This is a genomic window from Pseudomonas sp. ICMP 8385 (assembly GCF_002699915.1).
In the GTDB taxonomy this organism is placed as follows: Bacteria; Pseudomonadota; Gammaproteobacteria; order Pseudomonadales; family Pseudomonadaceae; genus Aquipseudomonas; species Aquipseudomonas gessardii.
On the sequence record NZ_LKBY01000092.1, the window covers coordinates 1 to 56,092 of the forward strand.

Consider the following 56,092-nt stretch of genomic DNA (forward strand, 5'->3'; position numbering starts at 1 on the left):
TTGGAGGGGCATGAAACGAACTCATAAAAACAGAGCCCGTTTCTATTATTGCTTGGCGGAGAAGTCAATTTCTTAACTGACTGGCATTAGGGCTTGCCCGCGATGGCGGAGTGTCAGTCGACTATTTATCAACTGACCCACTGCCATCGCGAGCAAGCCCGCTCCCACATTATTTGAGTGCGACCCATGAGGCTCAGATCCGCACATTCCCCCGTGGCCCGGCAATAGCCCAGATAATCAGGCCCAGCACTGGAAGGAACAGGATCAACAGGATCCACAACACTTTGGCCCCGGTGCTGGCGCCGCTTTTGAACACGTTGATAATCGCCCAGATATCCAGCGCCAGGATGATCAGCCCGATCAGGCCATTAAATGTGGAACCCATGGTGTCGCTCCTAAGTGAGGGTTTGCCTGTTTAGGATAGCCAGCCCTGACCAGGGTTCCGTTTTATTTCACACGTGCAGCGCAATACGCAGGGCTTCCAGGGACGGCTCGCCCTTGATCCCGGTTTCGGCACACAATTCCAGCACCCGTGGCACGTCGTTGCCATACACCAACACCGCCTGGATCTCGTCATCGAGCAACTGGCTGAAGTTCATCAGGGTGTAGCCGCCGTTTTCCGGGTTCATGGCGCCGAGCTGGATCTGGATACGATTGAGCGCCGTCAGCGCCTCGGTCTTGGCCAGTTGCTTGGGCTTGAGGTTGAATTCGACGCCCGGACCAAAGGACGCGACGATCTGGGCGAACAGGTCCTGGTAGGTATCGGCCTGGAACAGCACGGTTTCCGGCAGGCTGCCAACCACTATCCACTCGCCCAGGGGGATGGGGAAGCTGTCGTCGTAGTTGATATCCGGGTTGGCCGCCAGGAACCCATCGGCATCGGCGTAGGCCTGGGTGGCCTCGTCGGCGATCTGCACGATCTCGGCGTCGCCCAGGCAACCGGAACTGATTTTAGTGATGAGTTCGACGAGCGCGGTGTTCATGGGCAATCCTGTAGCGAGGCTGATTTTGAGGGCGCAAAGCCTACACCAGTTTTAGCAGCTGCGCCGTCGTATCCGCAGCGCCCATGGTCTGGGCCGCCACCAACGCCGTCACACCCTGGGCATCCGTGGCCTTGGGGTTGGCCCCCACGCTGATCAGGTACTCGACCATCTCGGTGCGGTTGAACATCGCGGCCATCATCAGCGCCGTGCGGCCATCGGCCGAGGCGCCGTCAACCGGGGTGCCCCCTTCAATCAACGCCTTGACTACCTCAAGGCTGCCCTTGAACGCCGCGCCGGCCATCGGCAATTGGTGCTTGTCGTTGGCCATTTGTGGGTCTGCCTTGAACTCCAGCAGCACTTTCACCGCCTCGGCGTGCCCGTGATAGGCGGCCAGCATCAACAAGGTATCGCCGTTGTGATTACGCAGATTGACCGGCAAGCCCTTGGCCAGCAACGCGGCCAGCATTGCGGCATCGCCTCGGCGGGCGACGTCGAAAACCTGCTCGGCAAATTCGGCGGCTTCTTCTTCGGTCATTTTTTTGGCTTGATCTGACATCTGCGGCTCCCTGTGGGTGTGGCGTAAGGCCGTTAGTTTCCCGAGCGGCGCTACGCCTGTCACCCCTTTTTTGCCGAACGCCACGATAGTCAGGCGCTATCACAGACCCTCAGTAGCGATACTTTCCACCCTGGATATCCGCCAGCACCTGCCCGGTCACCGGCACATAGGCGTCAGTGCCCGGCAACCAGGCATACAGGGGATCATCACCGACCCGGGCCGGGTCGAACGCTTCTTCCTTGAGCCGCATCTTCTGGTACTTGAAGGTGCCGGTGGTTTCCATCTTCACCTTGATCCGCAGGAACAACGGCACTGCATAGGCGGGCATCTGGCTCTGGGCGAACTGCAGCAATGCCTGCATATCCAGGCTGGCCAGGGATTCGGACGGAGTAATCGCCGCCATCCCGGCCCGGCCATTGGTGTTGGCGATTTCCACGCCGTAGGCCACCGCCTCGGTGATCTGCGGGTGCTGCATAAAGATGTTTTCCACTTCGGTGGTGGAGACGTTCTCGCCCTTCCAGCGATAGGTGTCGCCCAGGCGATCGACGAACTGCGCATGGCCAAAGCCGATACTGCGCAACAGATCGCCGGTATTGAAATAACGATCGCCCTTTTCAAACACGTCGCTCAAGACCACCTTGCGGTTCTTTTCCGGGTCGGTGTAGCCATCGAACGGTGCCTTGTCGTCGATCCTGGCCAGCAGCAGGCCCTGGCCGCCCTTCGCCACCTCACGCATAAAACCATTGCTGCCACGGATCGGCTCACAGGTGTCGTGGGCGTAGTCCACCAGCGCCCAGTGCATCAGGGAAAAGCCGATGGTGTTGTCGAAATTAAGCACGTTGGTGAAGCCGATATTACCGTCGCTGGCGGCGTACAGCTCGCAGATATGCTCGACGCCAAAACGCTCCTTGAACGGGCCCCACACCCCGGGACGCAAGCCGTTGCCGATCATCTTCACCACCCGGTTGTCGCGGTCGCGCGGGCTGGGGGGCTGGTCGATCAGGTAGCGGCACAGCTCGCCGACGTAACCCAGGGTGGTCGCGTTGAACTTGCGCACATCGTCCCAGAACTGGCTGGCGCTGAACTTGCGGCGGATGGCAAACCCCGACGCGCCGGCAATCGCCGAGCCCCAGCACACACACAACCCGGTGGCGTGGTACAGCGGCAGCGTGCAATAGACGACGTCGTCCGGGCCCATGTCCAGAGCGATGGTGCCAAAGCTGGCCGAGGACTTCATCCAGCGCCCATGCTTGAAGATGCCGGCCTTGGGCAAACCGGTGGTGCCGGAGGTGTAGATATAGAAACACGGGTCGTTGAAGTAGATCTGCTGGCTGCTGGCCGGGTTGTCCGTCGAACTCTGCGCGCTGGCGGCCATCAGGTCGATATAGCCCCGGGGCACCGGCGTCACCTGTTGATCGGCAACATACCAGGTGCGCAATGGCTCAATCGCCACCTGCTCACGCACCGCATCGTAGGCCTCGACCAGTTCGGCGCCGACCACAATCGCCACCGGGTTGACCAGGGTCAGGCTATGCACCAGCACCGCCTGGGTCTGCGCGGTGTTGAGCATGGCGCAGATGCCGCCGACCTTGGCCACCGCCAGTACCGCCAGCAACAGCTCGGGACGGTTTTCAATAAACAGTGCGACCACATCGCCCTTGCCAATACCTTGGGCCTGCAGATGATGGGCGATGCGGTTGGCGTGCTGGTTGGCCTGGCGGTAACTGAGCACCTGGTCGCCGTACAGCAGCGCGGCGCCCTCGGGGTTGCGTTGGGTGGCCTGCTCGAAGGTCCAGCCCAGCCCGCACGGCTGGTCGGGGTCAGTGATATTGGCAACGCGGATACCGCGCACCAGGCGTGGCAGGGCCCTGACAATGGTCGGCACCTTACGCAACATCATGCCGAGGGTAATCATCTCGCTGTTCGGATTGCTCATGCACAAAAGTCCTTTTTCTTATTATTCGTATGATCCGTGGGCCTTCGTACGGTGTAGGACCGTTCCTGAATGCCTTGCAGGAAAATACGCCAGCCATTCCTTGGCTGTACACGCAGGATTTGCAATGTTTTGTATCCCGCCGTCAGTACCGTTGGTCAGCGCCCGATAGCGCAAAATGCAGGATGCACGATGGCCATTCATGCATATTGCACGAAACCGAAAAATTCTATTTTTTATAAGCTATTGATTTATAAATGATTTATACAAATCACAATACTGGCACAATCACTGCACCTATCACTCCATGCCGCACAACACGAGCCAATGGAGCCAATAGACATGAGCCTGATCCAAGACAAGTTTGCTTCTGTATTCTCCAACTACGACGTCACCACCCAACCGCGCCCTGACGGTGGGATCCTGCTGACCCTGCGCAACACCGAGGGCAAGCAGATCAAGCGCTCGATTTCGTACCAGCAACTGCACACCGCCGACCAACTGACCTGGGTCATCAGCGCCATCCGCCGCGACCTGGCAGAACAAGCCAGTGACTTACCGCAGATCTCGATGCTGCAAAGCCAGAACCGTTTTGCCCTGCCGACCTACCACTCGGCATAAGTAGCGCTGTGTTTTCCAGGGTCGTGACGCCGTTGTGCCTCACGGCCCTTTTTTAATTGCACAACCCACGCTTGATCGCCTCGCTGACGGCCTGGACCCGGTTATTGACGTGCAACTTGCAATAGATATTGCGCAAATGAAACTTCACCGTGGCCTGTGAGACACATCGGATCCGGCTGATTTCCCACACGGTCTTGCCCTCCGTGGCCCAGCGCAGTATTTCCAACTCCTTGGCCGTCAGCGGCTTATCCTGCAACGCCAGCTGTTCACAGGCCGCGTTTGCCGCAGGCTCCACGGATGGGGTCGGCTCCTCTGGGCTGCTCATGCATACCTCTCCCTCTCTTATTGATTTGCACCGCCAATATTCGGACTCCTCCTATTGACAGACGAACTTACACAGTGAGGGGAGAGTTACACAAAGCCTGGAATTAACACATCAGCCCATAGACAAATAGCTATAACTTACAAACCATACAGTCCATTCCCACAAACTTATCCAACTTGAGCATATTGAATAAGTTTGCAGATAGTGAATTACCGTCAATCATCCAGCCCGGGGAAACCCTGGGCAAGGTCACTGCCGGTGCGTTGCGCCACGGCCCCGAACACCGTCTGGAACAGGCTGATCGCGACCACCCGCAGTTCTTCCCCCAGGTCAAGCCAGCGCGGCATGCCGGCCGGGATGCGCAACAGGTCATGTTTTTCGCAGAGCAGCGTGTAGACGTAATCGTCGATGTGCAAGCCGAGCAGCCCACGCCCGGCGGCGAACAGGCGGATTTCGTCGGCCTCATGGCGATACTCATCGCGCAGGCTTGCAGCAAGGGCCTCCTGTTGCGGATGTTCGCGGCTCACGCTCAACACTTCCACCTGCGCGTAGCCGTGTGCCGTCATCCAGCTGTCGATGTGCTCCTGGTACGCCGCCGTCACCTCGGCCGCACTGGCGCCGGCTTCGACACGGGTGTTGGCCGACCAGCGCTCGAAGCCCACGCCCTGCTCGGCCAGGGTCGAGGCAATATCGTCAGCGTGGGTCAGGACCTTGTTCGGGGTGTCCGGGGTAGAAACGTGATAAACGCAAAGAATGCTCATAAATAGGGTCCTCGGGCGGTAAGAGTCTGCAGGTGATGGGCCGGGCTCATGGCCGTTCCTCGGGCAAGCGCAGCGCCATGATCCACGCGGCGGCCAGGGCTGCGAGGCTGGCAATGCTGAAGGTCAGGGTCGGCCCCAACTGGTTCCAGCTGTACCCGGAATACAAGGCGCCCAGCGCGCCGCCGGTGCCGGCCAGCGCGGCATAAAGGGCCTGGCCCTGGCCTTGCTGGCGCGCCCCGAAGCTGCGCTGCACAAACTGGATGGCCGCCGCATGAAAGCTGCCAAAGGTCGCCGCATGCAGCAATTGGGCAAATAGCAGCACCCACAGGAACTCGGCGAACGAGCCCAGCAACAGCCAGCGCAACGCCGCCAGCAGGAAGCTCGCCACCAGCACCCGGCGCACCGAGAAGCGCGAGAGAATCCGGCGCATGGCCATGAACATCAGCACCTCCGCCACCACGCCCAGGGCCCACAGCAGGCCGATCACGCCACGGCTGTAGCCGAGGTTTTCCAGGTGCAGGGTGAGGAAGGTGTAGTACGGGCCGTGGCTCATCTGCATCAAGGCAACACAGGCATAAAACGCCAGCACGCCGGGGCTGCGCAGTTGCCGCAAGAACCCGTCGCCGGCGCCGCGCCCGCCTGTGGCAGCCGGCTGGGCATTGGGCACCCAGAGGCTGGCACCGACGATGCCGGCCATGATCAACACGATCGCCAGCGGGTAGATATCCAGGCTCAGGGCCTCGAACAGCCGTCCCAGGGCGACCACAGCCAGGATGAAACCGATGGAGCCCCACAGGCGGACCTGGCTGTAGCGCGAAGTCTGGCCTTGCAGGTGCGCCAGGGTGATGACCTCGAACTGTGGCAGCACCGCATGCCAGAAGAACGCATGCAGGGCCATCACCAGCGCCAGCCAGGCATAGCTCTGGCTGACAAAGATCAGCGAGAAACTGAGCAGCGTGCACACCGCGCCAAAGCGCACAATGGCCAGGCGCCGCCCGGTGTAGTCCCCCAGCCAGCCCCAGATATTGGGGGCCACGCAACGCATCAGCATGGGGATTGCCACCAGCTCGCCAATGCGCGCGCTGGAGAATCCCAGGTGGTGGAAGTACAGCGCCAGGAACGGCGCCGTCGCCCCCAGCAGGGCGAAATAGAACAGATAAAAGCTGGAAAGTCGCCAGTACGGGAGCGCTGTCACGGTCAGACCGTCACAGCTGGCCCAGCACCGGGGTACTCACGCGCACATCGGCATTCTGCCCACGATGGCGCAGCAGGTGGTCCATCAGCACAATGGCCATCATGGCCTCGGCAATCGGCGTGGCGCGGATGCCGACGCACGGGTCATGGCGGCCCTTGGTGATCACGTCCACCGGGTTGCCATGCACATCGATCGAACGCCCCGGCGTGGTGATGCTCGACGTCGGCTTGAGCGCCAGGTGCGCCACAATCGGCTGGCCGGACGAGATACCGCCGAGAATGCCGCCCGCGTTGTTGCTGACAAAACCTTCGGGGGTCAGCTCATCGCGGTGCTCGGTGCCGCGCTGGGCCACGCAGGCGAAACCGGCGCCGATTTCCACGCCCTTGACCGCGTTGATGCTCATCAGCGCGTGGGCCAGTTCGGCGTCCAGGCGGTCGAAGATCGGCTCGCCCAGGCCCGGCATCACCCCTTCGGCGACCACGGTGATTTTCGCGCCCACCGAATCCTGGTCGCGGCGCAACTGGTCCATATAGGCTTCCAGTTCCGGCACCTTGTCCGGGTCGGGGCTGAAGAAGGCGTTGTCTTGCACGCTGTCCCAGGTCTTGAACGGGATTTCGATCGGGCCCAACTGGCTCATGTAGCCACGAACCACGATGCCCTGGGTGGCCAGGTACTTCTTGGCAATGGCTCCGGCGGCCACGCGCATCGCGGTTTCCCGCGCCGAACTGCGGCCACCGCCACGGTAGTCGCGCTCGCCGTATTTATGGTGGTAGGTGTAGTCGGCGTGGGCCGGGCGGAACAGGTCCTTGATCGCCGAGTAGTCCTTGGACTTCTGGTCGGTGTTGCGGATCAACAGGCCGATGGCGCAGCCGGTGGTGCGGCCCTCGAACACGCCGGAGAGGATCTCGACTTCGTCGGGCTCCTGGCGCTGGGTGGTGTGGCGGCTGGTGCCGGGCTTGCGGCGGTCGAGGTCGCGCTGCAGGTCGTCCAGGGACAGCTCAAGGCCGGGCGGGCAGCCGTCGACAATGGCGACCAACGCCGGGCCATGGCTTTCGCCCGCGGTGGTGACAGTGAACAGCTTGCCGTAGGTATTGCCGGACATGCAGAGCGCTCCGTGAAATCAGTTGAATCAACTCAACCGTGATAACTAAGCGCGCCAGTATACGCAGGCTCACCCAGTAGTTCATCCTCGAAACCTTCCCGGTAGACGTTGGTCCAACCGGCACCTTCCTCATGATGGCGCGATGATGCTGCGAGTTTTGCTGTTCACCCTCACCCTGTTCTGTACCGTCGCCCACGCCGCCAGCCCTGTGGTGCTGCAACGACCCATCAGCCTGGACACTGGCAGCGGCGAGCTGTTTGGCTCGTTATTGCTGCCCCAGTCTGACAAACCGGTGCCCGTGGTGCTGATCATCGCCGGCTCCGGCCCCACCGACCGCAACGGCAACAGTGCCGACGGGGCGCGCAACGACAGCCTCAAGCGCCTGGCCTGGGTGCTGGCCCGGCATAATATTGCCAGCGTGCGCTACGACAAGCGCGGCGTGGCCGCCAGCCTCCAGGCCACGCCCGACGAGCGCAACCTGACGCTGGACGCCTACGTGGCCGACGCCGTGGCCTGGGGCACGTTGCTCAAGGCCGACCCGCGATTCGGGCCCCTGGTGGTACTGGGCCACAGTGAGGGTGCCCTGGTGGCAGCCCTCGCCGCCCCCGAGCTGCGGCCCGCCGGGGTGGTTTCCCTGTCCGGCAGTGCCCGCCCGGTGGACCAGGTGATTCGCCAGCAATTGGCCGATCGCCTGCCGCCTGCCCTGCTGCTGCGCAGCCACCAGATTCTGGATCGACTCAAGGCCGGCCAGGTGGATGCCGATGTGCCAGGCCCGCTGCAGGGGATTTTCCGCCCCAGCGTGCAGCCTTACCTGATCAGCCTGTTTCGTGCCGACCCAGCAGCGGCTTTCGCCCGACTGACGATGCCGGCCCTGATCATCCAGGGCACCACCGACCTGCAAGTGGGGGTCGCCGATGCCCAGAAACTCAAGCAGGCCAAACCCGACGCCGAACTGGTGGTGATTCCCGGCATGAACCACGTGATGCGCATCGTGCCCAACGATGTGAAACAACAATTGAGCTCCTACAACGACCCGCAATTGCCCCTCGCCGATGCGCTGGGCCGGCGTCTGGTTGCCTTTATCGACGGACTTCGCCCCCGATAAGCGACTATTTACCCTCCAGTCCTGGATAAAGCGGCCGATAAGCACAGGGTCAACAGCAAAAAGCCTGTCGACTTGCAGAGCTTGGACAGGATCGCACCGAATGACGAACACCGAAGCAGTACCACAACCACCCGCTGAAACCCCCGCCGACACCGAAGCGGCGGCAGCGGCTGCGCTGCCGTGGGCGGAAGTTGGGGCCGAACACTTCAAGATGCTGCGCCTGGCGCCCTTGGCCACCGACCGCGCCACCGGCGCCCGCCCGCTGCGCTTTGTGCAATTTGGCTATGCCGAGCGCAACAACAAGGACCACAGCTTGCTGCGCATGGTCATCCAACTGCCCAGCCAACGGGTGCGGCGTGAACAGAATCACCTGGACGTGTGGGTCGACCACGCCACCCAGCGCGTGCATTTCGGCCCGGGCAACAGCCTGGAAATCGAACCGGCGAACCGAGGCCTGGGGCGTTTCCTGGTGGCCCAGGGTGCCGCGTGGGCGAAAAAGAAGTGGTCGCACTACCGCGTCGACGGCGTGGACCTGGCGAACAAGGACGCGCTGAACGAAGCCACGCGCCTGCGTCGCGACCACTTTTTGCGCATCCAGGGTTTTGATGTGGCCTATGCCGATGTCCAGCATCTGAAGGGGCATGTGCAGCCGGGCAAGGTCAGCGAAGTGCTGGACAGCTGGAACACCGAGAAGGTGCAGTTCGTGGAAATCCTGGAAGCGGCGCAGATGCTGCAACAGGCCGAGCAGAACCTGGTCGAGCAAGAGGTGAAACTGCGCCACGAGGAAGAAAAGGTCATCAAGTTCAAGCGCGAGGACAGCGGCTTGCGCTTCACCATCACCTGCCTGGTGGCGTTTACCGTGTTCCAGGCGGGGTTGTTGATCTGGATTGCGACGCATCGCTGACCACTTGGTTTCACTGAACAAACCCAAGCAAATGTGTGTGGGCTTGGGTGGGAGCGGGCTTGCCCGCGATAGCGGAGTGTCAGTCAACTATTTATAACTGACCCACCGCTATCGCGGGCAAGCCCGCTCCCACATTTTTTAGGGCCAATTCCTACGCGATATCGGGTCAGACCCTGGCGGCAAACACCGCCTGATGCTCCCGGCACTGCTGTGCCGTGAGCATGAACACGCCATGCCCGCCGTTCTGGAACTCCAGCCAGGCAAAATCCACTTCCGGGTACAGCGCTTCAACGTGCACCTGGCTGTTGCCCACCTCGACAATCAGCAAGCCCTTCTCGGTCAGATGATCGCCCGCTTCGGCCAGCATCCGGCGCACCAGGTTCAAGCCGTCGTCACCGCAGGCCAGGCCCAGCTCGGGTTCGTGCTGGTATTCGTCGGGCATGTCGGCAAAGTCTTCGGCATCGACATACGGCGGGTTGGACACAATCAGGTCAAAGCGCTGGCCGGGCAAGCCGTCGAAGCCATCACCCTGCACGGTGTACACGCGCTCGTCGACGCCATGGCGCTCGATGTTCTGGTTGGCCACTTCCAGGGCTTCAAAGGACAAGTCCCCCAGCACCACTTCGGCTTCCTGGAACTCGTAGGCGCAGGCAATGCCGATGCAACCGGAGCCGGTGCACAGGTCGAGGATGCGCGCCGGCGGCTGGGCCAACCAGGGTTCAAAACGGTTTTCGATCAGCTCGCCAATGGGTGAGCGTGGGATCAGCACCCGCTCGTCGACAATAAACGACATGCTGCAGAACCAGGCTTCTTTCAACAGGTAGGCGGTGGGCACGCGCTCGTGGATCCGGCGATGCAGCAGGCGCTGTACATGGGAAATCTCTTCTTCTTCGAGGTTGCAGTCCAGGTAACTGTCGGCAATTTCCCAAGGCAGGTGCAGCGCACCCAGCACCAATTGCCGGGCTTCGTCCCAGGCATTATCGGTACCATGGCCAAAAAACAGGTCTTCCCCATGGAAACGGCTGACAGCCCAACGGATATGGTCGCGCAAGGTGCGCAGGCGGGAAGTGATCACGGGGGCAAGCTCCAGGAAAAAACGACTGGCAATTCTAACAGCCTTAAGCTGTACGGACGATGTATGAAAAACCGCTGCGGTGCGTCAGATTCAACCTGACTTAAGGTTTTTCTGTTACACAGCAGCCCCTCTTGACATGGCTGTAGGCCAACAACGGCGCACCTTACGTTAGTAGCGATTCACAGAACCGCTCAGCCAGAGGACAATGTCGCAAAAGCCCCACTCACAGGAGCCCCAGAATGTCCGTTCCAAAGACGATGTTTCAACTCAGCGGTCGCGGTTACGCACCGGCCAATTTGAGCCACGCGACCCTTGTGATCATCGATGCCCAGAAAGAATACTTGAGCGGCCCGCTTGCCCTGTCGGGCATGGAGGCCGCCGTAGAACATATCAAGCAACTGAGCGCGGCCGCACGCAAGGCCGGGCGGCCGATCGTGCATGTCCGCCACCTGGGCACCGTCGGCGGCCTGTTCGACCCCCAGGGCGAACGCGGCGAGTTCATCCCCGGCCTGGAGCCACACGATGATGAAACCATCATCGGCAAGCTGCTGCCCAGCGCGTTCCACGGCACGCTGCTGGAAAAAACCCTGCAGGACCTGGGTTCCCTGGACTTGATCGTCTGCGGCTTCATGAGCCACTCCAGCGTCAGCACCACGGTGCGCGCGGCGAAGAACCTGGGCTTTCGCTGCACCCTGGTAGAAGACGCCTGCGCCACCCGCGACCTGCCTTACAAAGGCGGCATTCTCAGCGCCGAGCATGTGCAGCAAACAGAAATGGCCATCATGGCCGACAACTTCGCCACCCTCGCCTTGACCCAAGACTTGGTCTGATCGCCCTGCCGATGAGCGGTGTGGCCCCCTCCCTGGGTCCCGCTCATCCGCTAAAACCTGTCATTTACCGCAATTGCCTCCCCACCCGGAACAAGTTGTTTATCTGCCGGTCGAAGGGCCGATACCCTGGAGGAAAGGTCGGAATGAAGATATCCGATGGATTTGACGCTCGTCGCTTGCGCCCCAAGGGCCCGAGCAACTGGCGTCTGCGCCTGGGCGTGGCATTTGCCGCGTTGCTCGCGCTGTGTGGCCTACTGCTTGCGTTGGCCGGTGGTGCCGGCCTGTTGGGCCACTCGCCCGCGCTGGGCGAACTCAATGCCAGCCCGGGCGACGGCGGCGTGCTGCTGGGCAGCGGGTTGTTGATCCTGTGGCTGGGTATCTGGCTGTGGCGCCGCTGCCGACGTCGCATGCGCCAGCCACTGGCGCTGAACATTGCCTCGCACCTGATGAAAAAACACGACTGAGGGAACACTGATAGCGTTTTGTCCCGCATCGACCGCCTCGATTTGGGTAAACTGCCCGCCCTTCGCGGAGGCTGATATGCAAGACGACGATTTTTCCCTGTTCAAGAACGAGCTGCGCGGCGTCAAGCCGATCAAGCACGACCGCGCCGACACCGGCAAACCGAAGACCGACCGCGCGCAGATCGCCAAGCTGCGCCAGGCGGCCACGGTGCGTACGGATGCCACCACGGTGGACGGTCTGTCGGACCAGTTCGTGATTGATGTGGGCCCCGAAGACGAGCTGATGTGGTCCCGCGACGGGGTCCAGGAAAGCCAGGTACGCAAGCTCAAGGCCGGGCAGATCCCCTTCGAGGGCAGCCTCGACCTGCACGGCATGACCGTGGAAAAAGCCCGGGAAACCCTCTGGGCGTTCCTGGCCGAAGCCACCCAGTTTGAAATCCGCTGCGTGCGCGTGACCCACGGCAAGGCCGTGCGCCTGGACGGCAAGCGCCCGATGATCAAGAGCCACGTCAACACCTGGCTGCGCCAGCATGCCCAAGTGCTCGGGTTCACCTCCTGCCAACCGCGCCATGGCGGTGCCGGTGCGGTGTATGTGATGCTCAAGCGCACGATGCTCGAAGGGCGTGACGAGTAACCCACAGCGCACGCGTGCCAACAACACCGCGCCCAGGGCCCGCCCCGCCGCTATTCAGCCAGTTTCGCATTCTCGCGTTCTTTCTCGGCATACCGCGCGCGCGCGTCCACTATCGTCGGCTGATACTTCAAGGCCCACGCATGCAGCGCTCCCAGGGGCACGACCAGTTCGTGCCCAAGGTCTGTCAGTTCGTACTCGACCCTCGGCGGAATAGTCGGGAACATCGTGCGCTTCACGATCCCGTCTTGTTCCAGCCGCTTGAGGGTAAGCGTGAGCATACGCTGCGAAATCCCCTCGACGGTACGCTGGATCTGGTTGTAGCGCACCGGCCCGCGTGACAGCGCCCCAACGACCAGCACGGTCCACTTGTCGCCGATTCGCGCCAGTACCTGCGCAATCAATAGACAACCTTGATAGTTATGCGCCGTCTCCGATACGCGAACAGAAATGTTCGTTTCGCTCAAAAAAGTGCCTTCTTGTGTGGATGTGGGTGAGACCTACAATAACCCAGCCCACCAAACAAAGTGTTTACAAGCATCGCGCGTACCTCCCCGACCTGAGTATTTGCGGTGCCCCTTCCCTCAGTCGCCAGACTCTGGAACCCCTCAACAGGAGATTTTCCGTATGCCCAAAACATCCTCCATGCTGGCTATCTCGGCAACGACCCTAATCGTACTCGCGCTGTCGGCCTGCAGCGGGCAAGGCCGGACGCCAGACGCGTCCGCCGCCAGTCAGGAACTGCAGCGCTACAAGGCCCAAGAGCAAACCGAGCAAGCCAACCTGGTGAATTTTGCCGATCTCGACCTGCGCGTCTACAGCGGCCAGAAATGGGACGAGGTCTCCAAATCCCACGCCGACAACATCATCGTGCACTGGCCCGACGGGCGTCAGACCGTCGGTATCGATCCCCATATCGCAGATATGAAAGGGCTGTTCGCCTTTGCGCCCGACACCCGGATCCGCACCCAGAGCAACAAGATCGCCCAGGGCAACCTGACTTCGGTGACCGGCGTCATGGAAGGCACCTTCACCCGCCCGCTGCGCCTGCCCGATGGCCGCACGATCGCGCCGACCCACAAACCGTTCAAGTACTCGATGGTGACCGTGGCGCGCTGGGAAAACGGCAAGATGGCCGAAGAATGGCTGATGTGGGATAACGCGGAGTTCCTGCGTCAGATCGGTGTCAATCCGGCGGACCTCGCCCCACGCAAAGGCGCGGCCCAGCGTTAGGACGCAAGGCGGGAGCAGAGCGTGAGTATCCGGTAGGCCAGCGTGACCGACAAACACTTGCAGGCGGCTCTGGTAGAATTGCCGATCCGAAGCCGCCGGCAATACAACTGTCGGCACACGTACGCTACTATGTGCCCAATGGTAGGCATAAACCTCGGGTTCATCGCTAACGTGCAGACCCACTCCAGCAAACACTGGAGTGAACTCGGGAAGCTTGGACAAAGCCTGGATGGTACAAAATTGGTACAGGCAGAAACCGTACCGCTCTGAAACCCATACGGAATACAGCCCTGTGACATTGGAACAGAATTACACCGCGATCCTCGGCCAAATCGGCGAGGACGTCTCCCGCGAGGGCCTGCTCGACACGCCAAAACGTGCCGCCAAGGCCATGCAGTATCTTTGCCGCGGCTACGAGCAGACACTGGACGAGGTCACCAACGGTGCCCTGTTCAGCTCCGACAACAGCGAAATGGTGCTGGTCAAGGACATCGAGTTGTACTCGCTGTGCGAACACCACCTACTGCCGTTCATCGGCAAGGCCCATGTGGCCTATATCCCCAGCGGCAAGGTCCTGGGCCTGTCGAAGGTCGCGCGGATCGTCGATATGTATGCCCGTCGCCTGCAGATCCAGGAAAACCTCAGCCGCCAGGTCGCCGAGGCGGTCCAGCAAGTGACCGGTGCCCTGGGGGTTGCCGTGGTGATCGAGGCCAAGCACATGTGCATGATGATGCGCGGTGTGGAGAAACAGAATTCGTCGATGATCACCTCGGTGATGCTGGGTGAGTTCCGCGAAAACGCGGCCACCCGCAGCGAGTTTCTCAGCCTGATCAAGTAACCGGCTGCGTCAGAAAAACCGGCATTCATCTCGCCGGTTTTTTTTCGCCTGTGGAAATCAGGTAAGCTGCGGCCCCTTCTGTCATGGGCAAGAGGTTTCAGCCATGTTCGTCAAAGCACTCCGAGTGGGCCTCGGCCACGTTATCATCGCGGGCGACTTCCTTACCCGCCCGCGTAAAAAGCAGCGCCCCGCCGAGCAACAGGCACAGGTCAATGAAGCGGCCAAGGGCCTGACCCTGTATCAATTCCACGCCTGCCCGTTCTGCGTGAAGACCCGCCGCACCCTGCACCGCCTGAATGTACCGGTGGCGCTCAAGGACGCGAAGAACAACGAGCAAGACCGCCAGACCCTGCTTACCCAAGGTGGCAAGATCAAGGTGCCGTGCCTGCGTATCGAAGAAAATGGCCAGACCACCTGGATGTATGACTCCAAGGTGATCATCGATTACCTGGATAAGCGCTTCGCCGCGATCTGACCGAAAACGCAGTCCAAATGTGGGAGCGGGCTTGCTCGCGATGGCGGTGTATCAGTACCAAATTTATTGGCTGACCCACCGCCATCGCGAGCAAGCCCGCTCCCACACAAGCCCGCTCCCACCTATCAGTCGAGCATCGGCACATGCCGGGGATGGCTGGCCACACGCTCAAGCCAGGCCTGTACGGCCGGATAAGGGCTCAGGTCAAAACCACCCTCATGGGCCACATGGGTGTAGGCATACAGCGCAATATCGGCAATCGAATACTGCTCGCCCACCAGGTACGGCGTGGCTTGCAGCTGTTTTTCCATGACCCGCAGCGCCTTGTAGCCGCCTTTATGGGTGGTTTTGTATTCCTCCAGCCGATCCTCCGGCAGCCCCAGGTAAAACTGGATAAACCGCGCCACCGCAATGTACGGCTCGTGGCTGTACTGTTCAAAAAACTGCCATTGCAACACCTGTGTGCGCAGGCGCGGTTCGCTGGGCAGGAATTGGCTGCCGTCGGCGAGGAAGTTGAGGATCGCATTGGATTCCCACAGGCAGGTGCCGTCTTCGAGCTCCAGGACCGGGATCTTGCCGTTGGGGTTCTTCGCCAGGAACTCGGCGGTCTGTGTGTCGCCGTTCAAGATGTCGACATTCACCCACTCATACGCGATGCCGAGCAGGTTGAGCATCAACTTGACCTTGTAGCAGTTGCCCGAGCGGTAATCGCCATAAACCTTGTACATGAAGCTCCCCTTATGCCGCTTGCGCGCTGTGCTTGACGGATCAGCGGACATGAACGCCACGTCCTGCTCCAGCGCTTGTGCCAATAAAGTGCGGGTGTCCAGGGGCTGTTTCAAGGTCAGCCAGAAGAATAATCCACCCTGGGGTACTTGCCAGTCGGCCAGTTCCCGCCAGTGCCGCGTCGTGCACGCGGGAACCCGTCGCGCCGCTCACGGCAAAACGCTGGCAGTGAACAAGGCCCTGACCCTGCCTTGAAATTGGCCTTTCATCTTTTTTGCACACATAATCGCAAACATTATTTGCTTTCTTTGTATACAAAAGCATAATTCGCTTCGTGCGAGTTCCTGACCTATTGGTCAACAAAGCCCGCTGGTACCTCAAAGCGCCGCTGCCCCACTTATGTGTCCGGCGCTGGAAATAACAATAAAACTCTTGAGGAGTACTTGCTGTGGAAAGCCATAAATCCGACGCCCCGACCCTGGACCTCAGTCCGCCGCATCTTGCGCCCACAAAGCAGGGTTGGCTGGAACGCCTGTTCAAACTCAGCCTGCATGGCACCACAGTGAAGACCGAATTGATCGCCGGCCTCACCACGTTTATCACCATGGCCTACATCATTTTCGTCAACCCCAACATCATGGCCGACGCCGGCATCGACCACGGCGCCGCCTTTGTCGCCACCTGTATCGCCGCGGCCCTCGGTTGCCTGTTGATGGGCCTGTACGCCAACTGGCCGGTTGGCCTGGCGCCGGGCATGGGCTTGAATGCGTTTTTTACCTACACCGTGGTCGGCACCATGGGCTACACCTGGGAGACCGCGCTGGGTGCGGTGTTTATTTCCGGCGTGCTGTTTATGATCCTGACGCTGTCGCGTATCCGCGAATGGCTGCTCAACAGCATCCCGGTGAGCCTGCGCCACGCCATGGGCGCGGGGGTGGGGCTGTTCCTGGGGGTGATCGGCCTGAAAACCGCCGGCATCATCGTGGCCAGCCCCGCCACCCTGATCAAGCTCGGCTCCCTGCATGAACCGGCGCCGCTGCTGGCGGCCGTGTGCTTCCTGCTGATCGCGGTGCTCAGCTATCACCGGGTGTTCGGCGCGATCCTGCTCAGCATTATTGCCGTCACCCTGGCCGGCTGGGGCCTGGGCCTGGTGCATTACCAGGGCATCGTGGCCGCCCCGCCGAGCCTGGCGCCGACCTGGATGGCGATGGACGTGATGGGCGTGTTCAACGTCAGCATGATCAGCGTGGTGTTCGCCTTCCTGTTTGTGCATATGTTCGACACCGCCGGCACCTTGATGGGCGTCGCCCAGCGCGCCGGCCTGGTGAAGGCCGATGGCAAGATCGAAAACCTCTCGCGGGCCTTGAAAGCCGACAGTGCCTCCAGCGTGTTTGGCGCGGTGGTCGGTGTGCCGCCGGTCACCAGTTATGTGGAAAGCGCCGCTGGCGTGGCCGCCGGTGGGCGCACCGGGCTGACGGCCGTGACCGTGGGTGTGCTGTTTGTGGCGGCGATGTTTTTCGCCCCGCTGGCCGGCATGATCCCGGCGTATGCCACAGCCGGCGCGTTGATTTATGTGGCAATGCTGATGATGAGCGGCATGGCCCATATCGAGTGGGACGACGCCACCGACAGCATTCCGGCGATTGTCACGGCAATCATGATGCCCCTGACTTTCTCGGTCGCCGACGGCATCGCCCTGGGCTTTATCACCTATGTGGCGCTCAAGGCCGGCACGGGCAAGTATCAGCAGATTTCCATCAGCTTGTGGGTGCTGTGCGCGATTTTCATCGCCAAGTTTGTGTTCCTGTAACGCGCAAGCTGGCGAAAACCGCCTCACCCTTGGGTGGGGCTTTTGCATGTATGGAGGAATGTAATGAGCGTGGAAACCTGGCTGCTGTTCAGCGGCGCTGCCTTGATCGTGATCCTGATTCCGGGGCCGCTGTCGCTGCTGATGATCAGCAACAGCCTGAACTACGGCCTGCGCCGTTCGTACCCGGCGTTCCTGGGCGGGGTGTTTGCCTCGATCTGCCTGTTGAGCGCCTCGGCCCTGGGCCTGGGCGCGCTGTTGCTGGCATCGGAGCAGTTGTTCAGCGCCCTGAAGATCGTCGGCGCGCTGTACCTGTTCTACCTCGCCTGGCAGAGCTGGCAACAATCGCGCCTGCCGTCCCAGGGCGCCGTGGTGCCGGACGCTGCGCCCGTGCCGCGCTTTCGTGCACTGTTTGGCCGGGCGTTTGTACTGGGCGCCAGCAACCCCAAGGACATTCTGTTTTTCGCCGCCTTCCTGCCGCAGTTTCTCAGCAGCCAGCAACCGTTCCTGCCACAACTGCTGATCATGATCGCCACCTGGACCGTGCTGGACCTGCTGTGCAAGCTGGCCTACGGCCTGGGTGCCCACGGCGCCGCGCGCTACCTGCGCACCGGCAAGGGCCAGAGCTGGTTCAACCGCTTCAGTGCCGGGCTGTTTGGCAGCGCCGGGGCGGCATCGCTGCTCAAGGGCTAACACACAGCTCCCACATTTGATCATTGGCCTGCAACACACCTTTTCCCCAGGCAAAAAAAAGCCCGCAGTGTGAGCGGGCGAAACCAACGAAGAGCATTTGGGGGTGTGAAGCCAGGTGACGACTCAGCTACCGCGATAGGTGGAGTAGCTATAGGGCGAAATCAGCAGGGGCACATGGTAGTGATCCTGTTCGGCGCTGATGCCAAAACGCAGCACCACCACATCGAGAAATGCCGGCTCGGGCAAGTGCACGCCCCGGGCGCGGTAGTAGTCCCCGGCACTGAACTGCAACTGGTAGACGCCACTGCGGTAGTCATCGCCTTGCAACAGCGGTGCGTCGCAACGGCCATCGCTGTTGGTCAGGGCGCTGGCGACCAGTTCCAACTGCGTGCCTTCGACACGATACAGTTCAACCTTGATGGTGCAGCCTGGGCAGCCGTGCGCGGCGTCCAGTACGTGTGTGGTCAGTCGTCCCATGGATCGGAGCTCCCGTGTCATCGATTAAGTAAGAGGCCGCACCTTGGCGGGGCATGGAAAATGCCGGCGATGGCTGATTAAGACACTTTTCAAAAAAATTGTACACAATAAATTCAACAAACACCCCCTGCCCCTGTAGGAGCCGGCTTGCCGGCAATGACCGTGTATCTGCGCGCAATGCGGTTATAGGAAGATCGCTATCGCAGGCAAGCCAGCTCCCACACTAAAGCACTGCCGCAGGTTTTTGAGATTTAGTTGACCAGACGGGCAAGTTTCTTGCAGGGATAGGCCGATGCAACCGTCTGGAAAAAATGCAGAAATACAGGCTTACAAAGTGACCATTAAGTTGTATACAATCAGCCCATCGCTGTGACGCAACGGCCGCCACACCATCGATCACGAACAAGAAGGAAGACTGCAGTGAGCGCTGACTACCCACGCGACCTGATCGGTTACGGCAGTAACCCTGTGCACCCACACTGGCCAGGCAAGGCGCGTATCGCCCTGTCGTTCGTACTCAATTACGAAGAAGGCGGTGAGCGCAATATCCTGCACGGCGACAAAGAGTCTGAAGCCTTCCTTTCGGAAATGGTCTCGGCCCAGCCGCTGCAAGGCGCACGCAATATGAGCATGGAGTCGCTGTATGAATACGGCAGCCGTGCCGGCGTGTGGCGCATCCTCAAGCTGTTCAAGGCATTCGACATTCCGCTGACCATCTTCGCCGTGGCCATGGCCGCCCAGCGCCACCCCGATGTGATCCGCGCGATGGTCGCCGCCGGCCACGAGATCTGCAGCCACGGCTACCGCTGGATCGACTACCAATACATGGACGAGGCCCAGGAGCGCGAGCATATGCTCGAAGCCATCCGCATCCTCACCGAGCTGACCGGCGAACGCCCGCTGGGCTGGTACACCGGGCGCACCGGCCCCAACACCCGGCGACTGGTGATGGAGGAAGGTGGCTTCCTGTATGACTGCGACACCTACGACGACGACCTGCCCTACTGGGAACCGAACAACCCCACCGGCAAGCCGCACCTGGTGATCCCCTACACCCTGGACACCAACGATATGCGCTTCACCCAGGTCCAGGGCTTCAACAAGGGCGACGACTTTTTCCAGTACCTCAAGGACGCCTTCGATGTGCTGTATGCCGAAGGGGCCGAGGCGCCGAAGATGCTGTCCATCGGCCTGCATTGCCGCCTGATCGGCCGCCCGGCGCGCCTGGCGGCCCTCAAGCGCTTTATCGAATACGCCAAGGGCCATGACCAGGTGTGGTTCGCCCGCCGCGTCGATATTGCCCGCCACTGGCACGACGTCCACCCTTTCCAGGGAGCCGCCCAATGACAGCTTTCCAGACCTTGAAACCGTCGGCCCTGAGCCGTGACGCATTCGTCGCCGCCTTTGCCGATATCTACGAACACTCGCCATGGGTGGCCGAAAAGGCCTTCGACCTGGGCCAGGACGCTTCGATCGACCAGATCGAAACCTTGCACCAGCGCATGAGCGATATCCTGTTGAGCGCCGATCACACCAGGCAACTGGCCCTGATCAACGCTCACCCGGACCTGGCAGGCCGTGCGGCCGTCCAGGGCCAACTGACCGAAGCCAGCACGAACGAACAAGCTGGCGCCGGTATTCACCAATGCACGGCCGAAGAGTTCTCACGCTTCACCGAGCTGAACGACGCCTACAAGGCCAAGTTCAAGTTTCCCTTCATCATGGCGGTAAAAGGCAGCAACCGGCATCAGATCCTCAAAGCGTTTGAAACGCGCATCCACAACCCGGTCGAGACCGAGTTCAAGTGCGCGCTGGCAGAGATCAACAAGATCGCGTTGTTCCGTTTATTGACCCTCTAGACACCATCCCCAGCCACTCTATCTAAGGCAGACAAGAAGAATGAAAGCGCAACCCGTTCCTTTCGAGAAGTTCGTCAACCTGGCCGACGCCCGCCTGGGCACCAAGATCATCTCGGTGACCGATGACTGGTTCGCCGACGCCAACCGACTGTTCCAGCCGACCCCGGCCGTATGGAAGGAGGGCGTTTTCGATGATAACGGCAAGTGGATGGACGGCTGGGAGTCACGCCGCAAGCGCTTCGAGGGCTTCGACAGCGCGGTGATCCGCCTGGGCGTACCGGGCTCGATCAAGGGCGTGGACATCGACACTTCATTCTTCACCGGCAACTTCCCGCCATCGGCGTCCCTGGAAGGCTGTTTCCTGGCGGCGGGCGAGCCCGATGACAACACCCAGTGGGTCGAAGTGTTGTCTGCCGTAGAGTTGCAGGGCAACAGCCATCACTTGCACGAAATCAACAACGACCAGGCGTTCAGCCACCTGCGCTTCAACATCTACCCGGATGGTGGCGTGGCCCGTCTGCGGGTGTACGGCATTCCGTTCCGCGACTGGTCGGCCGTGGGCGACAACGAACAAGTGGACCTGGCCTCCTCCCTCAATGGCGGGCGTGCGCTGGCGTGCTCCGACGAACACTTCGGGCGCATGGGCAACATCCTCAACCCGGGCCGTGGCATCAACATGGGCGACGGCTGGGAAACCGCGCGCCGTCGCACCCCAGGCAATGACTGGGTGATCGTCGCGCTGGGGCATGCCGGCGAGGTCGACAAAGTGGTGGTCGACACCCTGCACTTCAAGGGTAACTACCCGGACACGTGCTCGATCCAGGCCGCGTTCGTCAAGGGCGGCACCGACAGCCAGATCGAGACCCAGTCGCTGTTCTGGCGTGAATTGCTGCCAGCACAGAAGCTGGAAATGCACGCCGAACACACCTTTGCCGAGCAGATCAAGGCATTGGGACCGATCACCCACATCCGCCTGAACGTGTTCCCGGATGGGGGCGTGAGCCGCCTGCGGGTGTTCGGCAAGGTCGCCAAGTAAGCGGTGAACCCAATCGCGGGCAAGCCCGCTCCCACAGGGGAATGCATTCCAAATGTGGGAGCGGGCTTGCCCGCGATAGCAATAGACCAGACAACACAGAACTCGGATAAGAAGACAGCCATGCGCACACTGATGATCGAACCCTTGACCAAAGAAGCCTTCGCCCCTTTCGGAGACGTTATCGAAACCGACGGCAGCGATCACTTCATGATCAACAACGGCTCGACCATGCGCTTTCATAAACTGGCGACGGTCGAGACCGCCACGCCAGAAGACCACGCCATCATCAGCATCTTCCGCGCCGACGCGCAGGACATGCCACTGACCGTGTGCATGCTGGAACGACACCCGCTGGGCAGCCAGGCCTTTATCCCGCTGCTCGGCAACCCCTTTCTGATCGTGGTCGCGCCCGTTGGCGATGCACCTGTATCAGGCTTGGTCCGCGCCTTCGTCACCAACGGCAGGCAGGGCATTAATTACCATCGCGGCGTCTGGCACCACCCGGTGCTGACGATCGAAAAGCGGGATGACTTCCTGGTGGTTGATCGCAGTGGCACAGGCAATAACTGCGATGAGCATTTTTTCAAAGAGGATGAGCGGTTGATCCTCGCCCCCCACCAATAAGAGAAGGTCCGATCACCCGACAACAAGGGTGACGGGCGAGAGGTAAAGACTGTGGAAGCACATCTGTTGGAATGGCTGAACCTGAGCGTGCGCTGGGTTCATATGATCACTGGCGTGGCCTGGATCGGTGCGTCTTTCTATTTTGTATGGCTGGAAAACAACCTTAACCGCGTCAACCCCAAAAGCGGCCTGGCTGGCGATTTATGGGCGATCCACGGTGGCGGCATCTACCACCTGGAAAAATACAAACTGGCCCCGCCGACCATGCCGGACAACCTGCACTGGTTCAAATGGGAAGCCTATTTCACCTGGATGTCAGGCGTCGCGCTGCTGTGCGTGGTGTTCTACCTCAACCCGACGCTGTACCTGCTGGCCCCCGGCAGCAGCCTCAGTGGCACCGAAGGCGTATTGCTGGGCATTGGCTCACTGTTCGCCGGCTGGTTTATCTACTCCTTTCTCTGCGACTCGGCCCTGGGCAAACGCCCTGCCCTGCTCGGTTTTATCCTGTTCGTCCTGTTGATCGGAGCGGCCTACGGCTTCAGCAAGGTGTTCAGCGGGCGCGGTGCGTACCTGCATGTGGGGGCGATCATCGGCACCATCATGGTCGGTAACGTGTTCCGCATCATCATGCCGGCCCAGCGCGCGCTGGTGGCGGCGATCGCGGAAAACCGCACGCCAGACCCGGCACTGCCGGCCAAGGGCTTGCTGCGTTCGCGGCACAACAACTACTTCACCCTGCCCGTGCTGTTCATCATGATCAGCAATCACTTCCCGAGCACCTACGGCAGCCAGTACAACTGGTTGATCCTGGCCGGGATCGCCGTGGCGGCAGTGTTGGTGCGCCATTACTTCAACACCCGTCATGACAGCCAGAAATACGCCTGGACCCTGCCGGTCGGCGCCCTGGCGATGATCTGCCTGGCCTATGTCACCGGGCCGAAACCCGTGGCCACAGCACCGGACGTGGCCAAGGCGCCAGCGGCCATCGAGTACCAGCCCTTGCCGGAAACGGCGCTGGGTGGCGGCCTCAAGCCAGCAGCCCCCGCAGCGCCAGCACCGGCGGCCGAAGCGGCGCCGGCCCAGGCCTCGACGGACTTCGGCAAAGTCCACAGCGTGATTGAACAACGTTGCACCGTGTGCCATTCGGCCAAGCCCACCAGCCCGCTGTTCAGCACCGCGCCGGCCGGGGTGATGTTCGATACCCCGGCGCAGATCCAGCAACAGGCGGCGCGCATCCAGGCGCAGGCGGTGGCCAGCCAGATCATGCCACTGGGCAACATTACCCAGATGACCCAGCAGGAGCGGGAATTGATTGGTAGTTGGATCAATCAGGGGGCCCGTACCAATTAACTGATTAGCGCAGATCAAACTGTAGGAGCTGGCTTGCCTGCGATAGCGGTGTATCACGCACCGGAAGGGGTGAATGAACCACCGCTATCGCAGGCAAGCCAGCTCCCACATTTGAAATGTGCAGTGCTTTGAACATTGGGTTTCACCTGGCAATTGACTGCCAAACAACACAAAAATAAAAAGATCCGAGGTGTTGCATGTCCCAGCTAGAAACGCAGATTCCTGCCGCGCCCGCCATGGTGCGGCTGCCCCTTTTGCAACTGATCCTGGTGGGCCTGCAACATGTACTGCTGATGTACGGCGGCGCGGTGGCCGTGCCGCTGATCATCGGACAAGCCGCAGGCCTGAGTCGTGAAGAAATCGCCTTTTTGATCAACGCCGACCTGCTGGTGGCGGGGATCGCCACCATGGTCCAGTCCTTTGGTATCGGCCCGCTGGGCATCCGCATGCCGGTGATGATGGGCGCCAGTTTTGCCGCCGTCGGCAGCATGGTCGCCATGGCGGGCATGCCGGGCATCGGCCTGCAAGGGATCTTTGGCGCGACCATCGCCGCCGGGTTCTTTGGCATGCTCATCGCACCATTTATGTCCAAGGTGGTGCGCTTCTTCCCACCGTTGGTGACCGGGACCGTGATCACGGCCATCGGTCTTTCGCTGTTTCCCGTAGCGGTGAATTGGGCGGGCGGTGGCGCCACGGCCGTGCAGTTCGGCTCGCCGATCTACCTGGCCATCGCCGGCCTGGTGCTGGCCACCATCTTGTTGATCAACCGTTTTATGCGCGGCTTCTGGGTCAATATCTCGGTCCTGATCGGCATGGCCCTGGGCTACGCCTTGTGCGGATTGCTCGGCATGGTCGACCTCGGCGGCCTGGAGCAGGCACCGTGGGTGCAAGTGGTCACGCCGTTGCACTTCGGCGTGCCCACGTTCGAGTTGGCGCCCATCCTGTCGATGTGCCTGGTGGTGGTGATTATCTTTGTCGAATCCACCGGCATGTTCCTCGCGCTGGGCAAGATCACTGGCCAGGACGTCACCCCGAAGATGCTGCGGCGCGGCCTGTTGTGCGATGCCGGGGCGTCGTTCTTCGCGGGGTTCTTCAACACCTTCACCCACTCCTCTTTCGCCCAGAACATCGGCCTGGTGCAGATGACCGGTGTGCGCTGCCGTTCGGTGACGATCATGGCCGGGGCCTTTTTGATTGTCCTCAGCCTGCTGCCCAAGGCGGCGTTTTTGGTGGCTTCGATTCCACCGGCGGTGCTGGGCGGTGCGGCTATCGCGATGTTCGGCATGGTGGCCGCGACCGGGATCAAGATCCTGCAGGAAGCCGACATCGCCGACCGCCGCAACCAACTGCTGGTGGCGGTCAGCATCGGCATGGGCCTGATCCCGGTGGTCCGCCCGGAGTTCTTCGCCCAGTTGCCGCTGTGGATGAGCCCGATTACCCACAGCGGCATCGCCATGGCCACGCTTAGTGCGTTGTCGCTGAACGTGTTGTTCAACATCCTGGGCGGTTCAGAACGCCCTGCCGTCGCCCATACGCATTGATTCCTTCGTTACAACAACAATAACAACGAACAGGGAACATCAGCATGCACGCCATTCACCCGGGGCCGGCCACACGCCGTGCCCCGTTCTTGCCCCTCGCGCTCTTTTACAGCGCACTTGAGCACAGGCTCTGGAGCCAGTATTCTCCGCGCCCGCTCGAATCGACTCAAAAAAAAACAGCGAATGTAAAAGCTGACTTAAAGGCCAACTTATCCCGGCCTTATATCGGCTGCCAAAGTGCGCAAAAGTCCTCTGAATCCGACTGCATTCCATGTAGCCGGCGGGGATTTTTTGGCTTTTCAAACACTTTGGCGCAGCTCTTGCTAAAAGCATCAAAGCTGACCGAACAGACGATTTTTGCAGCGAACCAAAAGGCGCCACACCAGAGCGCCTGCGTAGAAGAAAGACCATAAAACCTTAACTCGGGAGCAACCGAATGAAACGTACCGTGAACAGCCTGATGTTGGCCGGATCCCTGTTGGCCGGAGGCCAGGCGATGGCGGGTGACCTGCTGCAATGGCAGAACAACAGCCTGACTTACTTGTGGGGCAAGAACTTCACCGTCAACCCACAGATCCAGCAAACCGTCACCTTTGAACATGCCGATGCCTGGAAGTACGGCGACAACTTCTTCTTCTTCGACCGAATCTTTTACAACGGCAAGGAAGACGGCAACGCCGGCCCCAATACTTACTACGGCGAGTTCAGCCCACGGCTGTCGTTTGGCAAGATCTTCGATAAAGACTTGTCGTTCGGCCCGATTAAAGATGTCTTGCTGGCGTTCACCTACGAGTTCGGCGAAGGCGACAATGAGTCCTACCTGCTAGGCCCGGGCATCGACCTGAACATCCCCGGCTTCGATTACTTCCAGTTGAACTTCTATCAGCGTCAGACCGAAGGCAATCGCCCCGGCGACGGCGTGTGGCAGATCACCCCGGTATGGTCGTACACCATTCCCGTGGGCAACTCCGACGTGCTGATCGACGGCTTTATGGATTGGGTGGTGGATAACGACAAGAACGCCCGTGGCACTTACCACGCCAACCTGCACTTCAACCCGCAGGTCAAATATGACCTGGGCAAGGCCATGAGCTGGGGCGCCAAGCAGTTGTATGTCGGTTTTGAATACGACTACTGGAAGAACAAGTACGGGATCCAGGACAGTGGCGCGTTCGAGACCAACCAGGACACGGCCAGCCTGTTGGTCAAGTACCACTTCTAAAGGCCGAACACGCCCCCCGCTGTGGGAGCGGGCTTGTGTGGGAGCGGGCTTGCCCGCGATAGCGGTGGGTCAGCCAGCCTAAGTGTTGACTGATTTATCGCCATCGCGGGCAAGCCCGCTCCCACACAAGCCCACTCCCGCATTCAGTTCGGGGGCAGGCCCAGGAACCGCTGCAACTCCTCGCGCTTGGCCAACGCATCCCGCCGCCCCAACTCAATCAATTCACTGCAATACCCCGCCTCGAACAACAGATAGCTGAGCACCCCCGCCCCGCTGGTCTTGGTCGCCCCTGGCCCACGCAAAAACAGACGCAACGCCGCCGGCAGTTCCTGGCGATGGCGGGCGGCGATTTCGTCGATGGGCTGGCTCGGCGCAATCACTAGCACTTCGACCGGCGCAAGCCCGCGTGCGGCGCTGTCGGCCGGTTGCAGATGGGCGAACTGGTTGAGGCGCTCCAGCAGCTCGATATCACTCTCCAGGCTGTCAATGAACGTGCTGTTGAGCATATGCCCGCCGATCTGCGCCAGGGTCGGTTCCTGGCCGGTATAGATGCGTTGCAGCGGCTCGCCGGGGTCGACGGAGCGCGGGTTGCCACTGACGCCCACCACCAGCACCCGGTTGGCCCCCAGGTGCAAGGCCGGGCTGATAGGTGCCGATTGCCGGACGGCGCCATCGCCAAAGTATTCCTGATCGAGCTTGACCGGCGCGAACAGCAAAGGAATCGCCGAGCTGGCCAGCAGATGCTCCACCGTCAACTGCGTGGGCAGGCCAATGCGTCGGTGGCGCAGCCAGGCGTCGATGGTGCCGCCACCCTGGTAGAAGGTCACCGCCTGCCCCGACTCATAGCCGAACGCCGTTACGGCGACGGCATGCAGGTGTTTATGGCCGATGGCCTCGTTGATGCCGTCGAAGTGCAGCTTCTCTTGCAGCAACGCCCGCAGCGGCGAGCTGTCGAGCAGCGCCACCGGCACCGGCGAGCCCAGGCCCAGCAGGCTGCGAGTCAGGAAACGGCTGGCCTGGCGAATCACCCCTGGCCAGTCGCTGCGTAGCACCAGGTGGCTGCGAAAGCCCTGCCAGAACGCAGTCAGGCGCGCAATGGCAGCGCCAAAATCCATGGCGCCGCTGGCCAGGCTCACCGCGTTGATCGCCCCGGCGGAGGTGCCGACAATCACCGGGAAGGGGTTGGCAGCCCCCGGCGGCAACAATTCGGCAATCGCGGCCAGCACCCCCACCTGATACGCCGCACGCGCCCCGCCGCCGGAAAGAATCAAGCCTGTGACCGGTTCAGTTGGGCGCATTGCATAACTCCATGGGTGGGGGACAATCCGTTTGTTCAGCGGCGTTTTTCGTACAGCTTGGGTTCGCCCGGTGGCCGGCTCTTGAACCGGCGATGGGCCCACAGGTATTGCTCGGGGCACTCGCGCACCGCAATTTCCACCCATTGGTTGATGCGCAGGCAATCGGCTTCGTCGGATTCACCGGGGAAGTCGCGCAACGGCGGATGGATCACCATGCGGTAGCCGCTGCCATCGGCCAGGCGCTGCTGGGTAAAGGGCACCACCAACGCCTTGCCCAGGCGCGCGAACTTGCTGGTGGCGGTGACAGTCGCCGCCTGGATGCCGAACAACGGCACGAAAATGCTCTGTTTGGCGCCATAGTCCTGGTCCGGGGCGTACCAGATCGCCCGGCCGGCGCGCAGCAGCTTGAGCATGCCGCGCACGTCTTCACGCTCTACCGCCAGGGAATCGAGGTTGTGGCGCTCGCGGCCACGGCGCTGGATAAAGTCGAACAACGGGTTGCCGTGCTCACGGTACATGCCGTCGATGGTGTGCTTCTGGCCCAGCAAGGCCGCGCCAATCTCCAGGGTGGTGAAATGCAGGGCCATGAGGATCACGCCCTTGCCTTCCAGTTGCGCCTGCTTGAGGTGCTCCAGCCCTTCGACATGGGCCAGGCGTGCCAGGCGCTGTTTGGACCACCACCAGCTCATGGCCATCTCGAAAAAGGCAATGCCAGTGGAGGCAAAGTTTTCCTTGAGCAAATGTTTACGCGCTTGCGCGGACATCTGTGGGAAACACAGTTCCAGGTTTCGCGCGGCAATGCGTCGACGTTCACCGGCCACCCGGTACATAAACGCACCCAGCACACGACCTATTCCCAGCAACGCCCGGTATGGCAACTGAGTGATCAGCCACAGCAGGCCGAGCCCCAGCCACAGCAGCCAGAAACGCGGGTGAAAAAACACAGCTCGAAAACGCGGGCGATCCATTACAGATTCCGGTAAAGACAGGGCCGCGCATTCTACAACGGTTCGACCCGGCTTGCGGCTAGCGGTTGTTCTCGTTATAAGTCTCGACACTTTTCGTGACAAGCCGCTTTGCCGACCATGAGCCAAACCGAATCGCTAGACCAAGATCCCGTCTTCCAGCTCAAAGGCAGCATGCTCGCCATTACTGTGCTGGAACTGGCCCGTAACGACCTTGATGCCCTGGACCGCCAGCTCGCCGCCAAGGTCGCCCTGGCCCCGAACTTCTTCAACAACGCGCCGCTGGTGCTGGCCCTGGATAAATTGCCGGCCGGCCAGGGCGCGGTTGACCTGCCCGGGCTGATGCGCGTTTGCCGCCAGCATGGCCTGCGCACCCTGGCCATTCGCGCCAGCCGTATCGAAGACATCGCGGCAGCCATCGCTATTGAACTGCCAGTATTGCCACCGTCCGGTGCCCGCGAGCGTGTGCTCGACCCGGTGGAAGGTGAAGTGAAGAAAAAACCGGAAAAACCGCCAGAGCCGACGATCAAGCCTACAAGGATCATCACCTCTCCCGTACGCGGCGGGCAGCAGATCTATGCCCAGGGCGGCGACCTGGTGGTGGTCGCGCCGGTCAGTCCCGGCGCGGAACTTCTCGCCGATGGCAACATCCATGTATACGGCCCAATGCGCGGTCGGGCACTGGCTGGGGTCAAGGGCGATACCAAGGCACGGATTTTCTGCCAGCAATTGAGCGCTGAGCTGGTGTCCATCGCCGGGCAGTACAAGGTTTCGGAAGATTTGCGCCGTGATCCGCTGTGGGGGGCCGGGGTACAAGTCAGCCTGTCGGGCGATGTGTTGAACATCATCCGTCTTTAACGGATACTGCCGCATTTTCCAAGCATCTCTGGACTCTGATAGCACAGCGAAACCGGCAAGACTTGCGTAGGAATAATTGAAAGTTGGCGCTTCCCCTACAGGAAGCACATCTTTTTCCTACGAAGGCTGTCCGCCTGCAGCGAGTTTCAAGAGATGTTTTTCAGGGACTGAGAGGTCCTTTTTCCTTAGGGGTGAAACACCTTGGCCAAGATTCTCGTGGTTACATCCGGCAAGGGTGGTGTGGGTAAGACCACCACCAGCGCCGCTATCGGTACCGGCCTCGCTCTGCGCGGCCACAAGACAGTCATCGTCGACTTCGACGTCGGTTTGCGTAACCTCGACCTGATCATGGGCTGCGAACGCCGCGTGGTGTACGACTTCGTCAACGTGGTCAACGGCGAAGCCAACCTGCAACAGGCCCTGATCAAGGACAAGCGCCTTGAGAACCTGTATGTACTGGCCGCCAGCCAGACCCGCGACAAAGACGCGCTGACCAAGGAAGGCGTGGAAAAAGTCCTGATGGAACTCAAGGAAACCTTTGAGTACGTGGTCTGCGACTCCCCGGCAGGTATCGAGACCGGTGCTCACCTGGCGATGTACTTCGCCGATGAAGCCATCGTCGTGACCAACCCGGAAGTGTCCTCGGTACGTGACTCGGACCGCATGCTGGGCCTGCTGGCCAGCAAATCCCGGCGCGCCGAGAAGGGCGAAGACCCGATCAAGGAACACCTGCTGCTGACCCGCTACAACCCTGACCGTGTCAGCAAGGGCGAAATGCTCGGCGTTGAAGACGTCAAAGAGATCCTGGCCGTGGCCCTGCTGGGCGTGATCCCGGAATCCCAGGCGGTGCTGAAGGCATCCAACCAGGGCGTACCGGTCATCCTCGACGACCAGAGCGACGCCGGCCAGGCGTATAGCGATGCCGTCGATCGCTTGTTGGGAAAAACCGTGGAGCACCGCTTCCTCGATGTAGCGAAGAAGGGATTCTTCGAGCGCCTGTTTGGAGGCAATTAAACAATGAAATTTCTCGACTTCTTTCGCGCCAACAAAAAGCCAAGCACCGCATCGGTAGCGAAAGAGCGTCTACAGATCATCGTGGCGCACGAACGCGGCCAACGCAGCACCCCGGACTACCTGCCAGCCTTGCAGAAGGAACTGGTGGAGGTGATCCGCAAGTACGTCAATATCGGCAACGATGACGTGCATGTCGCCCTGGAAAACGACGGCAGCTGCTCGATTCTGGAACTCAATATCACCCTGCCTGATCGTTGATCGAACAGGCGGTCGCCACGGCGGCTCCGTCACCTTGATCCCCCTTGGGGAACCGGGTGGCCGAGCCGCCGTTGGCGTTTGTTACGAGGCTGTTTAATGCCGTTGTCCACTATCCATATCCTTCACCAGGATGCCGCTGTCCTGGTGGTGAACAAGCCTACCCTGCTGCTGTCGGTGCCCGGTCGGGCCGACGACAACAAGGACTGCTTGATCACCCGCCTGCAGGAAAACGGTTACCCAGAGGCCCGTATCGTCCATCGCCTGGACTGGGAAACGTCGGGGATCATCCTGCTGGCCAGGGATGCCGACACCCATCGCGAACTGTCCCGCCAGTTTCACGACCGCGAAACCGAAAAAGCCTACACCGCCTTATGCTGGGGCCAACCGCAGCTGGACAGCGGCAGCATCGACCTGCCGCTGCGCTATGACCCACCGACCAAGCCGCGGCATGTGGTGGACCATGAATTCGGCAAGCATGCCCTGACCTTCTGGAAAGTCCTGGAACGTTGCGGGGACTGGTGCAGGGTCGAGCTGACGCCGATTACCGGGCGCTCGCACCAACTGCGGGTGCATATGCTGTCCATCGGCCACCCGTTGCTCGGTGATGGCCTGTATGCCCACGAACAGGCCCTGGCCGCCTGGCCACGGCTGTGCCTGCACGCGAGCATGTTGAGCTTCACCCACCCGCAAAGCGGCGAGCGCCTGCGGTTCGAGTGCCCTGCGCCGTTCTAATCGGTAAACGCAATTAAAATGTGGGAGCGGGCTTGCTCGCGAATGCGGTGGATCAGTTAGCTTATTGCGCGACTGACATACCGCATTCGCGAGCAAGCCCGCTCCCACATTTGTTCTGTGCACTTATCACATCGGACGGTAAACTCGCGCCATTGCTGTCTGGAGCTACTTATGCGCGAAGCGTTGAACCAAGGCCTGATCGACTTCCTCAAGGCCTCTCCCACTCCCTTTCATGCCACTGCGGCCCTGGCCCAGCGCCTGGAAGCTGCCGGTTTCCAGCGCCTCGACGAGCGCGAGACCTGGACCACCGAGGCCAACGGTCGCTACTACGTGACCCGCAACGACTCCTCGATCATCGCCTTCAAGATGGGCCGCCAGTCGCCCCTGCACGATGGCATCCGCCTGGTCGGCGCCCATACCGACAGCCCGTGCCTGCGGGTCAAGCCGCAACCCGAGCTGCAACGCCAGGGCTTCTGGCAGTTGGGGGTGGAAGTCTATGGCGGCGCGCTGCTGGCGCCGTGGTTCGACCGTGACCTGTCCCTGGCCGGGCGCGTAACGTTCCGGCGTGACGGCAAGGTCGAAAGCCAGTTGATCGACTTCAAGCTGCCCATCGCCATCATCCCCAACCTGGCCATCCACCTGAACCGTGAAGCCAACCAGGGCTGGGCGATCAATGCCCAGACCGAGCTGCCGCCGATCCTCGCGCAGTTTGCCGGTGACGAGCGCGTGGACTTTCGCGCCGTGCTCACCGACCAACTGGCTCGCGAGCATGGGTTGAACGCTGATGTGGTGCTCGACTACGAGCTGAGTTTCTACGACACCCAAGGCGCGGCGGTGATTGGCCTGCATGGCGACTTTATCGCCGGCGCCCGCCTGGACAACCTGCTGTCGTGCTACGCCGGCCTGCAAGCCCTGCTCACCAGCGAGACCGACGAAACCTGCGTGCTGGTGTGTACCGACCACGAAGAAGTCGGCTCCTGCTCGGCCTGTGGTGCCGACGGCCCGATGCTGGAACAGACCCTGCGTCGCCTGCTGCCTGAAGGTGATGAGTTCGTACGTGCGATTCAGAAGTCGCTGCTGGTGTCTGCCGACAATGCCCACGGCATCCACCCCAACTATGCCGACAAGCACGACGCCAACCACGGCCCAAAACTCAATGCCGGCCCGGTGATCAAGGTCAACAGCAACCAGCGCTACGCCACCAACAGCGAAACCGCCGGGTTCTTCCGCCACCTGTGCATGGCCGAAGAAGTGCCGGTGCAGAGCTTCGTGGTGCGCAGCGACATGGGCTGTGGCTCGACCATCGGCCCGATCACCGCCAGCCACCTGGGCGTGCGCACTGTGGATATCGGCCTGCCGACCTTCGCCATGCACTCGATCCGCGAGCTGTGCGGCAGCCACGACCTGGCGCACCTGGTGAAGGTACTGAGTGCGTTTTATGCGAGTCGCGACCTGCCCTGACAATGGCGCTGCGGCCAATCGCGGGCAAGCCTGCTCCCACATTGGGTGTGGGAGTGGGCTTGCCCGCGATGGCGATTTCGAGCGCACTGCGGCGCTATCTGACCCACATCAAGGCACCCCGCGCCAATCCCGCCTAAACTGACAGGCATCTCTCTACGACAAGGTCGTCCCCACTATGATCTCTATGTCCGCCTTCCACGCCATGCTCATCCCCATCCTCGCGGGCATGATCCTGCTGGCCGTGGGCTTCAACTTCCGCGACAAGAACCTCGGTGTGTTTGGCATGTGGATCGGCATGCTGCTGATCCTCGCCACCATCGTCTACCGGATCCTCGCGAAACTGGCCGAATAACAAATGCACTCGCATTGGGCATAGCGCCCTCGTACACTCGGGCGATCTGTCGTTTCCAAGGTTGACCGCCTCGTGCTTGCCCGTCTGTTTGCCCTGCACCACTGCCTGCTTCTGTGCCTGCTGATCCTGTTGCCCATCGCCCCTGCCCAGGCAGTCGGCCTGCCAGGCATCCTGGGCAGCGGCACCAAAGCCCAGCCACAGGCCGACGTGCCGTTGGGCCAGTCGTTGGACGAGGTGATCAAGACCCTGGAAAACGACCAGCAGCGCACCAAGCTGCTGGCCGACCTGAAAAAGCTGCGCGAAGCCACGAAAAAGGCCCAGCCGGAGGCCGATCAAGGGGTACTGAGCTTGATCGGCGGCACCCTGGCCAACCTGGAACAACAGTTTGCCGGCGCCGACAGCCCGCTCAACCGCTGGTCCGTCGAGTTCGACCAGGCCAAGAGCGAGCTGGCCGCGCTGATGCTGCCCGCCAGCGAATGGCTGCCGATCATCTTTGGCTTTGCCGTGGTGCTGCTGCTCTGGAGCCTGCTGGCCGCCGCGCTGATCTGGCTCGGCCATTGGGTGCGCCTGCGCTTTGGCCTCAGCGAAGAGCTGCCGCAACACCCCAAGACCTGGGACATGCTGCGCTTTGCCTTGCGCAAGCTCGGCCCCTGGCTGATTGCCCTGGTGATCACCGTCTACCTCAGTTACGCCCTGCCCTCGTCCCTGGGCAAGTCCCTGGCGATGGTGCTGGCGTACGCGCTGGTGATCGGCACGTGTTTTTCGGCGATCTGTGTCATCGCCTTTTCCGTGCTCGACGGCCCGCACCGTCACCGCGCCCTGTATATCCTGCGCCACCAGGCATTTCGCCCGCTGTGGCTGATCGGCAGCTTCGCCGCCTTCGGCGAGGCCTTGAGCGATCCGCGCCTGACCGAAGCCCTGGGCACCCACCTGGCCCACAGCGCCGCGACGCTCGCCAATGTGCTGGCTGCACTGTCCACCGGCGTGTTTATCCTGCGCTTTCGCCGGCCCATCGCGCACCTGATCCGCAACCAGCCGCTGTCCCGGCGCCTGACCCGCCGCGCCCTGAGCGATACGATCGAGATCATCGGCACCTTCTGGTACCTGCCCGCGCTGCTGCTGGTGGGTATTTCGCTGTTTGCCACCTTCGTGTCCGCCGGCGATACCAGCACCGCCTTGCGCCAGTCATTACTGTGCACGGTGTTGCTGGTGCTGTGCATGGTGATCAACGGCCTGGTGCGCCGCCACGCCCTCAAGCCCCTGCGCGGGCACAAGCGCCATGCGCTGTATTCCGAGCGCCTGAAAAGCTTCGTCTACACCCTGGCCCACCTGGCGGTATGGCTGGTGTTTATCGAACTGGGCCTGCGGGTCTGGGGCTGGTCGCTGATCCGCTTTACCGAGGGCGACGGGCATGAGATCAGCGTCAAGCTGTTCGGCCTCGCAGGCACCCTGCTGTTCGCCTGGCTGATCTGGATCCTCAGCGACACCGCGATCCACCACGCCCTCACCCGCTCGCGCAAAGGCCTGGCCAATGCGCGGGCGCAGACCATGATGCCGTTGATCCGCAACGTGCTGTTCATAACGATCTTTATCATCGCCGCCATCGTCGCCCTGGCAAACATGGGCATGAACGTCACGCCCCTGCTGGCCGGTGCCGGTGTGATCGGCCTGGCCATCGGCTTTGGCGCACAGTCACTGGTGGCGGACTTGATCACCGGCCTGTTCATCATCATCGAAGACTCCCTGGCCATCGATGACTACGTGGACGTCGGCGGCCACCTCGGCACCGTCGAAGGCCTGACCATCCGTACCGTGCGCCTGCGCGATATCGACGGCATCGTGCATACCATCCCATTCAGCGAGATCAAGAGCATCAAGAACTACTCGCGGGAATTCGGCTATGCGATTTTCCGCGTCGCGGTGCCCGCCAGCATGGACATCGACACGGCGATCAAGCTGATGCGCGACGTCGGCCAGAAAATGCGCGCAGACCCGCTGCAACGCCGCAATATCTGGTCGCCCCTGGAGTTCCAGGGCGTGGAAAGCTTCGAGTCCGGCAACGCGATCCTGCGCGCGCGCTTCAAGACTGCGCCGATCAAGCAATGGGAAGTGTCGCGGGCGTTCAACCTGTCGCTCAAGCGCCACCTGGATGAGGCCGGGATGGACCTGGCGATGCCGCGCTTGAGTGTGCAGGTGGTGACGGCGGCGAGCGGCCCGCAGGATGTTCAGGTCACATCGACCCCGACGTGAATCGCATCATGGCGCCAGAACTCCAGGTCGCAATCGATCAGGCGCTGATGCTGATCGTAATTGACCCGGGCGATCCGCAGCCCGGGGCTGCCCACCGAGACCTTCAGGGCTGCTGCCGCGTCCACCGGCAATGAGGTCGGCACAATTTCAAAGCGCACGCGCCCGTAGTGCAGGTCGTAGTTGCGAGCGTACAGCTCAGTCATCGACTCGTTCAGGTCACACGCCAGGATCCCCGGAAAATACCGGGGGTTGAGGTAGTGCTCCACATACAGCACCAACCGCCCATCAATACGCCGCCTGCGGCAGATCTGGATCACGCTGGACAGCGCCGGCAGTTGCAGCCACGCGCATACGGCGGCCGACGCCGGTTGCAGGCGTGCCGAAATGACTTCGGTAGAAGGCACACGATCCTGGGCGCCGACCATGGCGTGGAAGTGGCTGCGCTGCATCAGGTTGTAGGCCAGCCGGGGCGGCGAGACAAACCAGCCACGGCGTTCCTCGCGGTAGATCTGGCCCTGGGCCTCCAGTTGCAGCAAGGCTTCGCGCACAGTGATGCGGGTGGTACCAAACAACTCACTGAGTTTGCGCTCGGCCGGCAATTTGCTCGCCGGGCTCAATAAACCGTGGCTGATCTGCTCTTGCAGCGCCAGGCCAATGGCTGTCACCGCTTTGGTTGCCTCATCACGCATCAACGTTACCTATCTGGACTAGGCCAGCACTGTTTGGGTGCGCCAAATGCCCCGGGTATGGGCGACGGCTATTGCGTGCAAGCCTAGGCATCACACATGACCGACAGATGACAGCGCCTGGCGCCGCCACCTCACACGCCCTGCAATACATCGGCCAAGTCCAGGGATTACGGGGCCATGGCCTTGGTCTACGCTTACCCGGCAGACGCCTGGCCAGGTGCTTTAAAAACGACACCGACATGAAACTGTCATCCAGCGCGCCTAAATTGGCTCGTGTATTGCTGACCTAGACCAAACCCACCGCGCCATCAAAAAAAACGCAGCGTTGAAAACGCCCAAAGGAGCTTCGGATGAAACAGCTTTTCCTGGCATCACTGTTAGGCTCGACCATTGCCATGTGCACCGCCGCCATGGCCGCTGACACCGATTTGAAAACCCTGGAAGCTGCCGCCAAGGCAGAAGGCGCCGTGAACAGCGTCGGCATGCCCGATGACTGGGCCAACTGGCGCGGTACCTGGGAAGACCTGGCATCGAAATACGGCCTCAAGCACATCGATACCGACATGAGTTCGGCCCAGGAAATCGCCAAGTTCGCCGCAGAAAAAGACAATGCCAGCGCCGACATCGGTGACGTGGGCGCAGCCTTCGGACCGATCGCGGTCAAGCAGGGCGTGACCCAACCCTACAAGCCCAGCACCTGGGAGCAGATCCCGGACTGGGCCAAGGACAAGGACGGCAACTGGGCCCTGGCCTACACCGGCACCATCGCGTTTATCGTCAACAAAAAGCTGCTGCACGGCTCCGAAGTGCCGACCAAGTGGTCTGACCTGAAGAGCGGCAAGTACAAGGTCTCGATTGGTGACGTGAGCACCGCCGCCCAGGCCGCCAACGGTGTGCTGGCCGCTGCCCTGGCTACTGGCGGCAACGAGAAGAATATCCAGCCAGCGCTGCTGATGTTCGCCGAGATCGCCAAGCAGGGGCGTATCTCCCTGGCCAACCCGACCATCGCCACCATGGAAAAAGGCGAAGTCGAAGTGGGCGTGGTCTGGGACTTCAACGGCCTGAGCTACAAGGCCAAGATGGCCAACCCGGATGACTACGTGGTGCTGATCCCCTCGGATGGCTCGGTGATTTCCGGCTACACCACCATCATCAACAAATACGCCAAGCACCCCAACGCCGCCAAGCTGGCCCGCGAGTACATCTTCAGCGATGCCGGGCAGATCAACCTGGCCAAGGGCAATGCCCGGCCGATCCGGGCCGAGCACCTGACCCTGCCCGCTGAAGTGCAGGCCAAGCTGCTGCCGAACGAGCAGTACAAGGGCGTGACCCCGATCAAGGACGCCGATGCCTGGGAGAAGACCTCCAAGGGCTTGCCGCAGAAGTGGCAGGAAGAAGTCATTATCAACATGCAATAAGCCCTGGGTGAGAGCTGGCTTGCCTGCGATAGCGGTATGACATTCAACACGTGTATCGGCTGATGCACCGTTATCGCAGGCAAGCCAGCTCCCACAGTTGATCCGGTTCCAGAAGAACCACCGAGGAGCCCCTGCCCCTATGAAGCACAACGTCATCCTTGTGGTGCTCGACGGCCTGAACTACGAGGTCGCCCGGCATGCCATGGGGCACCTGCAGGCCTATGTCGGCGCCGGGCGCGCGGCGCTGTACAAACTGGAATGCCAATTGCCCGCGCTCTCGCGCCCGCTGTACGAATGCATCCTCACCGGCGTGGCGCCGATCGACAGCGGTATCGTGCACAACCACGTCTCGCGCCTGTCCAACCAGCGCAGCATTTTCCATTACGCCACCGCGGCCGGCCTGACCACGGCGGCGGCGGCCTACCATTGGGTCAGCGAGCTGTATAACCGCTCGCCGTTTATCGCCGCCCGCGACCGGCATACCGACGACCCGGCCCTGGCGATCCAGCATGGGCACTTCTACTGGAGCGATCATTACCCCGACGCCCACCTGTTGGCCGATGCCGAAAGCCTGCGCCTCAAGCACACACCGAACTTTTTGCTGGTGCACCCGATGAATATCGACGACGCCGGCCACAAGTTCGGCCTCGACACCGCGCAATACCGCAACAGCGCCCGTTCGGCCGACATTATCCTGGCCGACTACCTGCAAGGCTGGCTCGACGCCGGCTACCAGGTGCTGGTCACCGCCGACCACGGCATGAACAACGACCGCTCCCACAACGGCCTGTTGCCGGAGGAGCGCGAAGTACCACTGTTTGTCTTCGGTAGTGCGTTCAGCCTCGACCCCAAGGCCCTGCCCACGCAAACCGAGATCTGCGGCACCGTCTGCGCCCTGCTGGGCGTTGCCCACGACAAACCTGTCTGCCAGGAGCTGTTGAAGTGAATTCAGTGATCCGTGGCAAATGGCTGGCCGCCTTGTGCCTGGTGCCTTTCGCCCTGTTTTTTATCGTGTTCCAGATCGCGCCGCTGTTCTGGGTGATGGTCAACAGCCTGCAATCGGAAGAGTTCGGCTGGGGCCTGGCCAACTTCAGCAGGATCTTCAGCTCGAAGTTCTACCTGCAGGCGATCCAGTACAGCCTGGAGCTGAGTTTCTACTCCAGCGTGTTCGGCATCATCATCGCCGTGCTCGGCAGCTACTCGTTGCGCAAGGTGGATTCGCCACTGCGCAACTTCGTCACCGCCTTCGCCAACATGACCAGCAACTTCTCCGGCGTGCCCCTGGCCTTTGCCTTCATCATCCTGCTGGGGTTCAACGGCAGCATCACCATCATGCTCAAGCAGGCCGGGATCATTCAGGACTTCAACCTGTACTCCAAGACCGGCCTGATCATCCTCTACACCTATTTCCAGATCCCCCTCGGTGTGTTGCTGCTGTACCCGGCCTTCGATGCCCTGCGTGAAGACTGGCGCGAGTCCGCCGCGCTGCTGGGCGCCAGTGGCTGGCAGTACTGGCGGCATATCGGCCTGCCGGTACTGACGCCGGCGCTGCTGGGGACCTTTGTGATCCTGGTGGCCAATGCCCTGGGCGCCTATGCCACGGTGTATGCGTTGACCACCGGCAACTTCAACGTGTTGCCGATCCGCATCGCAGCGATGGTGTCCGGCGATATTTCCCTGGACCCGAACATGGCCAGCGCCCTGGCCGTGATCCTGGTGGCGCTGATGACCGTGGTCACCGTGGTCCATCAACTGCTGCTCAAGAGGAGCTACCATGTCTCGCGCTGAAGCCAGCCCCGTTGCCCTCTATCATCGCGTGGTGGTGTACCTGCTGTTCGCGATCCTGGTGCTGCCGCTGATCGGCACCCTGGTGTACTCCCTCGCCAGCAGTTGGTCGGCCACCATCCTGCCCGCCGGCTTTACCTTCAAGTGGTATGTGCAACTGTGGAGCGACCCGCGCTTTTTGCATGCCTTTGGCCAATCGCTGCTGGTGTGCGTCGGCGCGCTGATCCTGTCGGTGGTGCTGATCCTGCCGCTGCTGTTCGTGGTGCACTACCACTTCCCCAGGCTCGACGCGCTGATGAATATCCTGATCCTGCTGCCCTTCGCGGTGCCGCCGGTGGTGTCGTCGGTGGGGCTGTTGCAGCTGTATGGCTCGGGGCCGCTGGCCATGGTCGGCACGCCGTGGATCCTGATCGGCTGCTACTTCACCGTGGCGTTGCCGTTCATGTACCGCGCGATCACCAACAACCTGCAGGCGATCAACCTGCGTGACCTGATGGACGCCGCCCAACTGCTCGGCGCCAGCACCTGGCAGGCGGCGATCCTGGTGGTGCTGCCCAACCTGCGCAAGGGCCTGATGGTGGCGTTGCTGCTGTCGTTCTCGTTCCTGTTCGGCGAGTTTGTGTTCGCCAATATCCTGGTCGGCACGCGCTACGAGACCTTGCAGGTGTACCTCAACAATATGCGCAACAGCAGCGGCCACTTCACCAGCGCCGTGGTCATTTCCTATTTCCTTTTCGTGCTGCTGCTCACCTGGGCCGCCAACCTCTTGAACAAGGACAAAAGCCAATGAGCTTCGTCAGCGTCCAGCACCTGCAAAAAAGCTACGCCGCCACCCCGGTGTTCAGTGATATCAACTGCGAGATCGCCAAGGGCGAATTCGTGACCCTGCTCGGCCCGTCCGGTTGCGGCAAGTCCACGCTGCTGCGCTGCATCGCCGGCCTGACGCCGGTGGACAGCGGGCAGATCCTGCTGGACGGCCAGGATATCGTGCCGCTGAGCCCGCAGAAGCGCCATATCGGCATGGTGTTCCAGAGCTACGCGCTGTTCCCCAATATGACGGTGGAGCAGAACGTCGCCTTCGGCCTGCGCATGCAGAAGGTCAACGCCGACGACAGCCACAAGCGCATCCAGGAAGTGCTGCAACTGGTGGAACTCAAGGACCTGGCCGGGCGCTATCCGCACCAGATGTCCGGCGGCCAGTGCCAGCGCGTCGCCCTCGCCCGCTCCCTGGTCACCCGGCCGCGCCTGCTGCTGCTCGATGAACCGCTGTCGGCGCTGGATGCGCGGATCCGCAAACACCTGCGCGAACAAATCCGCCAGATCCAGCGGGAACTGGGGCTGACCACGATTTTTGTGACCCATGACCAGGAAGAAGCCCTGGTCATGTCCGACCGCATCTTCCTGATGAACCAGGGCAAGATCGTGCAGAGCGGCGACGCCGAAACCCTCTACACCGCCCCAGTGGACGCTTTCGCCGCCGGCTTTATCGGCAACTACAACCTGCTGGACGCCGAGCAAGCCAGTAAGCTGTTGCAGCGTCCGGTCAGCAGCCGTATTGCGATCCGTCCTGAGTCCATCGAACTGAACCACAGCGGCGAGCTTGATGCGCTGGTGCGCAGCCACAGCCTGTTGGGCAATGTGATTCGCTATCGCGTCGAAGCCCGGGGCGTTGAATTGGTGGTGGACGTGCTCAACCGCTCGGCCCAGGATCTGCACGCAGACGGGCAACGCCTGGCACTTTCCATCGATCCCAGTGCGCTGTGTGAGGTAGCCTGAGGATGCAGTGTTCATTAAGGAAACATGACTGATGGCTTTGGTAATTTTTGATCTGGACGACACCCTGATCCACGGCGACTGCGCCACCCTCTGGAGCGAACAAATGGCCCGCCTGGGCTGGGTGGACCGCGAATCGTTCATGCGCAAGAACCACGAGTTGATGGCCGCCTACAGTCGCGGCGAGTTGGCCATGGAAGAGTTCATGGACTTCAGCCTGGAGCCGATGATCGGCCGCACCCCGGAAGAGGTCGCGCACCTGGTGGAGCCGTGGGTGGAAGACAGTATCGAACCGCTGATCTACAGCGACGCCACCAAGACCATTGCCCGCCACCGCCAGAACGGTGACCGGATCCTGGTGATCTCGGCCTCGGGCACGCACTTGGTCACGCCGATTGCGGCACGCATTGGCATCGATGAAGTACTGGGGATTGAACTGGAGGTGGCCTACGGCGTGTACAGCGGCAAGACCGTGGGTGTCCTGACCTACCGCGAAGGCAAGATCACCCGCTTGATGCAGTGGCTGGAGCAGGAAGGTGAAAGCCTGGAGGGCGCGTACTTCTACTCGGATTCGCGCAATGACCTGCCGTTGTTGAGCAAGGTCGATTACCCGCAGGTGGTCAACCCGGATCCGGTGTTGCGCGCCCATGCCGAACAGGCCGGCTGGCCGATCCACCAGTGGGCCTGACACCCCCTTTCCTGAATTGAAACCCAATCCAATGTGGGAGCTTGGCCGGGCACTGAATTTTGGCCACGCCACAATTTAAATGTGGGAGCTGGCTTGCCTGCGATGGCGGTAGGTCAGCCACCAAAAACAGGGCCTGAACCACCGCTATCGCGGGCAAGCCCGCTCCCACAGGGGGGGCTTGGTCGGGCACTGAATTTTGGCCACGCCACAATTTAAATGTGGGAGCTGGCTTGCCTGCGATGGCGGTGGGTCAGCCGCCAAAAACAGGGCCTGAACTACTGCTATCGCGGGCAAGCCCGGCTCTCACCTTCGGCTGCGTTTCAACCCTGGCTTGGCCTCAAGCCAGGGTTGCGTCGATCACCAGCACCAGCTTCCCGGAAATCTGGTTGGTCGCCAACGCCGCAAACGCCGCCTCAGCATCCGCGATCGCAAAGGTCTTGGCCAACTGCGGACTCAACCGCCCTTCGCCAAACAACGGCCATACATGCTGGCTCAGATCACTGAACAAATCGGCCTTGAACTGATCATCACGGCTGCGCAAGGTCGAGCCCAGCACTTGCACGCGCTTGGCCAGCACCTGTGCCAGGTCCAACTGGGCTTCACGCCCGCCCATCAAGCCGATCAGCACCCAACGACCGTCGCGGGCCAGGAGCTTGAGGTTAATGGCGGCATAGTTGCCGCCCACCGGGTCGAGAATCACGTCGAACGGGCCAAAATCCCCCAGGCTCTCGATGCCGTCGGTACGTACCACACCACCCTGGGCGCCAAGCTCCTCGCAGTAGGCCAGGCGGTCCGCCGAGCCGACGCTGACCCAGCACGGGCTGCCAAAGGCCTTGCACAGCTGGATCGCCGCCGAGCCGACGCCACTGGCGCCGGCGTGCAACAGCACCTTTTCACCGGGTTTGAGCGCCGCCAGCTGGAATAGGTTGAGCCAGGCGGTGCTGTACACCTCGGGCAACGCAGCGGCTTCGGCCAGGGACAACCCCTCTGGCACCGGCAGCACGTGGCGCGCGTCCACCACCACTTCCTGCGCCATGCCGCCGCCCGCCAGCAGCGCACAGACCCGATCCCCAACCTGCCAGGACGAGCCGGCGCCGACCTCGCTGATCACCCCGGAGCATTCCAGGCCCAGCACTTCGCTGACCCCGGGCGGTGGCGGATAGAGCCCTGCACGCTGTAATAAATCCGCCCGATTGAGGCCGGCTGCCGCCACCCGAATGCGAACTTGCCCTACATCGCACGTAGGACTCGGGGTCTCAACCCACGCTACATGACCTTCAACGCCTTGCAATGCTTTCACAGTGCCTCCATAGTGAGTCTGGACTGAGCCCGTTGCTGTAGCGCCGGGCTTTTTGCATTATGCGACCGGCCCACATGGAACCGGCGACTTCAAAGACGGCCTAATATGCGTTATCAATTGCCCCCGCGTCGAATCAGCATGAAGCATTTGTTCCCCAGCACCGCCCTCGCTCTTTTCATTGGTCTCGGCCTGTTGCCGCTGTCGACCAATACGTTCGCAGCCAATAGCTGGGACAAACTTCAGCCTGATCGCGATGAGGTGATTGCCAGCCTTAACGTCGTCGAGTTGCTCAAGCGCCACCATTACAGCAAGCCACCGCTGGACGATGCGCGCTCGGTGATCATCTATGACAGCTACCTCAAGCTGCTGGATCCCTCGCGCAGCTACTTCCTGGCCAGCGATATCGCCGAGTTCGATAAGTGGAAGACCCAGTTCGACGACTTCCTCAAGAGCGGCGACCTGCAGCCGGGCTTCACCATTTACAAGCGTTACCTGGACCGCGTCAAAGCGCGTCTGGACTTCGCCCTCGGTGAGTTGAACAAAGGCGTGGACAAGCTCGACTTCACCCAGAAGGAAACCCTGCTGGTGGATCGCAAGGAGGCCCCGTGGCTGACCAGCACCGCCGCCCTGGATGACCTGTGGCGCAAGCGCGTCAAGGATGAAGTCCTGCGCCTGAAGATCGCTGGCAAAGAGCCCAAGGCGATCCAGGAACTGCTGACCAAGCGCTACAAGAATCAGTTGAGCCGCCTGGAACAGACCCGCGCCGAAGATATCTTCCAGGCCTATATCAACACCTTCGCGATGTCCTACGATCCGCACACCAATTATCTGTCGCCAGATAACGCGGAAAATTTTGATATCAACATGAGTCTGTCCCTCGAAGGCATCGGTGCCGTGCTGCAGAGCGACAACGATCAGGTCAAGATCGTGCGCCTGGTGCCGGCAGGCCCGGCGGACAAGACCAAGCAGGTCGCCCCGGCCGACAAGATCATCGGCGTGGCCCAGGCCGACAAAGAGATGGTCGACGTGGTCGGCTGGCGCCTGGACGAAGTGGTCAAGCTGATCCGCGGGCCCAAGGGCAGCGTGGTGCGCCTGGAAGTGATTCCACACACCAACGCGCCGAACGACCAGACCAGCAAGGTCGTGTCGATCACCCGCGAAGCAGTGAAGCTCGAAGACCAGGCCGTGCAGAAGAAAGTCCTCAACCTCAAGCAGGATGGCAAGGACTACAAGCTGGGCGTCATTGAGATCCCGGCGTTCTACCTGGACTTCAAGGCCTTCCGTGCCGGCGACCCAGACTACAAGAGCACCACCCGCGACGTGAAGAAGATCCTCACCGAGCTGAGCAAAGAGAAGGTCGACGGCGTGGTCATCGACCTGCGCAACAACGGCGGCGGCTCGTTGCAGGAAGCCACCGAGCTGACCAGCCTGTTTATCGACAAGGGCCCGACCGTGTTGGTGCGCAACGCTGACGGCCGTGTGGATGTGCTGGAAGACGAAAACCCGGGTGCCTTCTACAAAGGCCCGATGGCGTTGCTGGTCAACCGTCTCTCGGCCTCGGCCTCGGAGATTTTTGCCGGTGCCATGCAGGACTACCACCGTGCGCTGATCATCGGTGGCCAGACCTTCGGCAAAGGCACGGTGCAGACGATCCAGCCGCTCAACCATGGCGAGCTGAAGCTGACCCTGGCCAAGTTCTACCGGGTTTCCGGGCAGAGCACCCAGCACCAGGGCGTCCTGCCGGACATTGATTTCCCGTCGATCATCGACACCAAGGAAATCGGCGAAAGCGCCCTGCCCGAAGCCATGCCATGGGACACCATCCGTCCAGCCATCAAGCCGGCATCGGACCCCTTCAAGCCGTACCTGACCCAGCTCAAGGCCCAACATGACCTGCGCTCGGCCAAGGATGCCGAGTTCGTGTTTATCCGCGACAAGCTGGCCCTGGCCAAGAAGCTGATGGCCGAGAAGACCGTCAGCCTCAATGAAGTGGACCGCCGTGCGCAGCACACCGATATCGAGAACCAGCAACTGGCCCTGGAAAACACCCGCCGCAAGGCCAAGGGTGAAGACCCGCTCAAGGAGCTGAAGAAAGAAGACGAAGACGCGCTGCCGACCGAACCTGAAAAGACCAAGCCGGAAGATGATGCCTACCTGAGCGAAACCGGGCGGATTCTGCTGGACTACCTGAAAATCAGTAAGACGGTGGCCAAGCAGTAAATGATGGCAATTTAATGTTGTCGCTCCACTGAGCGTCATCAAACAGACATCATTCTGTCGTGAAATGAAGGACCGGGCGCCCCAGGCACCCGGTCCTTTTTTTTCGACCGAGATCACCATGACCATGACCGAACAGCTGAATGCCCTGGGCTCCATCCTGGCCCAAGGCAGTTTGCACAGTCTGTTCCAACCGATCATCAGCCTCTGCGAGCGCCGCATCCTTGGTTATGAAGCCCTGAGCCGCGGCCCGTCCAACAGCCCGTTGCACGCGCCCCTCGCGTTGTTTGGCGTGGCGCGCCAGGCCGGGCGCCTGAATGAGCTGGAGGTGGCCTGCCGGCAAAGTGCCTGCAAGCATTTCAGCGAACAGAAGCTGCCGGGCAAGCTGTTTATCAACGTCTCGCCCGAGTCCCTGCTGGAAACCACCCATCAACCGGGACGCACCTTGCAGATGCTGCGCGAGTACGGGATCGCCCCCAGCCAGATCGTGATCGAACTCACGGAACAAGCGCCGACCGACGACTTCCAACTGCTGCAAACCGCCCTGCACCACTACCGCGCCATGGGTTTTTCGATTGCCCTGGATGACCTGGGCGCCGGTTATTCCAGCTTGCGCCTGTGGTCTGAACTGCGCCCGGACTACGTGAAAATCGACCGGCATTTTATCGATGGCATCCATCAGGATGCGCTCAAGCGCGAGTTTGTCGGCTCGATCCTGCAGATCGCCAAGGCCTCCCGCGCGCAGGTGATTGCCGAAGGCATCGAGTTGCCGCAAGAGTTGGCGGTGCTCACGGAAATGGGCGTGGACCTGGTCCAGGGCTACCTGCTGTGCCGCCCCCAGGAGCATCCGCCGACCGAAGCCCGGTGGATGCTGGCCCAGCCCGACAGCACCAGTGTCTCGCTCAACGAGGACGCCAGTGACCTCAGCGCCCTGCTCAACGAACAACCGGCCGTGGCCCAGGACACGGCCACGGCCAAAGTGCTGGAAGCGTTTCGCCGCCAGGCCAACCTCAACTCCCTGGCGGTCCTGGATGGGCGCGGCCAGCCCATCGGCATCGTGCATCGGCACTCGTTGTCCGATGTGCTGCTCAAGCCGTTTGCCACCGACCTGTTTGCGCGCAAACCCATCAGCCGCCTGATGAGCGACGACTTCCTGGCCGTGGAACTGAGCCAGTCGTTGCAACAGGTCAGCCGCCTGCTGACCAGCCGCGCGCGGCAGCGCATCGAGGAAGATTTCATCATCACCCAGAACGGCAACTACCTGGGCCTGGGCCGGGTGATCGATGTGCTCAAGCTGATTACCGAACTGAAAATCCAACAGGCGCGCTACGCCAACCCGCTGACCCTGCTCCCGGGCAACGTGCCGATCCAGCAGTGCCTGACACGGCTGTTGCAGCAACAGCGCGAATCGGTGATTTGCTATGTGGATATCGACAGTTTCAAGCCGTTCAACGATATCTACGGCTATGGCCGTGGCGATGAAGTGCTGCTGTGCCTGGCTCAGTGCCTCAACGACCGGGTGGACCCCAGCCGCGATTTTGTCGGGCATATTGGCGGCGATGATTTTTTACTGGTGCTGGGCGCCCAGGACTGGCGCAAGCGTCTTAACCAGTTGGTGGACGATTTCCAGACCCAATGCCGGCGTTTCTACCGCAGCGAGCATTTGGACGCGGGCTGTTTTATCGCCCTGAATCGCCAGGGGGTGCGCCAGGAGTTTGCCTTGCTGTCGCTGTCCATCGGCGTGGTGCACCTGCATCCATTGAGCTGTGGACACCTGGATGCCAGCCAGTTGGCGGAGCTGGCCTCACAGGCCAAGCATCACGCCAAGAACGTGGCCGGCTACAGCATCCATGTCATCGACAGTCGCCAACTGCTGTAGGTACGCGCCTACAACTGCTCCAGACGCATCTGCGCCAGCGGGTGCCCGGCCTTGGCGGCGATGGTCCACCAGCGTGCGGCTTCGCTCGGGTCTGGCGCCTTGCCCAGGCTGCCTGCCAGGCTCAACACGCCCACCTGATAGGCCGCCTTGCCATCCCCCGCCTGGCCCGCCAGGCGCAGCAAGCGCACGCCTTCTTCACGCGCGCCAAGCCCCTGGCCGCGAAAGGTCAGGATATGCCCATAAAAACTTTGGGCCTCGACATTCCCCAGGTTGGCCATGCGTGCAAACTGACCCTCCAGCCAGTGCCAGCCACGGGGCTGGCGCACAAACCATGACCAATGAAACAACCTGCGGGCCAACCAATAGCTGGCATACGCTTTAAGCTTCCAGAACACTCAGGCCTCCGCTGACTCAGGATATTCGTACTCGAACACACGGACCACTTCCGAGGCATGCCACGACGCCGCAGCGACGCCATCGGACGGTCCGCAAAAGCGCCCGAGGCGCTCGACACATTCAAAAAAACCGGTGCGCGGCAAGCGGCTCGCACCCTGGCTGATCACCAGGGAACTGCGCAGTGGCTGGTCCGCCTTGGCATCCAGGGCCGCCAGGTGCTCCAGGGCGGCGGTCAGGGTTTGCATCGCAGGCGTGGGGAATTGCAGACGCTCCAGCAACGCACGGTAAGTCAAAAGATGTCGCTGGCGACGGGCCTGATCGAGCTCATTGAGCAACCCATCCCAGTGTTGACGGCTGATGCGCACACTCACGTTTCATCCCTCCAACCCGCAATCCCCAACTCCCAGGCCAGGCTGCGACGGATCGCGGCATCCGGCTGGCGTTCGCCACTTTCAATCAGCCCCAGGTAAGACGGGCTGATGCCCACGGTGCGGGCCAATGTCTCGATGGCCAGGCCCTTGGCTTCGCGCAGGCTGCGCAAGTGCGCCAGGGGGCGTAGATCCTGCTCGGTAGCGGTGTGAGGGGGTTGTGCAGAAGGAGTAGCCGGTGGCTGCCGGCCGGCGGCGGTTAACAGCGCCTGGTACTGAGCCCATGGCAGAACCGCGTATTCGGGTTCGCCATCCCGTGAAATGATTTGTATATCCATAACTGCCCCGTAGGATCACAACACTTACAACGTAAGTACTTTCCTTAGGAGTGTAATCCTAACAGCCCTAAAGAGCGCAGGGGGATTATCCGCGTCTTCAGTTTTTTTTCGGGTTTTCCTGCTCCAGAAGCTGCGGCGTGGCGGGCAAGCGTTCAACCACCACCAACTTCTCCGGGCGCTGGCGTTCACGCCAGGCGCGGAACGCACTCAACTCACCGTCCAGGCTCTTCATGACCCAGGCCAGTACCGCGATATCATCGAGCATGCCGAACATCGGCAAAAAGTCCGGGATCGCATCAATGGGGCTGAGGAAGTACATCAGCCCCGCCACCACCGAGATCAGCGCCTTGGGGCTGATCGCCCGGTACTCGCCGCGCCAGTAGGCCAGGCACAGCGCCTGGAGCAGCTTCAGGTCGTCCTTGAGCTTGCCCAGGCGGCTACCTTGGCTTGAGCCTTTGGCAGCGACCGCGAACAACAGGGTCGGCAAGCGCCCACGCCCAATCAGGCGGGCGGCCAACGGCAGGAAGCGGGTGAAATTCCAGGGTGCTTTCATCGTCACTCCAGTTCCAGGCGAGAGAAAAGGTTATCCACACAACTTGTGGATAACCTTGTGAACAGAGCCCATTTTCACGGCTGAAAGCCGCGTAATACAAGGCCCAGAGTCAGATCGGGCGTTTTTTGCGCACATAAAAAAAACCCAAGAATTCATTGACTTGAAGCGCGCCTGCGGCTAGCCGTGCCGAGGTATAGCATCAGACTGCTCTAAGCCGCAGGTGTTCGTTTTGATTTGCCCCACGGTCAACTGTGGGAGCTGTCGAGCCCCGGCGAGGCGGCGATGGCGGCGGCATGGCCAGCAGGAGTGTTGCCTGATCTACTGCTATCGCAGCCTCGCCAGGGCTCGACAGCTCCCACACGGATTGGACCAAGCCCCTGGCCCAGAAACAACAACGCCCCGTAAAACGGGGCGTTGGGTGTTTTGCAGCGGCTTACTTGGCAGCCGGTGCCTCAGGCGCGTCGGCCTTGGCCGGGTCCTTGATTGCCAGCAGCTCCAGGTCGAAGACCAGTACGGAGTTGGCTGGAATCGCCGGGCTCGGGCTCTGGGCACCGTAGGCCAGGTCGGACGGGATGTACAACTCGACCTTCTCACCCACGTGCATCAGTTGCAGGCCTTCGACCCAGCCTGGAATCACGCCGCTGACCGGTAGGTCAATCGGGCTGCCGCGATCCACGGAGCTGTCAAAGGTAGTGCCGTTGGTCAGCTTGCCGGTGTAGTGCACAGTCACTACGTCGGTTGGCTTGGGCTGGGCGCCTTCGGCCTTCTTCACGATCTTGTACTGCAGACCGGAAGCGGTGGTGACGACGCCGTCTTTCTTGGCGTTGTCTTCGAGGTATTTCTTGCCGGCGGCTGCCGACTCTTCGCTCATCTTGGTCATGCGTTCTTCAGCACGCTTTTGCAGTGCGGAAAACGCTTCGACCAGTTCTTCGTCCTTCAGCTTCTGTTCTTTCTTGCCGACGGCATCTTCGATGCCTTGGGCCACGGCCTTGGAGTCCAGGTCATCCATACCTTCCTGAGCCAGGCTTTTGCCCATGTTCAGGCCGATACCGTAGGAAGCTTTCTGCGCCGGGGTTTTCAGCTCTACGCTGGTTTGCGAATCACAACCCGCAAGTACCAGGCTAACCAGGGCCACCGCCGCCGCCAACCGATGCTGTTTCATGCTATTTCCTTGTTCATGCGCCAAAAGGGCATTCAGATAAAGTCGCGAGCTTATCAGGCGGCCACGACCAATGGCTACCGGCATGTGAGCAGGAAACTTCTGATAAGTTCACGTGTTTAAAAGCATTTTCATCCGCCCCAAAGCCCACTGAAGGACAGCAGGCAAGCCGAAAACCGCCGGTGCAGACCGATCATGGCTACTTGCCGCCTGCCGCGCTCAGTGGCATAAGGACGCAACAACTCGACAAGGATAGTTATCTTGCGCATTTTTTCCCGTGTTTTACTCCTGATCCTGTCATTAATGGGACTGGCCCTGGCCGTGGTCCTCTATTACGTGATCAACCCCAAGCTACCGGATTACGTGCCGGTGCAGCAGGTGCACTACCAGGACCAATGGAGCGCCGCCGACCGCCAGGCCTACTACTTCACGCCCCAGGGCACCCAGGTCAAGGGCCTGCGTTATAACTGGTTCACCGCGCTGGAGCTGCCGTTTTCCCAGCAGCGCTTTGCCGAGCCGGCCTACCTGGCGCGCTTCGGTTTCCTGGTGGACCCGCGACAACAGGCCACAGCCCAGAACCCCGGCAACCTGCCCGCAGGTTTCGCCCGGCACAAGAATGCCGGGAGCAACGACGAGTTTCTCGATATCACCTGCGCCGCCTGCCATACCGGCGAATTGCATTTCAATGGCCAGGCCCTGCGTATCGACGGCGGCGCTGCACAGCATGTGCTGCCGTCCAGCGTGCCGACCCTGCGCGGCGGCAGCTTTGGCCAGGCCCTGGTGGCCAGCCTCGCCGCGACCTATTACAACCCGCTGAAGTTCAGGCGCTTTGCCCATAGCGTGCTGGGGGATCAATACGACGCCCAGTACGATCAGTTGCGCCAGGACTTCAAACAGTCCCTGGACAACTTCCTCAAGGTGGCCTGGAACGATACCCACCGTGGCCTCTACCCCACCGAAGAAGGCCCGGGGCGCACCGACGCCTTCGGCCGCATCGCCAACGCCAGCTTTGGCGATGCCATTTCGCCGGATAACTACCGTATCGCCAACGCGCCGGTGGACTACCCGCAGCTGTGGGACATGTGGACCTTCGACTGGGTGCAATGGAACGGCTCGGCCCAGCAACCCATGGCGCGCAATATCGGCGAGGCCTTGGGCGTGGGCGCGACCCTGGCGTTCTTCGACAGCGCCGGCCAGCCCCTCAAGGGCGATGCGCGCTACCCTTCCAGCGTGCGCGTGCGGGACCTGAACCGGATCGAAGAAACCCTGCAACGGCTCAAGCCGCCGACCTGGCCTGAAGCGTTGTTCGGTGCCATCGACAAACCCCTGGCCGCCCGTGGCCGCGCGCTGTTCGCGGAAAACTGCGCGGCCTGCCATGTGCCCAGCGTGAGCGAAGTCAACGGCCGCCCGGTGCAACAACTGAAAATGCTGCCGGTGGACTACATCGGCACCGACCCCGGCACCGCCAGCAACATTGCCGACCAGCGCTACGACCTCAGCGCCCTGCAATGGGACCCGGCCGAGCTGGCGCAGTTGAATGTCGAACTGCACCCCACGCCGACCGAACCCCTGGACCTGCGCAGCCTGTCCGTGGCCAAGGGCCTGGCCTATGTCACCGCGTTTGTCGAAGAGCACGCCTACCGCGCCGCCGGCGTCACCCCGGCCGAACGCCCGCGCCTGGACGGCTACGGCCTGCCCATCGGCGTGCGCGAACTACGCGCCTACAAGGCCCGCCCACTGGCCGGCGTGTGGGCCACGCCGCCGTTCCTGCACAACGGTTCGGTGCCGACGATCTACCAGCTGCTTTCGCCCCAGTACGAGCGCAGCCGCACCTTCTATAAAGGCACCTTCGACTACAACCCGCGTCACCTGGGCTATCGCACCGAGGCCTTTAAAAATGCGTTTCTGTTCGATACCCGCATCACCGGCAACCACAACAGCGGCCACGAATTCCGTGCGGGCAAGCGTGGCAACGGGGTGATTGGCCGGGGCCTTGCACCCGAGGAACGCTGGGCGCTGCTGGAATACCTGAAAGTACTGGGCGGCCCGCTGGAGCAGCAACTGCCATGACTTCCCCATTTCGATACAAGGACCGTTCCATGCTCGCTCGACTGTGGCTGCGCCTCGGCGCGTTTCTCGGCAAGACGCTGTTATGGCTGGTAGGCCTGGGCCTGCTCGGCTGGTTGGCGACGACCCTGTGGTTTGCCTGGCAGCACAGCGGCCCGGTGTCGGTCGATGAGCAGATTCCGCCCGGCGAAGCCGCCATGACCCAGGGCATCATTCAGACGGCGGTGCGCATCGTCGACCAGCATCGCGAAGGCACCCGTTACCTGCGCGATGCCCACGCCAAGGCCCACGGCTGTGTGAAGGCCGAAGTCCGCGTGCTGCCGGACCTCGACCCGGCGCTGCGCCAGGGCGTGTTCGCCGAGCCGGGCAAGACCTGGCAGGCAATGATGCGCCTGTCCAACGGTAACGCTTATCCACAGTTCGACAGCATCCGCGACGCCCGCGGCATGGCGATCAAGCTGCTGGACGTGCCAGGCAAGCAACTGCTGGCCGATCAGCAGGCGCGCAGCGAGCAGGACTTTGTGATGTTCAGCCACCCCAACTTTTTTGTCAGCGATGTGGCGGAATACGCGCAGAACGTCGGGGCCCAGGCCGATGGCAAGAAGGCCATGGCGTTTTTCCCCAGTCTCGACCCGCGCAGTTGGCAGGTGCGCCATCTGTTTATCGCCCTGGCAACGCTGGCACCGGCCCCCACCAGCCCGACCGAGGCGACATACTTTTCGGTATCGCCCTACAAGTTTGGTGCGGCCAACGCCAAGTTCCGCGTCGCCCCAGACCCGCAAAGCTGCCCGGAGTACAGCCTGCCCAAGCAGAACCAGGACTTGCCGAACTTCTTGCGCAGCGCCTTGAGCCAGCAGCTGTCCACCGACCGTGTCGATGCGTGTTTTGTGTTGCAGATCCAGCGCCAGAACCCACAAAAATACATGCCCATCGAAGACACCAGCATCGAATGGAAGGAAAGCGACGCGCCCTACGAGAGCGTGGCTAAAATCCGCATCCCGGCGCAGGACTTTGATACCCCGGAGCTGAACCTGGCCTGTGACAACCAGTCGTTCAACCCCTGGTTTGGTGTGGAAGAACACCGGCCGATTGGCGGGATCAACCGGCTGCGCAAGGCGGTGTATGAGGCGGTGAGTGATTATCGGCATAGCCGCAACGCCCCGTGAACAACGCCCGCGCTGACGTCAACAAGACCGCCTCACCGCGTCATCGTTAACGATCATCGCGGGCAAGCCCGCTCCCACAGAAAAGCCCCTGCGGCGTTGTATCGGACGCCGTCAGCAACCATTGCTGGAAACTGCGCGCCGCCGAGGGTGGGTTGCGGTGTTGCGGTTGCATCAGTTGCAGGCGGCCACGGCTGTGCATGTGATGGGGCAAGGCCAGTTGCAGGCGGCCAGCAGCCAGCTCGCCTTCGAGCAGGCACTTCCAGCCCAGGGCCACGCCATGCCCCATCACCGCCGATTGCATCAGCAACTGATAGCTGTTGGTGCGCAAGGCATGACGGGGCATGTGATACTGCGCGCCGATATCGGCGAACCAGTCGGCCCAGGTCAGCCAGTCGTGGGAATGGTCCTCGACGATCAACAAGGTATGGCTGTGCAGCAGCTGCTCGGCGTCGCGTATCGCGCCGTGGCGCTCGATGTAGCCGGGGCTGCACACGGCGATGACCTGCTCGCGGGCAAATACCGGGGTCAGTTCCAGGCCAAGGGGCGCCGGCAGTTCGTCGAGGTGATAGAACAGGCCCAGGTCATATTCGCTGACATCCAGGTGGCTCGGGCTTTCACTGCACAAGATGCGGATATCCAGGTCCGGGTGCTCGCGCTGGAAGGCCGGCAACAGCGCGGCAAGCCAGATTGAGCTGATGGTCGGCGTGCTGGCCAGGGTCAGTTGGCGATCGGCACCGCGTCGGCGCAACTGCGCCGATTCACGGTCCAGCTCGCGCAGCAGGCGCTGGATGGTGCGAAAGTAACGCACGCCGGCCGGGGTCAGACTCAGGCCCAGCGCCAGCCGATAAAACAGCGGGCGCGCCAGGTCCTCCTCCAGGCGCTTGATCTGCCGGCTCACCGCGCTTTGGGTCAGGTTCAGTTCGTGGGCCGCCTGGGTAAAACTCAAATGCCGGGCGGCCGCCTCGAACGTCTGCAAACAGTTGAGCGGTGGCAGGTCGACATTTCGGCGCGGCATGCAGGGGTCCGTGGCTGATCAGGTAAGCCCCCATCCTGCCACTTGCCCACTCACAACGCGACCCGCGCAACCCGCCTGTTCCAGGTTCGGTGATGCACCTGCACCCCGTTTTCCCACGCCTGCTGCTGCGCCTCGATGTAGAACCACTGGGCGTCGGCGTGCACCTGCAAGTGGCTGTCGACCGCCACCGACCACGGCGCGCGCTCGACGCGGTACTGCCAGTGGATATCGGCCCGGGTCGACAACGGATCCCAGGGCAAGGTGCGGTATTGCTCGGTGCAGCGCTGGTCCACCGCCAAGCCGTGCTCGGTGAAGCGCACCGCGCCCAGGTCGTCCTCGATTTTTACGCAGACTTCGCCACTGCCCACGTCCTCGATCAAGGTGCGTTTCGGCGCCGCCGCCCGCAGCACCTCCAGCGCCGCCGGGGTAGCCGCTTGCGGGGCGTCGAAGGGGCATGGCACGGCCGCGCCGCTGAAGACCGGCAATTGCACCCGTTGCAGGGCAGGCAATACGGTCAGGGTGGTCAGCTCGCGGCTGGGCCACAGCAACGGGAAACTCGCGGTGCTCAGGGCCAGGCGCAGGCGGTAGCCGGCCGGCACCCGTGTGCCGATATGATCCAGGCTCAACTGCACATCCAGCGGTTCGCCCGGCACCGGTGGCGTCAGACGGGAGAAATCTTCACGTAGGGCCAGGTTGAGCACGCCGTAGGTGATCTGCGTGACTTGGCCGTCGGGCGCCACCGCGTTCAGGCGCGCCACCAGTTGCCCACAGCAGGTATCGCTGGCCAGGCGCAGGTGCAAGCGCACATCCCCCAGCAGCGCCAGGGGTTCGGCCAGGGGCGGGGTGTCGAAGCACAGCGACTGCGCATCGTCGCGGCGCTGATCGGTGGGGCCGTCGGGGCCGAACCAGATGGCGCAGTATTCGCCCTGGTGCAGGCCGGTGGTCAGGGGCGAACAGATACTGCGCGGGCTGCCCAGTACCTGCTGGCCGGGGCTGAGGCCCTGGTCGGTCAGGCTGTAGTCGGTCCATTGCACCTGGGGGTCGGGCCAGCCCGAGGTCTGCACCCAGATCCCTGGGCGTTCGGCATAACTGCCCTTGGGCGCCAACACATCCTGTAGGTAAAAGGTGCAGGCCGCGTCGTCCATCACCCGATTGTCGATACCTTTAAGCCAGTGGTCCCACCAGCGCCTGGCCTCTTGCAGGAAGCCAATGGCCGGGTTGGGCACCGCGAAATGCGGGTACTTGTGGATCCACGGGCCGATCATGGCTTTTTTCGGCCCCGGCAGGTTTGCCATCAGGCGCGGCACCGCATTCTTGTAGGCATCGCCCCAACCGCCCACGGCGTACACCGCCGCCTTGATCGCCGAGTAGTCCTCGCACACCGAGCCGTGACGCCAGTAGGCATCGCGAGTCTGGTGTTGCAGCCAGGTCTCGGCCAGCAGCGGCATGGCGTCGAGGCGTTGTTGCCACAGGCTTTTCCAGACCTCGCCGAGCAGCAGCGGGTCGGGCACCGCCGCGCTGAAGTTGAGCATGGTCGCGGCCCAGCCGAAGTTCTCCAGCAGCAGGTTGCCGCCCTTGTAATGGATGTCATCGGCAAAGCGGTCATCGGTGGAGCACAGGGTGATGATCGCCTTCAATGCTTGGGGCTGGCGCGCGGCGACTTGCAGGCTGTTGAAGCCGCCCCAGGAGATGCCCATCATTCCCAGGTTGCCGTCGCACCAGGGCTG

General features: G+C 61.7%; 59 protein-coding genes (1 of these 59 cut by a window edge). 36 read left to right on the plus strand and 23 right to left on the minus strand.

The window, feature by feature from the left end:
• Window positions 1-193: 193 nt before the first annotated feature.
• The 4 genes from AO268_RS11220 to AO268_RS11235 form a co-directional block, all read right to left on the minus strand.
• Window positions 194-385 carry a PLDc N-terminal domain-containing protein gene (locus tag AO268_RS11220; protein ID WP_099168702.1) on the minus strand — a complete coding sequence of 64 codons (192 nt, stop codon included), beginning with the start codon at window positions 383-385 and terminating at the stop codon, window positions 194-196.
• Between the two features lie 67 nt (window positions 386-452).
• Window positions 453-983, minus strand: coding sequence for a hypothetical protein (locus AO268_RS11225; protein ID WP_099168703.1), 531 nt, complete (start codon window positions 981-983; stop codon window positions 453-455).
• A 40-nt stretch (window positions 984-1,023) separates the two neighbouring features.
• Window positions 1,024-1,539, minus strand: a complete 516-nt coding sequence (locus AO268_RS11230; RefSeq protein WP_099168704.1) for an ankyrin repeat domain-containing protein — start codon at window positions 1,537-1,539, stop codon at window positions 1,024-1,026.
• Window positions 1,540-1,648: 109 nt separating this feature from the next.
• A complete protein-coding gene (locus tag AO268_RS11235) occupies window positions 1,649-3,475 on the minus strand; it encodes a long-chain-acyl-CoA synthetase (RefSeq protein ID WP_099168705.1) in 1,827 nt (608 codons plus the stop codon).
• 339 nt (window positions 3,476-3,814) lie between these two features.
• Between AO268_RS11235 and AO268_RS11240 the strand changes: the two genes are divergently transcribed.
• Window positions 3,815-4,093 (plus strand): DUF3509 domain-containing protein, encoded by a 279-nt coding sequence (locus AO268_RS11240; protein ID WP_099168706.1) that lies wholly within the window; start codon window positions 3,815-3,817, stop codon window positions 4,091-4,093.
• 52 nt (window positions 4,094-4,145) lie between these two features.
• Here the strand turns inward: AO268_RS11240 and AO268_RS11245 are convergent, their stop codons facing one another.
• From AO268_RS11245 to aroC, 4 genes are all read right to left on the minus strand, one after another.
• Window positions 4,146-4,418, minus strand: a complete 273-nt coding sequence (locus AO268_RS11245; protein ID WP_099168707.1) for a response regulator transcription factor — start codon at window positions 4,416-4,418, stop codon at window positions 4,146-4,148.
• 215 nt (window positions 4,419-4,633) lie between these two features.
• Complete coding sequence (locus AO268_RS11250; protein ID WP_099168708.1) at window positions 4,634-5,179, minus strand: 1,2-dihydroxy-3-keto-5-methylthiopentene dioxygenase; 546 nt, start codon at window positions 5,177-5,179, stop codon at window positions 4,634-4,636.
• A 46-nt stretch (window positions 5,180-5,225) separates the two neighbouring features.
• A complete protein-coding gene (locus tag AO268_RS11255) occupies window positions 5,226-6,374 on the minus strand; it encodes an MFS transporter (protein ID WP_099168709.1) in 1,149 nt (382 codons plus the stop codon).
• Window positions 6,375-6,384: 10 nt separating this feature from the next.
• Entirely contained in the window at window positions 6,385-7,476 is a 1,092-nt protein-coding gene (aroC, locus tag AO268_RS11260; protein ID WP_099168710.1) for a chorismate synthase, read from the minus strand.
• Between the two features lie 142 nt (window positions 7,477-7,618).
• Between aroC and AO268_RS11265 the strand changes: the two genes are divergently transcribed.
• Window positions 7,619-8,581 carry an alpha/beta hydrolase gene (locus AO268_RS11265; protein ID WP_099168711.1) on the plus strand — a complete coding sequence of 321 codons (963 nt, stop codon included), beginning with the start codon at window positions 7,619-7,621 and terminating at the stop codon, window positions 8,579-8,581.
• A 100-nt stretch (window positions 8,582-8,681) separates the two neighbouring features.
• A complete protein-coding gene (locus tag AO268_RS11270) occupies window positions 8,682-9,485 on the plus strand; it encodes a hypothetical protein (protein WP_099168712.1) in 804 nt (267 codons plus the stop codon).
• Window positions 9,486-9,651: 166 nt separating this feature from the next.
• Here AO268_RS11270 and prmB read toward each other — a convergent pair whose 3' ends face one another.
• The gene (prmB, locus tag AO268_RS11275; protein WP_099168713.1) at window positions 9,652-10,560 is read right to left on the minus strand and encodes a 50S ribosomal protein L3 N(5)-glutamine methyltransferase; all 909 of its coding nucleotides are present in this window, start codon (window positions 10,558-10,560) and stop codon (window positions 9,652-9,654) included.
• Window positions 10,561-10,799: 239 nt separating this feature from the next.
• Here prmB and AO268_RS11280 point away from each other — a divergent pair, with 239 nt between their 5' ends.
• The 3 genes from AO268_RS11280 (at window position 10,800) to AO268_RS11290 (ending at window position 12,488) form a co-directional block, all read left to right on the plus strand.
• On the plus strand, window positions 10,800-11,390 hold the full coding sequence (locus tag AO268_RS11280; RefSeq protein WP_099168714.1) for a cysteine hydrolase family protein: 591 nt from the start codon (window positions 10,800-10,802) through the stop codon (window positions 11,388-11,390).
• A 143-nt stretch (window positions 11,391-11,533) separates the two neighbouring features.
• Window positions 11,534-11,854, plus strand: coding sequence for a hypothetical protein (locus AO268_RS11285; protein WP_099168715.1), 321 nt, complete (start codon window positions 11,534-11,536; stop codon window positions 11,852-11,854).
• A 76-nt stretch (window positions 11,855-11,930) separates the two neighbouring features.
• Window positions 11,931-12,488, plus strand: a complete 558-nt coding sequence (locus AO268_RS11290; RefSeq protein ID WP_099168716.1) for a Smr/MutS family protein — start codon at window positions 11,931-11,933, stop codon at window positions 12,486-12,488.
• 50 nt (window positions 12,489-12,538) lie between these two features.
• Here the strand turns inward: AO268_RS11290 and AO268_RS11295 are convergent, their stop codons facing one another.
• Entirely contained in the window at window positions 12,539-12,952 is a 414-nt protein-coding gene (locus AO268_RS11295; protein WP_099168717.1) for a winged helix-turn-helix transcriptional regulator, read from the minus strand.
• Window positions 12,953-13,112: 160 nt separating this feature from the next.
• On the opposite strand from AO268_RS11295, the gene AO268_RS11300 reads away from it, so the two are divergent.
• From AO268_RS11300 to AO268_RS11315, 3 genes are all read left to right on the plus strand, one after another.
• Complete coding sequence (locus AO268_RS11300; protein WP_236309156.1) at window positions 13,113-13,718, plus strand: ester cyclase; 606 nt, start codon at window positions 13,113-13,115, stop codon at window positions 13,716-13,718.
• 292 nt (window positions 13,719-14,010) lie between these two features.
• Window positions 14,011-14,556 (plus strand): GTP cyclohydrolase I FolE, encoded by a 546-nt coding sequence (folE, locus tag AO268_RS11310; RefSeq protein WP_218927881.1) that lies wholly within the window; start codon window positions 14,011-14,013, stop codon window positions 14,554-14,556.
• A 103-nt stretch (window positions 14,557-14,659) separates the two neighbouring features.
• A complete protein-coding gene (locus tag AO268_RS11315; protein ID WP_029300369.1) occupies window positions 14,660-15,031 on the plus strand; it encodes a glutathione S-transferase N-terminal domain-containing protein in 372 nt (123 codons plus the stop codon).
• 125 nt (window positions 15,032-15,156) lie between these two features.
• On the opposite strand, the gene AO268_RS11320 is transcribed toward AO268_RS11315, so the two are convergent.
• Complete coding sequence (locus AO268_RS11320; protein WP_099168720.1) at window positions 15,157-15,759, minus strand: glutathione S-transferase family protein; 603 nt, start codon at window positions 15,757-15,759, stop codon at window positions 15,157-15,159.
• 446 nt (window positions 15,760-16,205) lie between these two features.
• Here AO268_RS11320 and AO268_RS11325 point away from each other — a divergent pair, with 446 nt between their 5' ends.
• Both AO268_RS11325 and AO268_RS11330 read left to right on the plus strand, forming a co-directional pair.
• Window positions 16,206-17,567, plus strand: a complete 1,362-nt coding sequence (locus AO268_RS11325; protein WP_099168721.1) for an NCS2 family permease — start codon at window positions 16,206-16,208, stop codon at window positions 17,565-17,567.
• Window positions 17,568-17,630: 63 nt separating this feature from the next.
• Entirely contained in the window at window positions 17,631-18,257 is a 627-nt protein-coding gene (locus tag AO268_RS11330) for a LysE family translocator (protein WP_099168722.1), read from the plus strand.
• Window positions 18,258-18,380: 123 nt separating this feature from the next.
• On the opposite strand, the gene uraH is transcribed toward AO268_RS11330, so the two are convergent.
• On the minus strand, window positions 18,381-18,734 hold the full coding sequence (uraH, locus tag AO268_RS11335) for a hydroxyisourate hydrolase (protein ID WP_099168723.1): 354 nt from the start codon (window positions 18,732-18,734) through the stop codon (window positions 18,381-18,383).
• A 420-nt stretch (window positions 18,735-19,154) separates the two neighbouring features.
• Between uraH and puuE the strand changes: the two genes are divergently transcribed.
• From puuE to AO268_RS11375, 8 genes are all read left to right on the plus strand, one after another.
• Complete coding sequence (puuE, locus tag AO268_RS11345) at window positions 19,155-20,081, plus strand: allantoinase PuuE (RefSeq protein WP_099168725.1); 927 nt, start codon at window positions 19,155-19,157, stop codon at window positions 20,079-20,081.
• Entirely contained in the window at window positions 20,078-20,593 is a 516-nt protein-coding gene (gene uraD, locus AO268_RS11350; RefSeq protein WP_099168726.1) for a 2-oxo-4-hydroxy-4-carboxy-5-ureidoimidazoline decarboxylase, read from the plus strand. The genes puuE and uraD overlap by 4 nt, the downstream gene beginning before the upstream one ends.
• A 40-nt stretch (window positions 20,594-20,633) precedes the next feature.
• Entirely contained in the window at window positions 20,634-21,629 is a 996-nt protein-coding gene (alc, locus tag AO268_RS11355) for an allantoicase (RefSeq protein WP_099168727.1), read from the plus strand.
• A 120-nt stretch (window positions 21,630-21,749) separates the two neighbouring features.
• A complete protein-coding gene (locus AO268_RS11360) occupies window positions 21,750-22,253 on the plus strand; it encodes an ureidoglycolate lyase (RefSeq protein ID WP_099168728.1) in 504 nt (167 codons plus the stop codon).
• A gap of 51 nt (window positions 22,254-22,304) precedes the next feature.
• The gene (locus AO268_RS11365) at window positions 22,305-23,603 is read left to right on the plus strand and encodes a urate hydroxylase PuuD (protein ID WP_099168729.1); all 1,299 of its coding nucleotides are present in this window, start codon (window positions 22,305-22,307) and stop codon (window positions 23,601-23,603) included.
• A gap of 197 nt (window positions 23,604-23,800) precedes the next feature.
• The gene (locus tag AO268_RS11370; RefSeq protein WP_099168730.1) at window positions 23,801-25,144 is read left to right on the plus strand and encodes a nucleobase:cation symporter-2 family protein; all 1,344 of its coding nucleotides are present in this window, start codon (window positions 23,801-23,803) and stop codon (window positions 25,142-25,144) included.
• 44 nt (window positions 25,145-25,188) lie between these two features.
• Window positions 25,189-25,557: a hypothetical protein gene (locus AO268_RS32370; protein WP_141562804.1), complete on the plus strand. Its 369-nt coding sequence runs from the start codon at window positions 25,189-25,191 to the stop codon at window positions 25,555-25,557.
• 23 nt (window positions 25,558-25,580) lie between these two features.
• On the plus strand, window positions 25,581-26,366 hold the full coding sequence (locus AO268_RS11375) for an outer membrane protein OmpK (protein WP_099168731.1): 786 nt from the start codon (window positions 25,581-25,583) through the stop codon (window positions 26,364-26,366).
• A 143-nt stretch (window positions 26,367-26,509) separates the two neighbouring features.
• Here the strand turns inward: AO268_RS11375 and AO268_RS11380 are convergent, their stop codons facing one another.
• Together AO268_RS11380 and AO268_RS11385 are read right to left on the minus strand one after the other, a co-directional pair.
• Entirely contained in the window at window positions 26,510-27,664 is a 1,155-nt protein-coding gene (locus tag AO268_RS11380; protein ID WP_099168732.1) for a patatin-like phospholipase family protein, read from the minus strand.
• A gap of 35 nt (window positions 27,665-27,699) precedes the next feature.
• Window positions 27,700-28,632, minus strand: coding sequence for a lipid A biosynthesis lauroyl acyltransferase (locus tag AO268_RS11385; protein ID WP_099168733.1), 933 nt, complete (start codon window positions 28,630-28,632; stop codon window positions 27,700-27,702).
• A gap of 117 nt (window positions 28,633-28,749) precedes the next feature.
• On the opposite strand from AO268_RS11385, the gene minC reads away from it, so the two are divergent.
• The 7 genes from minC (at window position 28,750) to AO268_RS11415 (ending at window position 35,554) form a co-directional block, all read left to right on the plus strand.
• Window positions 28,750-29,487, plus strand: a complete 738-nt coding sequence (gene minC, locus AO268_RS11390) for a septum site-determining protein MinC (RefSeq protein WP_038447253.1) — start codon at window positions 28,750-28,752, stop codon at window positions 29,485-29,487.
• A gap of 201 nt (window positions 29,488-29,688) precedes the next feature.
• Window positions 29,689-30,501: a septum site-determining protein MinD gene (minD, locus tag AO268_RS11395; protein ID WP_057440689.1), complete on the plus strand. Its 813-nt coding sequence runs from the start codon at window positions 29,689-29,691 to the stop codon at window positions 30,499-30,501.
• A gap of 3 nt (window positions 30,502-30,504) precedes the next feature.
• Window positions 30,505-30,759 carry a cell division topological specificity factor MinE gene (gene minE / locus AO268_RS11400; RefSeq protein WP_003175252.1) on the plus strand — a complete coding sequence of 85 codons (255 nt, stop codon included), beginning with the start codon at window positions 30,505-30,507 and terminating at the stop codon, window positions 30,757-30,759.
• Window positions 30,760-30,855: 96 nt separating this feature from the next.
• On the plus strand, window positions 30,856-31,491 hold the full coding sequence (locus tag AO268_RS11405) for an RluA family pseudouridine synthase (protein WP_099168734.1): 636 nt from the start codon (window positions 30,856-30,858) through the stop codon (window positions 31,489-31,491).
• A 171-nt stretch (window positions 31,492-31,662) separates the two neighbouring features.
• Window positions 31,663-32,952 carry a M18 family aminopeptidase gene (locus AO268_RS11410; protein ID WP_029300406.1) on the plus strand — a complete coding sequence of 430 codons (1,290 nt, stop codon included), beginning with the start codon at window positions 31,663-31,665 and terminating at the stop codon, window positions 32,950-32,952.
• 175 nt (window positions 32,953-33,127) lie between these two features.
• Complete coding sequence (locus AO268_RS32705) at window positions 33,128-33,304, plus strand: hypothetical protein (RefSeq protein WP_169864616.1); 177 nt, start codon at window positions 33,128-33,130, stop codon at window positions 33,302-33,304.
• Window positions 33,305-33,376: 72 nt separating this feature from the next.
• Window positions 33,377-35,554 carry a mechanosensitive ion channel family protein gene (locus AO268_RS11415; RefSeq protein WP_099168735.1) on the plus strand — a complete coding sequence of 726 codons (2,178 nt, stop codon included), beginning with the start codon at window positions 33,377-33,379 and terminating at the stop codon, window positions 35,552-35,554.
• Here the strand turns inward: AO268_RS11415 and AO268_RS11420 are convergent.
• Window positions 35,530-36,243: a UTRA domain-containing protein gene (locus tag AO268_RS11420; protein WP_099168736.1), complete on the minus strand. Its 714-nt coding sequence runs from the start codon at window positions 36,241-36,243 to the stop codon at window positions 35,530-35,532. The two genes, AO268_RS11415 and AO268_RS11420, sit on opposite strands and share 25 nt — an antisense overlap.
• A gap of 350 nt (window positions 36,244-36,593) precedes the next feature.
• On the opposite strand from AO268_RS11420, the gene AO268_RS11425 reads away from it, so the two are divergent.
• The 6 genes from AO268_RS11425 to AO268_RS11450 all read left to right on the plus strand — a co-directional run bounded on the left by AO268_RS11425 (window position 36,594) and on the right by AO268_RS11450 (window position 41,907).
• The gene (locus AO268_RS11425) at window positions 36,594-37,661 is read left to right on the plus strand and encodes an ABC transporter substrate-binding protein (RefSeq protein ID WP_099168737.1); all 1,068 of its coding nucleotides are present in this window, start codon (window positions 36,594-36,596) and stop codon (window positions 37,659-37,661) included.
• Between the two features lie 139 nt (window positions 37,662-37,800).
• A complete protein-coding gene (locus AO268_RS11430) occupies window positions 37,801-38,607 on the plus strand; it encodes an alkaline phosphatase family protein (RefSeq protein ID WP_099168738.1) in 807 nt (268 codons plus the stop codon).
• A complete protein-coding gene (locus AO268_RS11435) occupies window positions 38,604-39,449 on the plus strand; it encodes an ABC transporter permease (RefSeq protein ID WP_099168739.1) in 846 nt (281 codons plus the stop codon). Before AO268_RS11430 ends, AO268_RS11435 begins: the two co-directional genes overlap by 4 nt.
• Window positions 39,436-40,236, plus strand: a complete 801-nt coding sequence (locus AO268_RS11440; protein ID WP_029292823.1) for an ABC transporter permease — start codon at window positions 39,436-39,438, stop codon at window positions 40,234-40,236. The genes AO268_RS11435 and AO268_RS11440 overlap by 14 nt, the downstream gene beginning before the upstream one ends.
• On the plus strand, window positions 40,233-41,222 hold the full coding sequence (locus AO268_RS11445) for an ABC transporter ATP-binding protein (RefSeq protein ID WP_099168740.1): 990 nt from the start codon (window positions 40,233-40,235) through the stop codon (window positions 41,220-41,222). Before AO268_RS11440 ends, AO268_RS11445 begins: the two co-directional genes overlap by 4 nt.
• A gap of 31 nt (window positions 41,223-41,253) precedes the next feature.
• Complete coding sequence (locus AO268_RS11450; RefSeq protein WP_099168741.1) at window positions 41,254-41,907, plus strand: HAD family hydrolase; 654 nt, start codon at window positions 41,254-41,256, stop codon at window positions 41,905-41,907.
• A 337-nt stretch (window positions 41,908-42,244) separates the two neighbouring features.
• On the opposite strand, the gene AO268_RS11455 is transcribed toward AO268_RS11450, so the two are convergent.
• Complete coding sequence (locus AO268_RS11455) at window positions 42,245-43,207, minus strand: zinc-binding dehydrogenase (RefSeq protein WP_099168742.1); 963 nt, start codon at window positions 43,205-43,207, stop codon at window positions 42,245-42,247.
• A gap of 138 nt (window positions 43,208-43,345) precedes the next feature.
• Here AO268_RS11455 and AO268_RS11460 point away from each other — a divergent pair, with 138 nt between their 5' ends.
• Complete coding sequence (locus AO268_RS11460; RefSeq protein ID WP_176561363.1) at window positions 43,346-45,427, plus strand: carboxy terminal-processing peptidase; 2,082 nt, start codon at window positions 43,346-43,348, stop codon at window positions 45,425-45,427.
• A 118-nt stretch (window positions 45,428-45,545) separates the two neighbouring features.
• Entirely contained in the window at window positions 45,546-47,303 is a 1,758-nt protein-coding gene (locus AO268_RS11465) for a bifunctional diguanylate cyclase/phosphodiesterase (RefSeq protein WP_306474128.1), read from the plus strand.
• A gap of 8 nt (window positions 47,304-47,311) precedes the next feature.
• Here AO268_RS11465 and AO268_RS11470 read toward each other — a convergent pair whose 3' ends face one another.
• The 5 genes from AO268_RS11470 to AO268_RS11490 all read right to left on the minus strand — a co-directional run bounded on the left by AO268_RS11470 (window position 47,312) and on the right by AO268_RS11490 (window position 50,120).
• Window positions 47,312-47,698: a tetratricopeptide repeat protein gene (locus AO268_RS11470; RefSeq protein ID WP_099168745.1), complete on the minus strand. Its 387-nt coding sequence runs from the start codon at window positions 47,696-47,698 to the stop codon at window positions 47,312-47,314.
• On the minus strand, window positions 47,699-48,070 hold the full coding sequence (locus AO268_RS11475; protein WP_057440671.1) for a hypothetical protein: 372 nt from the start codon (window positions 48,068-48,070) through the stop codon (window positions 47,699-47,701).
• A complete protein-coding gene (locus tag AO268_RS11480) occupies window positions 48,067-48,405 on the minus strand; it encodes a helix-turn-helix domain-containing protein (RefSeq protein ID WP_099168746.1) in 339 nt (112 codons plus the stop codon). Before AO268_RS11480 ends, AO268_RS11475 begins: the two co-directional genes overlap by 4 nt.
• A gap of 97 nt (window positions 48,406-48,502) precedes the next feature.
• Window positions 48,503-48,958, minus strand: a complete 456-nt coding sequence (locus tag AO268_RS11485; protein WP_029292802.1) for a YkvA family protein — start codon at window positions 48,956-48,958, stop codon at window positions 48,503-48,505.
• A gap of 433 nt (window positions 48,959-49,391) precedes the next feature.
• Window positions 49,392-50,120 carry an FKBP-type peptidyl-prolyl cis-trans isomerase gene (locus AO268_RS11490; RefSeq protein WP_029292800.1) on the minus strand — a complete coding sequence of 243 codons (729 nt, stop codon included), beginning with the start codon at window positions 50,118-50,120 and terminating at the stop codon, window positions 49,392-49,394.
• 258 nt (window positions 50,121-50,378) lie between these two features.
• Between AO268_RS11490 and AO268_RS11495 the strand changes: the two genes are divergently transcribed.
• Together AO268_RS11495 and AO268_RS11500 are read left to right on the plus strand one after the other, a co-directional pair.
• Window positions 50,379-52,187, plus strand: coding sequence for a di-heme-cytochrome C peroxidase (locus AO268_RS11495; RefSeq protein ID WP_099168747.1), 1,809 nt, complete (start codon window positions 50,379-50,381; stop codon window positions 52,185-52,187).
• 29 nt (window positions 52,188-52,216) lie between these two features.
• Entirely contained in the window at window positions 52,217-53,350 is a 1,134-nt protein-coding gene (locus tag AO268_RS11500) for a catalase family protein (RefSeq protein WP_099168748.1), read from the plus strand.
• Window positions 53,351-53,396: 46 nt separating this feature from the next.
• Here AO268_RS11500 and AO268_RS11505 read toward each other — a convergent pair whose 3' ends face one another.
• The gene (locus tag AO268_RS11505) at window positions 53,397-54,365 is read right to left on the minus strand and encodes a LysR substrate-binding domain-containing protein (RefSeq protein ID WP_099168749.1); all 969 of its coding nucleotides are present in this window, start codon (window positions 54,363-54,365) and stop codon (window positions 53,397-53,399) included.
• Window positions 54,366-54,415: 50 nt separating this feature from the next.
• On the minus strand, window positions 54,416-56,092 hold the 3' portion of the coding sequence (locus AO268_RS11510; protein WP_099168750.1) for a CocE/NonD family hydrolase. It continues 333 nt past the right edge of the window; only the last 1,677 of its 2,010 coding nucleotides appear in the window; its start codon lies off the right edge, out of view; it ends in the stop codon at window positions 54,416-54,418.

Coding starts and splice junctions, on each gene's coding strand:
- AO268_RS11430 (WP_099168738.1), top strand. CDS start 37,801: ATGAAGCACAACGTCATCCTTGTGGTGCTCGACGGCCTGAACTACGAG.
- minC (WP_038447253.1), top strand. CDS start 28,750: ATGAGCCAAACCGAATCGCTAGACCAAGATCCCGTCTTCCAGCTCAAA.
- AO268_RS11290 (WP_099168716.1), top strand. CDS start 11,931: ATGCAAGACGACGATTTTTCCCTGTTCAAGAACGAGCTGCGCGGCGTC.
- AO268_RS11410 (WP_029300406.1), top strand. CDS start 31,663: ATGCGCGAAGCGTTGAACCAAGGCCTGATCGACTTCCTCAAGGCCTCT.
- AO268_RS11385 (WP_099168733.1), bottom strand. CDS start 28,632: ATGGATCGCCCGCGTTTTCGAGCTGTGTTTTTTCACCCGCGTTTCTGG.
- AO268_RS11225 (WP_099168703.1), bottom strand. CDS start 983: ATGAACACCGCGCTCGTCGAACTCATCACTAAAATCAGTTCCGGTTGC.
- AO268_RS11245 (WP_099168707.1), bottom strand. CDS start 4,418: ATGAGCAGCCCAGAGGAGCCGACCCCATCCGTGGAGCCTGCGGCAAAC.
- AO268_RS11500 (WP_099168748.1), top strand. CDS start 52,217: ATGCTCGCTCGACTGTGGCTGCGCCTCGGCGCGTTTCTCGGCAAGACG.
- AO268_RS11380 (WP_099168732.1), bottom strand. CDS start 27,664: ATGCGCCCAACTGAACCGGTCACAGGCTTGATTCTTTCCGGCGGCGGG.
- AO268_RS11450 (WP_099168741.1), top strand. CDS start 41,254: ATGGCTTTGGTAATTTTTGATCTGGACGACACCCTGATCCACGGCGAC.
- AO268_RS11330 (WP_099168722.1), top strand. CDS start 17,631: ATGAGCGTGGAAACCTGGCTGCTGTTCAGCGGCGCTGCCTTGATCGTG.
- AO268_RS11370 (WP_099168730.1), top strand. CDS start 23,801: ATGTCCCAGCTAGAAACGCAGATTCCTGCCGCGCCCGCCATGGTGCGG.
- AO268_RS11300 (WP_236309156.1), top strand. CDS start 13,113: ATGCCCAAAACATCCTCCATGCTGGCTATCTCGGCAACGACCCTAATC.
- AO268_RS11265 (WP_099168711.1), top strand. CDS start 7,619: ATGATGCTGCGAGTTTTGCTGTTCACCCTCACCCTGTTCTGTACCGTC.
- AO268_RS11280 (WP_099168714.1), top strand. CDS start 10,800: ATGTCCGTTCCAAAGACGATGTTTCAACTCAGCGGTCGCGGTTACGCA.
- AO268_RS11375 (WP_099168731.1), top strand. CDS start 25,581: ATGAAACGTACCGTGAACAGCCTGATGTTGGCCGGATCCCTGTTGGCC.
- uraH (WP_099168723.1), bottom strand. CDS start 18,734: ATGGGACGACTGACCACACACGTACTGGACGCCGCGCACGGCTGCCCA.
- AO268_RS32705 (WP_169864616.1), top strand. CDS start 33,128: ATGATCTCTATGTCCGCCTTCCACGCCATGCTCATCCCCATCCTCGCG.
- AO268_RS11250 (WP_099168708.1), bottom strand. CDS start 5,179: ATGAGCATTCTTTGCGTTTATCACGTTTCTACCCCGGACACCCCGAAC.
- aroC (WP_099168710.1), bottom strand. CDS start 7,476: ATGTCCGGCAATACCTACGGCAAGCTGTTCACTGTCACCACCGCGGGC.
- AO268_RS11425 (WP_099168737.1), top strand. CDS start 36,594: ATGAAACAGCTTTTCCTGGCATCACTGTTAGGCTCGACCATTGCCATG.
- AO268_RS11220 (WP_099168702.1), bottom strand. CDS start 385: ATGGGTTCCACATTTAATGGCCTGATCGGGCTGATCATCCTGGCGCTG.
- AO268_RS11285 (WP_099168715.1), top strand. CDS start 11,534: ATGAAGATATCCGATGGATTTGACGCTCGTCGCTTGCGCCCCAAGGGC.
- AO268_RS11460 (WP_176561363.1), top strand. CDS start 43,346: ATGAAGCATTTGTTCCCCAGCACCGCCCTCGCTCTTTTCATTGGTCTC.
- AO268_RS11405 (WP_099168734.1), top strand. CDS start 30,856: ATGCCGTTGTCCACTATCCATATCCTTCACCAGGATGCCGCTGTCCTG.
- AO268_RS11320 (WP_099168720.1), bottom strand. CDS start 15,759: ATGTACAAGGTTTATGGCGATTACCGCTCGGGCAACTGCTACAAGGTC.
- alc (WP_099168727.1), top strand. CDS start 20,634: ATGAAAGCGCAACCCGTTCCTTTCGAGAAGTTCGTCAACCTGGCCGAC.
- AO268_RS11490 (WP_029292800.1), bottom strand. CDS start 50,120: ATGAAACAGCATCGGTTGGCGGCGGCGGTGGCCCTGGTTAGCCTGGTA.
- AO268_RS11465 (WP_306474128.1), top strand. CDS start 45,546: ATGACCATGACCGAACAGCTGAATGCCCTGGGCTCCATCCTGGCCCAA.
- AO268_RS11230 (WP_099168704.1), bottom strand. CDS start 1,539: ATGTCAGATCAAGCCAAAAAAATGACCGAAGAAGAAGCCGCCGAATTT.
- AO268_RS11445 (WP_099168740.1), top strand. CDS start 40,233: ATGAGCTTCGTCAGCGTCCAGCACCTGCAAAAAAGCTACGCCGCCACC.
- AO268_RS11235 (WP_099168705.1), bottom strand. CDS start 3,475: ATGAGCAATCCGAACAGCGAGATGATTACCCTCGGCATGATGTTGCGT.
- AO268_RS32370 (WP_141562804.1), top strand. CDS start 25,189: ATGCACGCCATTCACCCGGGGCCGGCCACACGCCGTGCCCCGTTCTTG.
- AO268_RS11485 (WP_029292802.1), bottom strand. CDS start 48,958: ATGAAAGCACCCTGGAATTTCACCCGCTTCCTGCCGTTGGCCGCCCGC.
- AO268_RS11505 (WP_099168749.1), bottom strand. CDS start 54,365: ATGCCGCGCCGAAATGTCGACCTGCCACCGCTCAACTGTTTGCAGACG.
- AO268_RS11440 (WP_029292823.1), top strand. CDS start 39,436: ATGTCTCGCGCTGAAGCCAGCCCCGTTGCCCTCTATCATCGCGTGGTG.
- AO268_RS11480 (WP_099168746.1), bottom strand. CDS start 48,405: ATGGATATACAAATCATTTCACGGGATGGCGAACCCGAATACGCGGTT.
- AO268_RS11240 (WP_099168706.1), top strand. CDS start 3,815: ATGAGCCTGATCCAAGACAAGTTTGCTTCTGTATTCTCCAACTACGAC.
- AO268_RS11315 (WP_029300369.1), top strand. CDS start 14,660: ATGTTCGTCAAAGCACTCCGAGTGGGCCTCGGCCACGTTATCATCGCG.
- uraD (WP_099168726.1), top strand. CDS start 20,078: ATGACAGCTTTCCAGACCTTGAAACCGTCGGCCCTGAGCCGTGACGCA.
- AO268_RS11360 (WP_099168728.1), top strand. CDS start 21,750: ATGCGCACACTGATGATCGAACCCTTGACCAAAGAAGCCTTCGCCCCT.
- AO268_RS11270 (WP_099168712.1), top strand. CDS start 8,682: ATGACGAACACCGAAGCAGTACCACAACCACCCGCTGAAACCCCCGCC.
- minE (WP_003175252.1), top strand. CDS start 30,505: ATGAAATTTCTCGACTTCTTTCGCGCCAACAAAAAGCCAAGCACCGCA.
- AO268_RS11420 (WP_099168736.1), bottom strand. CDS start 36,243: ATGCGTGATGAGGCAACCAAAGCGGTGACAGCCATTGGCCTGGCGCTG.